Origin of the sequence: Massilia soli (genome assembly GCF_016809835.1) — a bacterium.
Classification (GTDB): Bacteria; Pseudomonadota; Gammaproteobacteria; order Burkholderiales; family Burkholderiaceae_D; genus Telluria_A; species Telluria_A soli.
The window spans coordinates 112,930-170,600 of sequence record NZ_JAFBIL020000006.1 but is presented as its reverse complement, the minus strand read 5'-3'; the positions used below and the strand labels follow the sequence as shown (position 1 = coordinate 170,600).

The window sequence follows — 57,671 nt, the reverse complement described above, 5'->3', positions numbered from 1 at the left end:
GGAAGGGATTCGCGTTGAAATCCGTCGTCTGCTGTTGTCGAATGCGTTGCGGCCGCTGCCGGAGGGCGAGAAGCTGGTGGCGGCGCTGCAGAAGCATGGCAGGGAAGTGATCGGCGAAGAGATTACTGCGCAGGGCACGCCGCTTTACGCCGATGCGCGGCTGTACGGCGAACATGGAATTCCGGCGGTGCTGTATGGCGCCGGGCCGCGCACCGTGCCGGAGTCGAATGCCAAGAAGGCTGACGAACGGCTGGCGCTGGAGGACTTGCGCAGGGCGACCAAGGTGGTGGCGCTGACGCTGCTGGATTTCCTCGGGAAGTAGGTCAACCGGGCGCGGTTTGCCACAGCATTGTTTGCAGGCTCACCGTCGGATTGCTCGCGAGCGGTTCCCATTCGGGCAGAAATGAAAATCCCTGCCTGCGATACAAGGCGACCGCCCTGATGTTTTCGGCCGCCACGCTGAGCACGACGCGGGTGTGTCCCATGTCGACTGCGCGGGCTTTGACCGCCTCGACCAAACTGGCGGCGACACCCGTTCCACGGTATTCGGGTTTCGTCCACATCGAGATGAGCTTGAAGTCCCGCTCCGGGCTTATCCATGCGCCGGCCATGGCGGCAGCATCATCGCCAATCAAGCCGACGAAGTAAGCGAGATCCGCCGTGCCAGCGGCGCGCTCGCGCCAGACGGCATCGCTGTGGTAGACGGCGGTTTCATGGCGAAGGCCGAAGGCCTGCGGAGCATCGAGCAGCGCGGCCAGGCGAAGATGCTTGAGCGTTCGCCAGTCCTGCGCGGTGGTGGGGCGGATGGTCATCATCTGCTTGTGCTCGAGACGGGCGTCCTTGCGGACGCCCTCACCTCACTTCTTCAGCGTCCGTTCAAACAGCTGGTAAATCCTGCGGTACTGGTCATACCAGCTCTCCGGCTGCACAAACGCGTGCCGCTCGAGCGGGTAGCTGGCCATTTCCCAGTTGTCCTTCTTCAGCTCGATCAGGCGCTGCGCGATGCGCACCGAGTCCTGGTAAAACACGTTGTCGTCGACCATGCCGTGCGAGATCAGCAGGTTGCCGCGCAACTGGTCGGCGTATTCGATCGGCGACGACTTGCGATACGCTTCAGGGTCCAGGTCCGGCGTGTTGAGGATGTTGGACGTGTACTCGTGGTTGTAGGTGGTCCAGTCGGTCACCGGACGCAGGGCCGCGCCCGACTTGAACGAGTCCGGCGCGCGCATCAGGGCCATGAAGGTCATGAAGCCGCCATAGCTGCCGCCGTAGATGCCGACGTTTTTCAGGTCGCCCTGGTGGTTCGCCGCCATCCAGTTGACGCCGTCGATATAGTCGTCCAGCTCCGGATACCCCATCTGGCGATAGATCGCCGTGCGCCAGTCGCGCCCATAGCCCTTCGAGGCGCGGTAGTCCATGTCCAGCACGATGTAGCCTTTTTCCACCAGCAGGTTGTGGAACATCTGCTCGCGGAAGTACACCGGGTAGCGCTTGCTGACGTTCTGCAGGTAGCCGGCGCCATGCACGAACATCACGATCGGGTACTTCTTGCCAGCTTCGAGGTTCGCCGGCCGATACAGCTTGGCCCAGATCGGCCCCGCGCCCTTGGTCGACGGTACCGCGACGTACTGCGGCTCGATCCAGCTGCGCGCCTTGAATTCGGCGGTGCGCGTATCGGTCAGTTTGGTCGCGGCGCCGCCTGCCGCGGGCACCGTGGCCAGCTGGATCGGCATGTAGCTCGACGAGTAACCGACCAGCAGCTTGCGCTGGTCGGGCGACAGCGTGAAGTGCTCGACGCCTTCGAGCGTGGTCGCTTCGCGCAGCGTGCCGGCTTTGGCCGAAACCGCGCACACTTCATAGGTTCCCGGATTTTTCGGGTTGCACAGCATGTAGGCAGTCGCTCCATCCGAGGTCCACTGCACGCGGGTCGCCTCCCAGTTGCCGACGGTAAGCGGGCGAACCGCGTTGTCCGCGCTCATGGTGTACAGGTGCGAGTAGCCGGTTTCTTCCGACAGGAACCACAGCGTGCCGTTATCCGGCAGCCAGCCAAAGTCGTTGTTGCCCGAGTTGACCCAGGCGACGTCGCTCTGGCGGTGCACCGGATTGAGCTTGATGCCGGCCAGGTCGACCTTGGCGATCCAGCGGTCCTTGTTGTCGACCGCGCGCAGCATCACGGCGGCCTGCGAGCCGTTGGCGCTCCAGCGGATGCTTTCGCCGTCGTCATCGACGCGCACGGTGCGATTGCCCTTGAGCGGGTCTATCTTGCGGGCTTTGCGCAGTTCGGCCAGGGGATCGGTGGACACGCCCGGCAGCACGTCGAACGACAGCTCGTGCACCTTGCGGGTCTTCAGGTCGATCAGCTTGAGCGCGTGGGCCAGCGGCAGGTTGCGGCCGACGCGTGGACGCTGGTCGTCGAATTCTTCGTAGCCCGATTCGGTGATATAGCGCGGCATCTTGCCGACGCGGCCCTTGTCGGTGGTTTTCGGCGCCGTCACGGCGAGCAGCCAGCGGCCGTCGGGCGACAGCGCGCTGCCGTCGATGACGACCTTGTCGCCCAGGTACACCGGGCCTGGCGCGCGGGTCAGGTCGGCGCGGCGTTCTTCTTCGGTGCGGTCGCGTGCGGCGTCGCGGTCGTCCTTCTGGCGCTTGAGCGTCGAGATCAGGCGCAGCTGCATCGCGCGCAAGGCGTCGTCGTCGGGCGCGGCGGCCGGGTCCTTCTCGGCGCGCAGGCGCACCACCGGCGAGACCAGGCGGTCGGCGCGGTTCCAGCTGAGCCATTCGTGGCCGACGCGGAACTGCACGCTGGCGCCATCGGCCGAGTACTGCGGCGCTGCCAGGCCGCTGCTGCCACGGGTGATCTGGGTCAGCGCGCCGGACTTGAGGTCGCGCTCGAACAGGTCGCCGTTGCGCAGCAGGATGGCGCGGGTGCGGTCGCGGTTGTACGTGACGTTGGGGCCATCCATGTTGCCCAGCTCGGCGTCGCCAATGCGGCGCGGCTGGCCAGGCACGGCCTGGAAGGTGTCGCGCAGCTGAGAGCCGGTGCGCTTCTGCTTGTAGAACACCTGTTTGCCGTCCCAGCTCCACCAGGCGTCTTCCGCAGGTGTGCCGATCCAGTCCGGGTGGGACATGGCTTGGTCGAGGCTGATGGGGGTATAGGCTGCGGCGGGGATTGCCCAGATTGCAGCGAGTAGGGGAAGTGCGAAGAGACGCATGGGGCCTGGCTGGTGAGGTTTAGATGACTTGTGCCATCGGGAAATTGCCAGGACACATTCTATCGCACTGGAACCGGTATAAAAAGAAAGGGCGGAACCATGTCAGGTTCCGCCCTCATGCGCCCGGCTGTTGCGTTCTTACTTGGCGAGCTTCTTGCGTGCGCCGAACAGTGCCAGCAAGCCAAGGCCCGCCAATGCCAATGAGCCAGGTTCCGGGATATCGGTTGGAGGAACATCGGTTGGAGGCACATCGGTCGGAGGAATGTCCGTCGGCGGATGATCCGTCGGTGGGTTGTCCGTTGGCGGGTTGCCGGTCGGTGGATTGTCCGTCGGCGGTGGGTTGTCGACCGGCGGGGTGATCATGCCAACGAACGCATAGTGGCTCAGGCGGCCGATATTGCATGAAGCCAGATCCGGCCCCTTCTTGCCGGAGGTCGTACCTTCGGCGAAGCAGTTGCCGCCACCGGTGAGGAAATCAACCTGGGCATTGGTCCAGACCAGCTTGTTGGTGCCGATTGCGCCGTCATTCTTGAAGAAATAATGCGAATCCTGGCCGGTGTTGCCGGTGCCGAACTTCAGCACGAAGAACCCCGGCGTGGCCGTGCCCGTGTCGACAAACCATTGGCCGTCGTCGGCGTAGGCGGTTACGTTGCCTTCGCTTTTGGTCGAGTTGAGCAGGGAATCCCCCGCGTAGTGGCGCAGCATGGCCAATTCGTCCTTGCCCGAATTGTCCAGGGTTACCGAACCGAGCAGGGTGTCGACGGAGTAAATTGGCGCAGCGAGCGCCATCTGCGGCGCCAGCGCGGCGACAGCGACGAGCGCGCCAGCGAGGCAGTTGTTGATTGCATTAAAAGAATTGTTTCGGTTAAACATGCATTACCCCAGTTGGAAAATTGAATAATTATTTTTTCCTGGAAGATATGCAATGTTTGTGCCAGCGCACCCAACTCATTGATTCAAATCAACTCTGGTTTCTTATGGGAACTTTTAAGTTTCCAAGTGTAAGATTTTTCGACAATTTCTGCTTATGGTTTAAGCATTCACCGTGTTTTTTGCCCAGGTAAAAAAGGCGGGACGCGCGGTCCCGCCTTGCTGGTCCAGGTCTTGAAACAGCTTATCGTTTCGCGCTGCGGCGGCCGGCCCAAAGGCCCAGCAAGCCGAGTCCGGCCAGTGCCAGCGAACCTGGTTCCGGAACCTCATTTGGCGGAACGTCGGTGTCCGGATCGGTAATCAAATAGTGGCTGAGGCGGCCAATATTGCACGCGCTCTGGTTGTTGGCGCCGCAGTCGCCGCCCGTGAGGAAGTTGACATCGGCGTTAGTCCAGACCAATTTGGTCAATTCGCCAATATTCCGGAAGAAGTAGTGCGTGTCCAGCCCGAGGTTGCCAACACCAAACTTAAGCATGAAATAGCCTGGCTCGTCGGGATCGACGTTGATGTACCACTGCCCATCGTCATCCAACGCGATCAAGGCAGGCGTCGGTGTCGCCACCTTTTTGTCCAGCATCAGCGATTGGTCGCCGACGAGGTCACGCAGGAATTGCATTTCCGTTTCATCTCCCGAGTTGCCGAGATTGCCAGAGCCGATCATGGTATCGGCCATGTACATCGGTTCTGCTAACGCAGCCGTTGAAAATGTGCTGCCGATTAATAATGCTGTTCCAGCGATAACACTCATTGTCAAATTTTTAGTTTTCTTAAGATTAGACATCATATTCCCCTAGGTGGAATTATTAATGAAGGGTACGACGATAAATATCAAGCAGGTTTCGTTCCATGCGCGCTAAGCATTTGATTTTTATCAAATCGTGACGAAATATTTATTAATGTTTAATCGTTGCTGTAAAGACCATCGACATATTGTTAGCAAATGTAATTGAACGACGTCAATCAATCGGACGCCCCTATCATTTCGGTTCTGAAATTTATTGCCGCGAGTAATTAACCGTGGCGTGATAAAAGCTCTCTGCAAAAGGCAAACTCCCCGAAAGGAGAGGGCGCAAAGTCAACGGTCTAACGGGGCATTTTTCTCCCACGACGGCAGGACTGCCAGACATCGCCAGGCGCACGCATCGCGCAGGCGTGGACAGCATTTGAATGCAGTTCGCGCACAGGCTTGTTTTGCATTCCTGTTCATCTATTTCAAACAGGATTGTTAACATGATCAGTATTTCCACTCGTTCCAACCCGGCCATCCGCGCCGCCGCGCTTGCCGTTGCCGGTGCCTGCGCCTTCGCTCCTTTTACCGCTGGCGCCGCTCCGCAGGGCGAGTTCGACGGCTTCGTGCGCGGCCGGCTGTTGGTCGAAGCCAAGCCAGGCTTGTCCGACGCTGCCTTCGACAAGTTACTCAAGCCATACGGCGGCAAGAAACGCAAACTGGGGCAGAGCAACCTGCATGTGATTGACTTGCCAGGTCATGCCTCGGAGATTGCCATCCTGAAGCAGCTCGAACACCGTCCGGAATTCAAATTTGCCGAGCTCGACCGCCTTGTCGAGAGCACGATGGCCGTCAATGACCCCTACATCGGCAGCGCCTGGCACATCAACAAGATCGGCGCGCCGGCTGCCTGGGATTCCACCCGCGGCAGCGGCATCACTATCGCAATCCTGGATTCGGGCATCGAGTCGACCCACCCCGATCTGAAGGCAAACCTGGTTGCGGGACGCAATATCTACAATAACAACACCGATGTGTCGGACATTTGCGGCCACGGCACGGCAGTGGCCGGCGCGGCCGCGGCGGCATCGAATAATGGTATCGGCGTGGCAGGCACCGCCGGCGCCGCCAAGATCATGCCGTTGCGCATCGCTTACTGGAATACGACGTATAGCTCCTGCTACGCGTCCTACAGCACGATTGCCGCCGGCATCACCTATGCCGCAGACAATGGCGCCCGCGTGGCCAATGCGAGCTACGCGCGGCTGGCTGCCAGTTCGGCAGTGCTCAGCGCTGCCCGCTACATGAAAAGCAAGGGTGGGCTGGTCTTTGTGTCGGCCGGAAACGCCAATGTGGACGAAAAGATTACTGCCGACCCGGCGCTGATCGTCGTTTCGGCCACCACCAGCAGCGACGCGCGGGCGAGTTTTTCCAGCTATGGCGCGGCAGTGTCGCTGGCGGCGCCGGGTAGCGGCATCTGGACCACCGGCCGCAATGCGACGTACCTGAGCAAGAACGGCACCTCGTTCTCGAGCCCGATCGCCGCCGGCGTGGCGGCGATGATGATGGCCGCGCGCCCCGACCTCAAGCCTGACACCATCCAGTCGCTGATGTATTCCACGGCGGTCGATCTTGGCAGCGCCGGGCGCGACGTGTATTTCGGTCATGGTCGGGTGAATGCGGCGGCCGCGGTCGCGGCGGCGAAGAGCTACGGTGTGACCAGCGATACGACCGCGCCGAAAGCGGCCATCTCGGCGCCGCTGGGTAACGCCTCGGTGTCCGGCGCGGTGGCCGTCAACGTCGGCGCATCGGATAACGTCGGCGTGGCCCGGGTTGAGCTGAAGGCGAATGGCACGGTGGTCGCTGTCGATAGCGCCGCACCGTACAGCTTCAGCTGGAATTCGACCGGCGTCGCAAACGGCATGGCCAACCTGGTGGCCGTTGCCTATGATGCTGCCGGCAACAGCGGCAGCTCGGCCAGCGTCGCGGTAAACGTTGCAAACGCCACCACCACGACGACGACCGTCGACACCGTCAAGCCCACCATCACGATCACCAACCCGGTTGCCGGCAATGTCTCTGGCAGGGTGACCATCAGCATCAGCGTGACGGATAACAGCGACGTCGCTGGCATCCGTCAGCAATTACTGATCGACGGCGTTCTGCGCGCTTACGGCAGCGGCGGCACCCTGGCCTGGACCTGGAACGCCGCCAAATATACCGCCGGCTCGCATACGATCAGGGTAACGGCGAAAGATAAAGCCGGCAATCTGGCCGAGAAAACGCTGGTCGTGAACAACGTGAAATAAGCGAACTGGCGGCCGCAACAGGAGGGGCAAGGGGTGCGAGCCCTTTGCCTCTCTTCCATTGCGCCCGCGGTTTGCAGTGATAAATCCAGTGCGGTATTCAATATTATCCAATGGAAATACTTGTATGTAGATTGAAAGCATATCGATTTGCTTAAACTGGATAATATTTACATCGAAAGTAATTGAAATGAGTTAATGCTTATTTCAGATAAGCCATATTAACCGATCATCAATATTGTTTATGCGATGTGTCCCGTTGCATAACCTACGCAATACCGCCTGTTAGCCGGTCGCGATGGCAGCCATGGCGGGTTATTCGCGCTGCAGTTCAATATCGATTTAATAATTGAGTTGTCCGAATTGCTCTATAGCGAGTTGGGTATTACTGATCTGTCGCAAGCGCGACGCTCAAACCACAGTTTTCAATCGAATTTTATTGCCGTACGTAATCAATTGCGGTACAGTAAGTTCAATATCTGTAAACGGCAAACTCCTCGAAAGGGGAGGACGCAAAGTCAACGGTCTAACGGGTTTCCCTATGACGGCAGGACTGCCAGGCATTTCCAGGCGCAAAAATTGCGCAAGTGGGACCGCGTCCGCACGCGTCTTACACTGGACTGTTTCGCAATCCTGCCTCTAATTTTTTATCAGACAGGATTGTTATCATGCTCCTCACCTCCAACCTCTCCCGCTCCTCGCTGCCTGCCCGTGCCACCGTCTTCGCGCTCGCGCTGGCTGGTGCTTTCGCGGTCCCGACCGCAGTTGCCGCGCAACTGGAACCTGGCGTCAATGATTACGTCCGCGGCCGCTTGCTCATCGAAGTCAAGCCTGGCATGTCGACGGAATCGCTCGACAAGCTGGTCAAGCCGCACAAAGGCAAGTCGCGCAAAATTGGCCAGAGCAACTTGCACATCGTCGAGTTGCCGGCCAACGCGTCGGAAACGGCGATCCTGAAACAGTTGCAGCACCGCCCGGAATTCAAGTATGCCGAGCTCGACCGCATCGTCGAAAGCACCCTGGCGGTGAACGACCCTTACATCGGCAGCGCCTGGCACGTCAACAAGATCGGCGCTTCCACCGCCTGGGATTCGTCGGCTGGCGCAGGCATCACGATCGCGATCCTCGACTCGGGCATCGAGGCGAGCCATCCCGACCTCAAGGCAAACCTGGTCGCAGGACGCAATATCTACGACAACAACGCCGATGTCAGCGACATTTGCGGCCACGGCACCGCAGTCGCAGGCGCGGCGGCGGCATCGACCAACAACGGCCTGGGCGTCGCTGGCATCGCTGGCGCCGCCAAGATCATGCCTTTGCGCATCGCGTACTGGAACACCACCTACAACAACTGCTACGCGACCTACAGCTCGATCGCTGCCGGCATTACCTACGCAGCGGACAACGGCGCGCGCATCGCCAACGCCAGCTATGCGCGCCTGGCCGCCAGTTCGGCAGTGCTCAGCGCGGCGCGCTATATGAAGAGCAAGGGCGGCCTGGTGTTTGTTTCGGCTGGTAACGCCAACGTTGACGAGAAGATCGTTGCCGATCCGGCGCTGGTGGTGGTCTCGTCGACCACCAGCTCGGATACACGTTCAAGCTTCTCCAGCTACGGCAGCGCGGTATCGCTGGCAGCGCCGGGCAGCGGGATCTGGACGACCACCCTTAGCGGAAAGTATGCAAGCAAGAACGGCACCTCGTTCTCGAGCCCGGTCGCCGCAGGCGTCGCCGCGATGATGATGGCCGCGCGCCCTGAACTAAGCGCGGACACGATCCAGTCGCTGCTGTACTCGACCGCGGTCGATCTCGGCAGCGCCGGGCGCGACATCTACTACGGTTACGGCCGCGTGAATGCCGCCGCGGCAGTCGCTGCAGCGAAGAACTACGGCGTTCCAGGCGACAGCACCGCGCCGACCGCCGCCATCTCGGCGCCCCTGGGCAGCGTCACGGTCTCGGGCGCGGTTGCCGTCAACGTCAGCGCAGCCGACAACGTCGGCGTCACCCGTGTCGAACTGAAGGCCAACGGCACCGTCGTTGCTGTCGATAACGCCGCACCGTACAGCTTCAGCTGGGATTCGACCGGCGTGGCCAACGGCATGGTCAACCTGGTTGCCGTTGCGTACGACGCTGCTGGCAACGCGGGTAGCTCGACCAATGTCGCCGTCAACGTGGCCAACGTCGTTGCCGAGCCGGTGCCTGCGCCGACGACCGAGCCGACCGTCGATACGGTCAAGCCGGTGGTCACGATCACGAATCCGGTTGCCGGTAACGTATCGGGCACCCTGACCATCAGCGTCAGCGCGACCGACAACCGCGATGTTTCCGGCCTGCGCCTGCAGCTGCTGATCGACGGCGTGCTGCGCGCCTACGGCAACGGCGGCACGCTGGCCTGGACCTGGGAAGCGCACAAGTATGTAGCCCGCGCGCACACCATCAAGGCCACCGCCAAGGACAAGGCTGGCAACCTGACCGAAACAACAGTGATCGTCAACGTGGTCAAATAAACCGTCCAGCGGCGAGGCGGACTCGTACTGCGGGCAGGGGGCGAAAGCTTTCTGCCCGCATTTTTTTGCGATGTCCCCTCCAGTGTGGAAGGCCGTATACGACAAAACCCGGGACTGGCCAATGTGGACAGTCCCGGGTTTCTTTTCAACTGGACCCGGCGGCGAACGCCCCGGGCCGTTGAACGCAATCGACAGCGCGGACGCTGCGATCAGCCAGCCCTTGCGGCTGGCTGCGACTTACGCTGCCGACTTCGCGCCGGACTTGTACTCAAAACGGAAAAACATCACGATGCGCACAACCATTGCAATGGCGGCGATCGCGCCTGGCAGGAAACCGAGCATTTCCATGATCAACCCCGCGCCGCGAGGTAGCGCAGCTCGGCTGCCAGCGACGGCGCCATGTCTTCGCAGTTGCGCGCCATGGCAAACAGTTGCATGCGGCTTTTTTGCATGACGCGTGGGCAAACGGTGTCCGACGGCGCCACTACTTGCGCGACATATTGGCGTTCCTGGGCGGCGAACAGCGCCGCGGCGAAGGCGCGGGCGGCGCGGCCGACGTTGGCGAAATAGTCACGCAAGCTGTCAGTGGCTTGGTAAGTGGCGGTGGTCATCTAAAACTCCTGTTATTTGCATGTGTTGTTGCAGTGCAGTATAAAAGAGTCGAAGGTATAAAGAAAATTTAGATTTCTGATGTGCATCATAGTTTTTGTGAATATCGAGGAAGCGGGCGCGAATCGGTCATCAGCGATGGTGATAAGGGGTATTTGATTGCCACATGGAAATGGCAGGCATGCTCGTTCCGGAGGAATTGTTATTTAGGCCACCAACGGCGGCCGCTGAGATATGATTCGGCCACCAGCCCAGGCGCCGCACCCACCACAAAGGAAAATGACGCTGTTTTCACTACGTAAGTTGCCGATGACCATAGCATCGGACCCAGTGGCGACTCCGCACACATGACAAGGCTGGCAAGCTGGCGCCCGGGAAAACAGCCGGTGGCGATCCTGCCGATGGCGCTTGTTCTGGCGCTTCACCTGGCGCTTGCGCTGTGGTGGATAAATGCGAACGTAACGGCCGATCAGCACGCGCGGCAGCGTTACTTCACGCTGACGTGGCTGCGCGCAGCAGCGCCGCCCGACCCGCCGCCATCGCCGCCGCCACCGCGTCAGATATCGCCTGGCCCCGTGGCGCGGCAGCTTGCCGCTGCGCCCGCATCCAAGCCTGCTACAGCCCCTGCCGCCGAACCGTTCGACCAGGACGAGCCGCCGCAGGACCGGGCCGCGCCCCGGCAAGGCCCGTCCGATGCGCTCGGCGTCAATCGCTTGATGGAAGTGGCGAAGCGCCAAGTGGGCGCGATCGACCACGAGCTGCGCGGGGGCAAACTAGGTCCGCTGGCGCCTGACCCGGATCTCCCCATTGCCCGCTTGCGCGGCGCGCTTGACAGCGCCTACATCGATCGATCCCTCGCGACGGTGACGGAAACCCTGAGGCAGGCCGACGGCGTGATCGTTTACCGTTTTCGCCGCGGCGGCAAGGTCTGGTGTCGCCAGAGCGGCGGCATCGGCTCCGGCATCGAGCGCAGCGATGGGGCCAAACTGGCTGGCGCGGGTTCAGCGGGTGGTGCGGGGACGGCGGGCACCATTACGTGCCCGGGCGGAGATGCCGGGTGGTCGCGGCTATAGCTTGAGCAGTCGTTGGCATTAAAGAATAACAAGACGCACCCAGGACCTGGTCGGGGTGAGAGGATTCGAACCTCCGGCCTCTGCGTCCCGAACGCAGCGCTCTACCAGGCTGAGCCACACCCCGACGGGCAGCCTATATACAGATAGCGCTTAAATTCTAAGAAACGTCAGTGGTTCCTGTCAACGGCGAACGCGCAGAGCTGGAGCAAGCTTTGTTTATATGGGCTGTCCGGCAGTCCGGCGATCGCGTCCGCTGCGCGCTTTGCGGCAACGTCGGCTTCGCGCCGAGTGTAGTCGAGGGCGCCGCTGGTGGTGATGGCCGACAGGATCGCATCGAAATGCTGCTCGTCGCCTTGCTCGATGCAGTTGCGCACCAGTTCGCGCTGTTCCGGGGTGCCCGTTTCCATCAGGTAGATCAGCGGCAGGGTAGGCTTGCCTTCGCGCAGGTCGTCGCCGACATTCTTGCCGATCTCGGCAGCGTCGCCGGCATAATCGAGCACGTCGTCGATCAGCTGGAACGCGGTGCCGAGCGAACGGCCGTATTCGCCAGCGGCATCGATCTCGGCGTCGCTGGCGCCCGAAATCAGCGCGCCCAGCTGGGCTGCCGCTTCGAACAGCTTGGCAGTCTTCGAGCGGATGACCTTGAGGTAGCTTTCCTGGGTCACGTCCGGGTCGTGCATATTGAGCAGCTGCAGCACTTCGCCTTCGGCGATCACATTGGTGGCATCCGACAAGATCTGCATGACCCGCATATTGTTCAGGCCAACCATCATCTGGAACGAGCGCGAATACAAAAAGTCGCCCACCAGCACCGAGGCCGCGTTGCCGAACAGCGCGTTGGCGGTCTGGCGCCCGCGCCGCATCGACGATTCGTCAACCACGTCGTCGTGCAGCAGGGTGGCCGTATGGATGAACTCGACGACTGCCGCCAGCTCGTGGTGGGCGCTGCCTTTGTACCCGTAGGCGTTGGCAACGAGCAGCACCAGCACCGGCCTGATGCGCTTGCCGCCGGCGCCGATGATGTACTCTGCGATCTGGTTGACCAGCGTGACTTCGGAATGCAGGCGTTCACGGATCACCTTGTTGACCGCCTCCATGTCTGGAGCGATCGAGTGGGCGATGTTATTCTGTTGTGGGGTAGCGGCGGACAAGGCGAACCTGCATTGGACGTTAGGTGTGGGGATTATACGACAAGCACGCGTTGTCGTCCCAATGGCAACATTGGCTCTCGTGCAAGGGCTGCTGGGCAAAGTTGCTGACATACCACGAACTGCCGGGCTTGTGCACACCTTTTGACGCGAAAACCCATCCCGTGTATAATTCGCGGTTCCCCGGCTTCCGGCCAGGGAAATTTTCTAACATTTGATGAGGTTTCAAATCATGTACGCGGTCATAAAAACCGGTGGCAAACAATACAAAGTTGTCGCTGGCGAAAAACTTAAAGTAGAACAGATACCGGCAGACATTGGTTCCGAACTCACCATCGATCAAGTACTCGCAGTAGGCGCGGGCGACACCATCAAGTTTGGTGCGCCATTGGTCGAAGGTGCAACGGTTCTGGTTACTGTTGTGGCACACGGTCGTCACGATAAGGTGAAGATTTTCAAGATGCGTCGTCGTAAGCACTACCAGAAGCACCAAGGCCATCGTCAGAACTACACCGAAATCCAAATCGTATCGATCAACGGCTAATTGCTGTTTGCCCGATTTAATCAAGCTATCAAGGAGCATCTAAATGGCACACAAAAAAGGCGGCGGCACAACGCGCAACGGCCGTGACTCAGAATCAAAGCGCCTTGGCGTTAAGGTTTACGGCGGCCAGGTCATCAACGCAGGCGGCATCATCATTCGCCAGCGCGGTACCCCAGTTCGCGCGGGCACCAACGTCGGTACGGGCAAGGATCACACCCTGTTCGCACTGGTCGACGGTACCGTCAAGTTCGTGAAAAAGGGCATTGGCTCGAAGCAGTTCGTTACCGTGGTTGCCGCTCAAACGGCAGCAGCGTAAGACGCGCTCGCGCCGCTCGCGGCGCAACATTGTAAGGCGCAAGCCTTCCATCGAAAGGCTCTGCCCAAGGTAGAGCCTTTTTAGTTTTATGGCGGTACAAAATTATGAAGTTTATCGACGAAGCAAGAATCGAAGTCATCGGTGGCGACGGCGGCAATGGCTGCGCATCGTTCTGCCGCGAGAAGTTCCGCCCGTTCGGCGGTCCTGACGGCGGCGACGGCGGCAAGGGCGGCTCCATCTGGGCGGTTGCGGATCGCAACATCAACACCTTGGTGGACTTCCGCTACTCCAAGATGCATAAAGCGCGCGACGGCGAAGCCGGCCGCGGCTCCGATTGCTACGGCAAGGGCGCGGACGACATCGTCCTGCGCATGCCGGTCGGCACGCTCATCGTCGATAACGTCAATGGCGAAATCATCGCCGACCTGACCGAACACGGCCAGACCGAACTGCTCGCCAAAGGCGGCGAGGGCGGCTGGGGCAACATCCACTTCAAGTCCTCGACCAACCGCGCCCCGCGTCAAAAGACCGAAGGCAAGGAAGGCGAGCGCCGCGAACTGCGCCTGGAACTGAAGGTGCTGGCCGACGTCGGCCTGCTCGGCATGCCCAACGCCGGCAAGTCGACCTTCATCACGGCGGTATCGAACGCCAAGCCGAAGATCGCCGACTACCCGTTCACCACACTGCACCCGAACCTGGGCGTGGTGCGCGTGTCGCACGAGAAGAGCTTCGTCATCGCCGACATTCCCGGCCTGATCGAGGGCGCCTCCGAAGGCGCCGGCCTCGGCCACCAGTTCCTGCGCCACCTGCAGCGCACCGGCCTGCTGCTGCACATCGTCGACCTGGCGCCGTTCGAGACCAACGTCGACCCGGTTAAGGAAGCCAAGGCGCTGGTCAAGGAACTCGAGAAGTACGATGAATCGCTGCTCAACAAGCCGCGCTGGCTGGTGCTCAACAAGCTCGACGTCGTCCCTGAGGGCGATCGCAAGAAGGTGGTCAAGGACTTCGTCAAGCGCATGGCCTGGAAGGGCCCTGTGTTCGAGATCTCGGCGCTCAACCGCGAAGGTTGCCAGGAACTGGTCAACGCCATCTACCTGCACCTGGAAGAAAAGCGCAACAGCGAGCACCGCGCCGAAGAAACCCAGATGACCGAAGAAGCGCGCGGTATTGCATCGATCGACCCGGACGATCCACGTTTCAAGATTCTGGACTAGAATTGGCAGTTCCCATGCAACGGGCGCGGCTGCGACATTCGCTGCTCAAGCTCATCGCCATCGCCAGCTCGCTGGCCGCGCTGGCGGCCCTGCTCGATCCTGACCGCGTGGCCGGCAGCATGGGAATGCTACTCGTTGGCGTCAACGGCTACAGCCAGTTTTTCGCCATCTATGTCGGCGTCCGTCTCGCGACCGCGGGACTGGCGCTGCTGGCGGCAAGGCACGGCGACCAGCCACTCCTCGGCGATATCACAGCATTATTCCTCCTGGCGCAGCCGGCCGGCCGCTTCATCGCGGCCTTCGCGATCGGCCTGCCCCAGGGTTTTTTGTTAGTCATATGCGGGTTGGAGCTGTTGGGCGGCCTCGGGCTGCTGGCGCTGCGCCCGCGACCTGTTGGAACGCGCGCCGATGAACTCAGTCATACAAAAAGCTAACCGCATCATCATCAAGGTCGGCTCCTCGCTGGTCACCAACGACGGCCGCGGACTCGACCACGCCGCCATCGCGCGCTGGGCCGCGCAAATCTCCGCGCTGCGCGCCCTCGGCAAGGAAGTCGTGCTGGTCAGCTCCGGCGCGATCGCCGAAGGCATGCTGCGCCTGCGCTTCGACAAGCGTCCCACCGATATCCACGAGCTGCAGGCCTGCGCCGCCGTCGGCCAGATGGGCCTGGCGCAAATCTACGAAACCAGCTTCCGCGCGCATGGCCTGGGCACCGCCCAGGTGCTGCTGACCCACGCCGACCTGGCCGACCGCGAACGCTACCTCAACGCGCGCTCGACCCTGACCACCTTGCTGCGTTTCGGGGTGGTCCCGATCATCAACGAGAACGACACCGTGGTCACCGACGAGATCAAGTTCGGCGACAACGACACCCTCGGCGCGCTGGTGGCCAACCTGATCGAAGCCGACGCGCTGATCATCCTGACCGACCAGAAAGGCCTGTTCAGCGCCGACCCGCGCAAGGACCCTGCGGCGTACCTGATCGCCGACGGCAAGGCCGGCGACCCGGCGCTCGAAGCGATGGCCGGCGGCGCCGGCAGCGCCCTTGGGCGCGGCGGCATGCTGACCAAGATCCTCGCCGCCAGGCGCGCCGCGCGCTCGGGCGCCGACACCGTGATCGCCTGGGGCCGCGAAGACAATGTGCTCACGCGGCTGGCCGGCGGCGAGGCGATCGGCACCTGCCTGCTGGCGCAGACCGGCCGCACCACCGCGCGCAAGCAGTGGATGTCGGATCACCTGCACACGGCGGGCAAAGTGGTGCTCGACGGCGGCGCGGTGGCCAAGCTGACCAGGGAAGGAAAGTCGCTGCTGCCGATCGGCGTGGTCGAGGTCAGGGGCGAATTTGGCCGCGGCGCGGTGATTACCTGCCTGTCGGAGGACGGAACGCCGGTCGCGCGCGGCATATCCAACTATACTAGCTCGGAGGCGCGCCGCATCATGCGCAAGCCGTCCACCGACATTGAATCAATTCTCGGCTTTCTCGAAGGGCCCGAGCTTATCCACCGCGACAACATGGTACTGATCTGACGATGCTTGAAAAACTTCGAGGCCTGCTCCCGACCCGCCAGGCCGCGGCGCCCGCTGCGCCGACCGGCGAGACGCTGCTGTTCAACGCCTACTGCACCCGGGTAGAGATTCCCAAGCCGCCGTTCGCCCACGTGCTGCACCTGCGCCGCGACATTGGCGACGAAGAGCTGCTGGCGCACCTGAACGACTTCTGCGGCTATGTGCTGGACCGGGGCGACGGCCAGATGTCGCGCGAAAAATACCACGTGATCCTGCACCTGCAGCGCGTCCACCACCACCTCGCCATCAGCATCGGCGCCGACGACACCGCCGCGCTGTATGCGTGGGCGAAGCAATCCAACGCCATCCTGTTCACCAAGGACGGCCAGGTGCGCGACCCCGACGGGCTGGTGCTGGTCGACGAGAACGACGGCAGCACCGATGCGCAGGCGCTCATGCCGTATCCGGCGCAGGCCTGGACCCGCAAGGCGGCCAGCGAGGCGGCGCTGGCGGCACGCGGCATCGAGGTTCCGGATACCTTGCCGCCGCTGATCAGCGAAGATGAACTGGTGCTGCAGGACCGCGACGACATCATCGGCCGCGCACGCGCGCTGCTGCTGATCTCGCTGCGCGCAGAATCGGTCGCCTCGGGCGAGCCGATGAGCGCCGAGACGCTGCTGTCGAAAATGCCGCTGGCGGACGATTATCTGTCGCCGGAAGAGCGCGCGTTCCTGGAGAAAGAGGCGCCGTCGCAGGAAGAGTGCGCGCAGTTCATCTGGCGCTACGAGAGCCTGCATCTGCTGGAGTGGGCGCTTGGCCTGGTCGACACGCTGGCGTTTCCCGCCGAGGCCTGCGACACCGCCACCACGGTGGCGAAGATGATCGAGATGCGCGGCCCTGTGGTGCGCGCCGGCGCCGAGATTCTCGACGCGCTCGACCTGACTTATCGCGTGCACTGGCACATCCGCCAGCAGCGCCTGAAGAAGCGCACGGCCACGCCGGGCGTGGATGTCGACGTGGTCATGGAGCGCCACCACGCGCTGAACTGGCTGGTGCGCTTCCAGCACGCCGGCTGGGATCAGGTCGATACGCCGACCTGAGTTGCGTCGTTCCCGCGCAGGCGGGAAACCATACTCTGCATGGGTTCCCGCTTTCGCGGGAACGACGTGATTAGCGGATCGGCTGTTCGGGGCGTTAGCGCCGGCGCGCTGGTGCGCTTCCAGCACGCCGGCCGGGATCAGGTCGATACGCCGACCTGAGTTGCGTCGTTCCCGCGCAGGCGGGAAACCATACTCTGCATGGGTTCCCGCTTTCGCGGGAACGACGTGATTAGCGGACCGGCTGTTCGGGTCCGTTAGCGTCGGCGCGCTGGTGCGCTTCCAGCACGCCGGCTGGGATCAGGTCGATACGCCGACCTGAGTTGCGTCGTTCCCGCGCAGGCGGGAAACCATACTCTGCATGGGTTCCCGCTTTCGCGGGAACGACGTGATTAGCGGACCGGCTGTTCGGGTCCGTTAGCGTCTGCGCGCTGGTGCGCTTCCAGCACGCCGGCTGGGATCAGGTCGATACGCCGACCTGAGTTGCGTCGTTCCCGCGCAGGCGGGAAACCATACTCCGCATGGGTTCCCGCTTTCGCGGGAACGACGTGATCAGCGGGCCGGTTGTTCGGGCGCGTTAGCGCCGGCGCCGACCGCTTCGCGCACGCGCGCCGGCATGCCATCGTCAATCGCCTGCAAGGCCTGGCGCGCCATCGTCAGCGCGCCGTCGTACGATTTCGCCGCCGCGATGAACCTGCCGTTGTGGCAGAAGATCGCGTCGGCCACGCCGGTCACGGCTGCCAGGTCCTCATCGCGCAAGCCGGCCCATGCCTCGGGCAGGTCGGCGCGCGCGGTAAAGTTGTCCGGGCTGACGGGAATCGTGTGCAGCATGTGGCGCTGGTCGGCGATGCTGAAGCTGACCACGAACAGCACCTTCGGCATCTCCTTGCGCACCACGGTGGTCCACGGCAGCGCGCCGTTTTTCAGGAACAGCACGCGGCCATTCTCAAGCGGCTCCGCCTGGCGCACCTGTTCGAGCGCCAGCAGCGCGCCGACACGGTACTTGACCTGGTTGACCAGGACATCGGCCAGCACTTCCATCGCGCGCCGGAACTGGCTGAGGCGATACGCTTCGGCCGGCTCGCCATACCCGGTGCGCTGGTCGTCCAGCCAGTTCGGATTGAAGCCGGAGACAATCGCCGACAGGCCGTAGCCGCCGGGCGCGTTCTTGGCCGCGCCCACATCCGACAAGTCCAGGTACTGCACCACGTCGTCGTCGATGGCATACGCGATCTGGCGCGCCGCATCTGCGGGCAGCTGGTGCCCGGCATGCGTCTCGGCGAGGGCGGCGACGCAGCGCGCGCCGTACTCGCGCCATACCAGCCCTGCGCTGGCGTACGGCACGCCGCTCGGGCGCGCGACATCGAAGCCCTTTTGATGATGGTCGAAGCGGCCGCTGGCCGGCTCGTAGGTGCCGCCGACATCGATGGCAAAATCGGCGGCGTCGATCCTGGCCTGGTCGCGCGTTCGAACGATCTCGTTATCGGGGAAAAGGATGTTCAGTACAGCGACGGCCCAGGCGTCGTCGGCATGGAATTTGCCGCTATGGGTTGCAATGATCATCGGGGTCGTGCTCCTGCTTCGGTTAATACGAGATGATACCGGTTAAACCGGCAGCAGGTTGGCCGGCGCGGGCGTTTTCGCCTTGTATTCGCACAGGTCGTTGATGACGCAGTTCCAGCACAAGGGCTTGCGTGCGATGCAGGTGTAGCGGCCGTGCAGGATCAGCCAGTGGTGGGCGTCGAGCAGGAACTCCTTCGGCACGAACTTGAGCAGCTTGTGCTCGACCTCATCGACATTTTTACCCGGTGCGATGTTGGTGCGGTTCGATACGCGGAAGATATGCGTATCGACCGCCATCGCCACCTCGCCGAAGGCGGTGTTGAGCACCACGTTGGCGGTCTTGCGGCCGACGCCGGGCAGCTCCACCAGCTCCTCGCGCGTGCGCGGCACTTCGCCGCCGTGCTTCTCCACCAGCATGCGGCAGGTGGCGATCACGTTTTTCGCCTTGGTGTGGTACAGCCCGATGGTGGCGATGTAGGTCTTCAGTTCATCCTCGCCCAGGTCGAGGATCGCCTGCGGCGTGTTGGCCACCGGGTACAGCTTGCGCGTGGCCTTGTTCACGCCGACGTCGGTCGACTGGGCCGACAGCAGCACCGCGATCAGGAGTTCGAATGGCGTGCTGTATTCCAGCTCGGTGACCGGGTTCGGATTGGCGGCGCGCAGGCGCGCGAAGATCTCGTATCGTTTTGCTGCGTTCATTGGTCGGTGGTCTTTGGTTCGCCGGCCTTGATGCGCGCGCGCTCCAGGGCCGCCGCGATGATCGCGCGCTTGCGCTCTTTCTCGGCCAGTTCCTCGGGGGTGTTGGCCGCCTCCAGCGTTACCGCCTTGAGCTTCTCGGCGGCTTTCGCGGCCAGCCGCGCGTCGTTCTCGGCGCGCTCGCGCTGCAGGCGCAGCGCGCGGAAATCGTGGCGCGAACGCGCGGCGTCGGCCTGCTGCTGCGACCAGGCCGCCCAGCCGGTGCGCTCGCCGGTGACCGGCATCATGCTGATGCAGTCGACCGGGCAGGGCGCCACGCACAGGTCGCAGCCGGTACACAGGCTTGGCAGGATCGTGTGCATCTGCTTGGTCGCGCCGAGGATCGCATCGACCGGACAGGCCTGGATGCACAAGGTGCAGCCGATGCACAGGGCCTCGTCGATGAAGGCGACCGGGCGCGGGCGCTCGGCGCCGTTGGCGGGGTTGATCGGGATGACGGCGCGGTGAAGAAAACTCGCCAGCCGCGCGACGCCCTCGATGCCGCCGGGGGGGCACTGGTTGATGCCGGCCTCGCCCGCGGCGATCGCCTCGGCATACGGACGGCAGCCGGCATACCCGCACTTGGTGCACTGGGTTTGCGGCAGCAGGTCTTCCAGCTGGTCGGCGAGGGACTTGGTCACGGGGTGTGGAATCGGTAAAACCACCATTATCCACCACCTCGGCGCCGGCCGAAGGCCGTATCCACCGAATTTGTATGCGGACAAAAAAAATGCCGCTGGTTAGGCGGCATTCGGTGGAAGCTTATCCGTGCTTGCGGATGAACTCGCCAATCTTCGGGCAGATCGTCTCGCGCCAGCGGCGGCCGGAGAAGATGCCGTAGTGGCCGGCTTTCTCGGCGACATAGTCCTGCTTCATCTTGGCCGGGATGCCGCTGCACAGGTCATGCGCGGCCTGGGTCTGGCCGGCGCCCGAGATATCGTCGAGCTCGCCTTCGACCGTCAGCAGCGCGACCGTTTTGATGTCCTGCGGACGCACCAGCTGGCCGCCGACTTCCCACGTGCCCTTCGGCAGCGCATGGTCCTGGAACACGGTCTTGATCGTGTCGAGATAGTACTCGGCCGGCATGTCCAGCACCGCGTTGTACTCGTTGTAGAACTGGCGGTGGCTTTCGGCCGGTTCGTCGTCGCCCGCCACCAGGTGGTTGTAGAACTCGCGGTGGCTCTGGGCGTGGCGGCCCGGGTTCATCGCGATGAAGCCGGCGTGCTGCAGGAAGCCGGGATAGACGCGGCGTCCGGCGCCCGGGTAGTTGCCCGGCACCGAGTAGATCACCGTGTTCTCGAACCACGAGAACGGCTTTTCGATCGCCAGGTCATTGACCGCCGTCGGCGAGCGGCGCGGGTCGATCGGGCCGCCCATCATCGTCATCGTCTTTGGCAGTTGCGGGTCGTTGGCGGTGGCCATCAGCGAAATGGCCGCCAGCACCGGTACGGTCGGCTGGCATACGGAAATCACGTGCAGGTCAGGGGCCAGGTGGCGGATGAAGTCCTGGACGTAGAAAATGTAATCGTCGAGATGGAACGGCCCTGCCGACAGCGGCACCATGCGCGCATCGGTCCAGTCGGTAATGTAGACGTCATGGTTCGGCAGCAGCGCACGCACGGTGTCGCGCAGCAGCGTCGAGTGGTGGCCCGACAGCGGGGCGACCAGCAGGACCTTGGGATTGTCCAGCTTGGCCAGCGACTTGGCGTCCAGGTCCTTGCGGAAGTGCAGCAGGCGGCAGAACGGCTTGTCGATTTCGATGCGTTCGACGATGCGCACGGTGTCGGCGCCAATCGTGACGGTGTCGATGCCGAAGGCCGGCTTTTCGTAGTCTTTTCCGAGACGGTACATCAGCTCGTAGCCGGCGGCGATGCGCTGGGAGAACGGGGTGTGCGCCAGCGGCGATACCGGATTCGAAAATATCTTGGACGACGCATCAGCCCATTGCATCAGCGGCATCAGGAATGAGCGTTGCATCTCGTGCAAATGATAAAGCATACAGATTCCTCGAAGTAAAGTGCACGGGCGTTCTTTCCTGCCCTGCGCGGTCAATTATAGGCCATTCGCGAGACTGCAATGCAATTAGTTATGCTCATTGGCAATTTGCCAATGCGCCAGCAGGGAGTAGGGCTACTTCTGGTCAGACATAGTTGTAACACATGAGTTTGCGAATCTTTTATGTGCTACTTAACACAAAAGAAAAATGCCCCGACTCGGCGGGGCATTTTGGTGGCGTCAATGATACGGAACGCGCATTAATCGAAGGTTGGCGTCTCGACACCGAGGATCTTGTGCAGTTTCGGCGACGTCGTCGTGTACTGCATGTGGATCTTTTTGTCCGGGAAGATGTAAGGCGCGGCGCCGAAGGCGGCCAGCGCGGCTTCGTGGAAGCCCGACAGGATCAGCTTTTTCTTGCCCGGATAGGTGTTGATGTCGCCCACGGCGAAAATGCCCGGCACGTTGGTCTCGAACTTTTCGGTATCGACCACCTTCAGCTGGCGCCGCTCGATGTCGAGGCCCCATTCGGCGATCGGGCCCAGCTTCGGCGACAGGCCGAAGAACACCAGCAGCATGTCCAGCGGCACGCGGCGGGTGACGCCGTCGGCGCCGGTGACTTTCACTTCGGACAGCTTGCCGTCCTTGGCGTCGAAGCCGGTGACCTGGCCCGTGATCAGCTGCATTTCGTAGGCGTCGCACAGGGCTTTCATTTTGGCGACCGAGGCAGGCGCGGCGCGGAAGTCGTCGCGGCGGTGCACCAGCACCACCGATTCGGCCTTGCCGACGAAATTCAGGGCCCAGTCAAGCGCCGAGTCGCCGCCGCCGCAAACCACCAGGTTCTTGCCGTCGAAAATCGACGGGTCCTTGACGCGGTAGTGCAGCTGGCTGCCGTCGAACGCTTCGATGCCGTCGACCTTCAGGGTGCGCGCCTGGAACGAACCGACGCCGGCGGCGATGAAGATGGTCTTGGTGATGAAGCGGGTGCCGCTGGACGTTTCGACGTTGAAGCGGTTGTCTTCGCGGCGCTGCACGCCGGTCACTTCCTGGCCCAGGTGGAAGGTCGGCTCGAACGGCTCGATCTGCTTGAGCAGGTTGTCGGTCAATTCCTGGCCGGTGCACACCGGCACCGCCGGGATGTCGTAGATCGGCTTGTCCGGATACAGTTCAACGCACTGTCCGCCGACCGCGCCCAGCGAGTCGATCACGTGGGCCTTGATTTCGAGCAGGCCGAGTTCGAACACCTGGAACAGACCGACCGGGCCCGCGCCGATGATGACGGCATCGGTTTCGATTGCGCCGGAAAAGGTGCTGTTGGCAGCGATGCTGCCTGCTTCGTGGGTGGCGGAGATTGTCATGCGATTACTTCCTGTTGATTTTGATGTGTGTTGCCATGCCGCGCAGCAGCGATGCCGGCGCGCGGAAAGCCGGCCCGGCTGCCTGCGGCAGGTCCGCTTAGCGGATCAGCTTATTCAGCTTGTCCTTGACGTCCTTCCACTCCTCGGCGTCCGGGAGCGGCGGCTTGGTCTTGGTGATCGATGGCCATGCGCGTGCCAGGTCAACGTTGATCTTGATGAACTGTTGCTGGTCGGACGGCACGTCTTCCTCGGCATAGATCGCGTTGACAGGGCATTCGGCCACGCAGACTGCGCAGTCGATGCACTCGTCCGGATCGATCGTCAGAAAATTCGGGCCTTCCCGGAAACAATCTACCGGGCATACATCGACGCAATCAGTGTAGCGACATGCGATGCACGATTCGGTGACAACGTGGGTCATAACAGTCCTATGAGTAAAAGGGGTACTGCGGAAGGCTTGGGAGTGCCCGCCAACCATAGCAAAGCACTGTATTTTAAGGCAATTCGGTTTTTCCCACAATTCAGGCTTAGACACTATACAAATAAGCAAATGCAGGCCGGGCCTGCAAAATTGCCATTCGTTTAACACATCGCGGGGCTGGCGGCGGCTTATTGGCTGCCTTTAAGGCCGTCGATCAGCCGTTTCCAGCGTGCGCAGGCGGCGCTGCCGTCGTCGGCAAAGGCGACGGTACGGCATTGCTGGCCGTCGTCGACCGTGATTTCCCAGCGCGGGAGGTCGGCGCCGACCGCCGGCACCGGTTCGGCGGCGTGGAAGAAGTCGAGGTTCTGCAGCAGGGCCTCGATGGCGCCGCCCTGGGGAAGCCGGCTGGTGTCGACGTCGTACTGCTCGGTGATTCCGGCGAAGCCGCCGCCGCCCCTGGCCGAGATTTTCATGGCGCGGGCAGGGCGCTGCGGTTGTCCCCGCTGGCAGTATCGTCGCGCACCGGCGCCTCGCCGGTGCGGCCGTTCTCGGCGCACCATTGGGCCAGCGCCTGGACCTCGGCGTCGAACACGTGCTCGATGCCATAGTACTCGGCCAGGTTCATGGTGCCGCAGCAGGCGCGCCGGTCCTGCAGCGCGCCCGGCGCGTCCTGAATGCCGGGCGCCAGCAGGGTACCGGGCGGTAAGTCTTCGGTCAGCGCCACCGGCGACTCGACCACGTGGCGCGCCACGAAGCGGTTGCGGATGAAGTTGCGGTATTCGGCCGGCCGGCCATCCTCGGTGACGAGGCGGATCATCTCGTTGACCACGTCGACGTAGGTGGCGCCGCGGTCGGGCGCGGCGATCATCGCGCGCAGCACCAGCCCGCGCAGGTAGTCGCCCACCCGGTGCAGCACCGCGGCGCAGTCCAGCAGGCCGGGGTCGCGCTCGTGCAGGAACATGTCGGCCAGGATGTCGTACACGGCGCCGGTGAAGACCTGCGAAATCGCGTGCACCTCGGTGCCCGCGTCAAGCAGCGTGATGTCGTTGTCGGCATTGCGCAGGCCGTTCGAGCGGCCCAGCGCGAGGCCGAACTGCTCGGCGATGTCGGCCAAGAACGTCTTGTCGTGCAGGCGCGCCTTGGTCTGGGCGATCACCGCTTCGCATTGGTCCAGCTGCGACAGCGCCAGGAAGATCGCGGTCAGGTCGCCAAAGGCTTCGTGCAGGCCGCCGGTCTGGGGCGGATTGTCGGCCAGCAGCCAGTCCGGTTTCAGGCCGTCGAGCACCGCGTGGCCGGTTTCGTGCGACACGATGTCGAACGAGCGGCAGGTGTAGACGCGCTCCAGCGCGCCGCTGGGAATGAAGTCGCCGAACTTCAGGCAGCACTGCGAGCGGCTGTAGAACGCGTTCATCGTATTGGGCAGGCCGTGCGGGAACAGCTGCAGCGGCGCGGTGTCGATGCTGCTGTTCCACTGCCACGGCAACGGCGTTTCGCCGTCGCCGCCGGCCAGCGCGCGCTGGTACATGGTGAGGGTCTGGCGCACCACGGCGAAGGTGTGGACGGCGTCGAACTGCGGGGTGTCGGGCGCGGTGACGAAGTCGCCAAAGGCGTTGGGGCTGACCGGCGCAATCCCGGGTTCGCCGTACATGATGCGGGCGTCGCGCGGGCCGGCCAGCACGATCCCCGGCAGGAATACCTTGCGGGTGCCGATCTCGCTGACCGACGGATCCTGCTTCCACATCAGCACGCGCGCGCCGAACGCATACGGCAGCGGCACCGGCTCGGGCGCGGGCTGGTCGGCCAGGCCGATGCGCGGCTTGCCCGGCTCGGTTACCAGCGCCATCGCCTTGCGGTGCTGGCGGTAGGAGGCGGTCGGCGTCGGCACAAAGCTGACCGGCGCTTGCTGGCGGTCGGGCAGGCTGACCAGGGGCAGGTTGTCGCGTTCATCCATCTTCTTTTCTCCGCAGGGTGCGCGCGCCAGTCAATGAATGGCTGGCGGCAACGTTCAGGGAAATAGTGGCGCTTGGCGGTCAAACTTTGTTTGATGCGGCGCAAGCGCCCGGCGAAAGCGGGATGAAAAGTGCGCGCGTGTTACATGAGGAACATCACCACGGCCGTCGCGGTCGGCAGCAGCGCGCCCAGCAGCAGGCCGCCCAGGCTGATCGATTCGTCGTTGAAGCCGTCGCGCAGCAGCGCCACGCCGGCCGGGTTGGGGGCGTTGGCGATCACCGTCAGGCCGCCGCCGGCCACCGCGCCGGCCACCAGCATGTACTTCGCGTGGTCCGACAGGCCGACGATCAGCGAGCCGAGATAGGTCAGGGCGGCGTTGTCGGTGACGGCGGTCAGGGCCACGGCGCTGAAGAACAGCGCGGTTGGCTCGAGGCCGCTGACGATCGGCTGCAGCCACCACTGCTGCATGCCGCCCAGCACCACCAGGCCGGCCAGGAAGAAGCCGACCAGCAAGCCTTCGCGCAGGATCAGCGGCGACTGGTACTGCTCGTATGCCTGGGTGAAGCCGAGGAACAGCAGGAACAGGCCCATGAAGATGACCGGGTGATGGGCGAAGGCGACGACGCCGGCAAGGAAGGTCAGGTGGATGATGCGCACCAGCGGCGGCGCGGGGATGCCCGCCGACGTGACTACCTCGTCGCTGATGTAGCGGCGCAGCAGGAGCGTCACGGCGGTCGCGTTGATGACCACCGCGATGGCGGCGCGCCAGCCAAACGTGGCGGCCATGAAGCTCGAATCCCAGCCCCATGTCGAGGCCACCATGAGTACCGGCGGGGCGGCGAAGGAGGTCAGGGTGCCGCCGATCGAAATGTTGACGAACAAGACGCCCAGGGCCGCGTATTTCAGCCATTCCGGTTTGTTTTTCGTAAACACCGTCGGCGCCAGCATCAGCGCGGCCAGCGTCATCGCGGCAGGCTCGGTAATGAGCGAGCCGATCAGTGGAATCCCGGCCAGGCATAGCCAGGCGCGCGCCACGGCGGTGCGCACCGGCATCAGCCGGGCGACCACGCCGATCAGGCCGCGCACGGTTTCAAGCACTGGCCGCGATGCCGCCACGACCATGATGACGAACACGAACAGCGGTTCCGTGAAGGTGCGCGACTCGGCATACAAAATCGCCGCGGCGCCGCCGCTGACGATGGCCATCGCGATCACCAGCACGATCGCCCACAGCCCGAACACCACTTCGATCTCGCCGGCGAAGTGCAGCAGTCCGGCGTGGCGAGGGTAGCGGTCGGCGAGGCGCTCGAACGATTTGGCGGCGAAGGTATGGATGAGTGCCAGGGCAAAAATGATGGCGGCAATCAGCTGGATGTCTGTCATGGTCGAAAAAATTGCAAAAAGTAATGGCTATTATTGCCCAGATCACCACCCGGCAGGCAAACTTCGCGACATCGGCCGGGCTCGCTTTACGGTATCATGCGCGCTTTTGTTTTGATTCGGGAAGCACCATGGCTGACATCAACATCGTCCAGACCCACAACCTGACGCCGGAACGGGCGCGCGCCGCGGCGCAGGAAGTGGCGGACAAGATTGCCCGCGAATACGGCCTGGCCTGCAACTGGGATGGCGATGTGCTGCGTTTCGAGCGCAGCGGCGTAAACGGCGCGCTGACCTTGGGCGACCAGCAGGCGGCGATGGAAATCAACCTGGGATTGCTGATGGGCGCGTTTGCGCCATCGATCCGCGCGAAGGTGACGGAGAAGATGCAGCGGGTGTTTGCCGGCGCCTGACGCGGTTCCCGCGCAAGCGGGAACCGATGCGGCACGCGCAGGTTCCCGCCGCGGCTGGAATTAACCCTTCAATTCCTCGATCAGGTCGATGTACTGCTGCATCGCCTGGTCTTGCGACGTGCCCTTGAGGCCGTCCCATGCGTCGAACTTGGCGCGGTTGACGAAGTCGGTCATGCCAGGGCGCTCGCCCTGCACGTCGCCGCTCGAACCCTGCTTGTACAGCGCGTAGATCTTCAGCAAGGTCATGTTGTCCGGACGTTCGGGCAAGTTCTTCGAATCGGCCTGGGCCTGGGCGAATTGTTCCTGCAAGCTCATGATCAGTCCTTAAACGGCCAGCAGTTCGACATCGAAGATCAGGGTGGCATTCGGCGGAATCACGCCGCCGGCGCCGCGCGCGCCATAGCCGAGCGCTGCCGGGATGGTCAGGCGGCGCTGGCCGCCGACTTTCATGCCCTGGACGCCTTCGTCCCAGCCGCGGATGACCTGGCCGCCGCCGAGGTTGAACTGGAACGGATCATTGCGGTCCTTGCTCGAGTCAAATTTCGCGCCCTGGCTGCCGTCGTCGTTGCGCAGCCAGCCGGTGTAGTGCACGGTGACCTTCTGGCCGGCGGTCGCTTCGGCGCCTTCGCCGACGGTGGTGTCTTCGTATTGCAGGCCGGATTCTGTCGTGGTGGTGGACATGGTGTTTTCCTTAATGAGTGCGGTGATCGGGAATTGTAGTCCATGGCGTAGCAATCCGCCAATTGAGCGCATGGCAACGCGGGCGCCGCGTTTCGATTATGCTTTGCCTGCATCCACGACCACACCGACCCGCTTATGAACCAGAAATTGCTGCGCCCCGTCCTGAGTGCCTACGGCCGCGCGCTGCGCTCCCAGCTGACCGGCAAGATGCTGATGCTGTCGGCGATCCCGTTCCTGCTGTCGCTGCTGCTGTGGGGCGCGCTGCTGTGGAACGGCCTGCAGCCGATGCTCGACTACCTGCATGCGCTGTTTACCGACTACGGCTGGTTCAGCACCAGCGGCAGTGTGCTGTCGACCTTCGGGCTGGGCTTCCTGAAAACCGTGATCGTGCCGCTGGTGGCGCTGCTGGCCTTGCTGCCGCTGATGGTGGTGACGGCGCTGCTGTTCATGGGCGTGGTGGCGATGCCGGCGATCGTGCGCCATGTCAGCCAGCGCCAGTTCGCGCAGCTGGAAAAGAAGCACGGCGGCAGCTTCATCGGCAGCCTGCTGGTGAACCTGGGCGGCTTTGCCATCTTCGTGCCGTTGTGGCTGCTCTCGCTGCCGCTGTATGTGATCGCGCCGGTGGCGATCGTCGCGCAGGCATTGCTGTGGGGATGGCTGACGCAGCGCGTGATGAGCTACGACGCCTTGTCCGACCACGCCAGCGCAGAAGAACGCGGCGCCATCATCGCGAAGCACAAGCGCCAGCTGATGCTGATCGGGATATTTTCCGGCGCGGCCGGGGCCTTGCCCGGCGTGGTGTGGATCGGCGGGACCATTGCCGCCGTATTCCTGTTCCCGTTCCTGGCCGCGCTGTCGATCTGGCTGTATGTGGTGATCTTTATTTTCACCGGCCTGTGGTTCCAGTATTTCTGCCTGCAGGCCCTGATGGAGCTGCGCGACGAGCGGGCGCGCGGCGACGCGCCCGCCGTGCCTGCCTGAGCCGCTGGTATTGCGATTTCTACACCGGCTGTGAGCGTTCATGCATCGGCTGTTTTATGCCTGATGCGTGCGCTGGCGCACCGACTCGGATTGCCGCTTCGACCAGGCATCTTGCCCCTTTGGTCACAGCCTGTTTCGCGGTCTAACTCAGCCGTTGTTTTTTTGCGAAAATCAAACGTGGAAATCAAACTTTTCTCGAACGTGTCTTCGTCCGGACGTGTTGATGTGGTGGAATGATAGACATTGCGAGACGAAATCCGGAGTGAGATTTCAGCTGTTATCTCGCGTACCACAAACACTTCAATCACTCGTGCAGGCCAGTTCCAAAGATGGCGAAGGTTGAACGGGTATTCGAAGTAAAATTGATTCAAACCGGTTGAGCCATCATGGAAAGTAATCGTCGTTTTCGACGGCCCCGCATCATCGTTGACCGTGCAGTGCGCAAAATGCGCGCGCGTGCAACGTCGATCGCTTCGACTAACAGCAGCACAGAACCTGTGCCGCATCTGAACTACCCGCATCCGCATTTGTCGCTCGTTCCCGATCCAGCGCCAGTTGCGGAGGGGGAAGGCGACATGCAAGACCCGCACACCAATAAAAAACCGCCACGCCGTTTCAAGCTGTACCTGGTCCTGTTCCTGCTGCTGATCATTGCGGTCACCGCCGCGTTCGCCGCGTATGAAATGCGCACGTCGACCATGCAGGCCGAGTTCTTCTCGCGCCTGGCGTCCAAGCTCGACTACAAGGTCGGCCCTGGCCCGAGCAGCACGATCCGCTTCCCGTCGGCCAGCCCGTACGACGCGCGCCTCGGTTACGCCAACCTGCCTGATTACCTGGGCAAGCTGCAGACCCGCAACTACGTGATCGAATCGCAGGCGCGGCTGTCGCCGAAGATGGTCGACATGGCCGAGATGGGCCTGTTCGCCACGTTCCAGGAAAAGACCAAGGTCGGCCTGACCATCCTCGACTGCCGCGGCGCGCCGCTGTTCTCGTCGCAGTTCCCGGAGCGCTATTACGATGGCTTCGACAAGGCCCCGGCGCTGCTGGTCAAGAGCCTGCTGTTCATCGAAAACCGCGAGCTGCTCGACACCAAGTACCCGAAACGCAACCCGGCGGTCGAGTGGGACCGTTTCGGCAAGGCCGTGCTCGACAAGTCGCTCAGCGTGTTTACCGGCGGCGACAAGCGCTCGGCCGGCGGCAGCACGCTGGCCACCCAGATCGAAAAATACCGCCACTCGCCGGACGGGCGCACCAGCTCGCTGACCGAGAAGTTCATCCAGATGGGCTCGGCCACCTTGCGCGCCTACCAGTATGGCGAAGACACCACCCAGGCGCGCCGCCGCATCGTGGTCGACTACCTCAACACGGTGCCGCTGTCGGCCAAGCTGGGCTACGGCGAAGTCAACGGCATCGGCGACGGCATGTGGGTCTGGTACGGTCGCAAGTTCGAGGACGTCAACCGCGCCCTGGCCGGCCCGGTCAACACGCCGCAAGCGGCGCAGATCTACAAGGAAGCGCTGAGCCTGATGATTGCGCAGCGCCGTCCGGCCCATTACCTGGGCGCCGGCGACGACGACCTTGAGCAGCTGACCAACACCCACCTGCGCGTGCTGGCCCAGGCCGGGGTGATCGCGCCGTCGCTGCGCGACGCCGCGCTGCGCATGCCGCTCAAGCCGTCGGCATCGTCGGGCGTGGCCCAGCCTGCCGCCAACACCTTCGTCACGCGCAAGGCGTCGAACGCGGTGCGCACCCACCTCGGCGGCCTGCTGGGCGACGCGCGCCTGTACAACCTCGACCGCCTCGACCTGTCGGTGGTCAGCACGCTCGATTCGAATGCGCAGAACGCCGTCACCGCGGTGCTGCGCGACCTGCGCGACGCCGACAAGGCCAGCGCCGCCGGGCTGACCGGCAAGGGCATGCTGGGCAACGGCGACCCGTCCAAGGTGGTCTACAGCTTCACGCTGCTCGAACGCGGCGAAAAAGCCAACTACCTGCGCGTGCAGACCGATAACTACGACCAGCCGCTCGACATCAACGAAGGCGCCAAGCTCGATCTCGGCTCGACCGCCAAGCTGCGCACGTTGGTGACCTACATGGACATCGTCGACCAGCTGCACCAGCGGTTCGCCGGCATGGACAACAAGGCGCTGCGCGCCACGGTCATCGATCCGAAGGACCGCATGTCGCAATGGGCGGTGGAATACTTCACGCTGAACCAGGCGCCGGAATCGCGCACCCTTTCGGCAATGCTGGAGGCGGCGCTCGAGCGCAAGTACTCGGCCAGCCCGTTCGAAGGCTTCTTCACCGGCGGCGGCCTGCACACCTTCGGCAACTTCAGCAAGCTCGACGACCGCAAGATCATGTCGGTGCGCGACGCGCTGCGCAGCTCCACCAACCTGGTGTTCGTGCGCATGATGCGCGACGTGGTGCGCTATTACATGTTCCAGTTGCCCGGCTCGTCGGCGGCGCTGCTGGCCGATTCGACCGACCCGCGCCGCGCCGAATACCTGGCCCGCTTCGCCGACCGCGAAGGCCGCGAATTCCTGACGCGCTTCTATAACAAGTACCGCGGCAAGAACCTGGCCGAAGCGGAAAAAGTGCTGCTGGCCAGCCTGCGGCCGACCCCGACCCGCCTGGCCAATGTGCACCGCACGATCGCGCCGGACGCCAACGTCGCGACGTTCGGCAAGTTCATCAACGACAACCTGGCGTCGGCCAACGAGGTCGACCAGGAACGCATCGAGCGCATGTACGTGCAGTACTCGCCGGCCAACATGTCGCTGGCCGACCGCGGCTATCTGGCCACCATCCACCCGCTCGAGCTGTGGCTGGTCGGCTACCTGCGCACCCATCCGGGCGCCAAGTTCGCCGAGATCGCCGACGCCAGCGTCAAGGAACGCCAGCTGGTCTATGCATGGCTGTTCAACACCCACCGCAAGCACGCGCAGGACCGCCGCATCGCCGGCCTGCTGGAAGTGGAAGCCTTCCTCAAGATCCACGCGCAGTGGAAAAAGATGGGTTATCCGTTCGACTCGCTGACGCCGTCGTACGCCACCACGCTGGGCGCGTCGGCCGACCGCCCGGCTTCGCTGGCCGAAATGATGGGCATCATCGTCAACGGCGGCGTGCGCAAGCCGACCCAGCGCATCGAGTCGCTGCACTTTGCCAAGGCCACGCCGTACGAGACGCTGGTCAAGCCGGGCCAGGTGGCGCAGGGCGAGCGGGTGCTGGCGCCGGAAGTGGCCGCCGCGGTGGCCGAGGCGATACGCGGCGTGGTGTCGGACGGCACCGCGAAGCGGGTCAAGACCGCGTTCACGATGGCCGACGGCCAGGTGATCGCAGTCGGCGGCAAGACCGGTACCGGCGACCAGCGCTTCGAGGTGTATGGCGCCGGCGGCCGGCTGATCGAGTCGCGCTATGTGAACCGCTCGGCGACGTTCGTGTTCAACATCGGCGAGCGCTTCTACGGCAGCATGACCGCGTATGTGGCCGGGCCGAGCGCGGCCGACTACGACTTCACCAGCGCGCTGCCGGTGCAGCTGCTGGCGACGCTGGCGCCAAGCCTGATGCCGATGATCGAGCCGCCGAAGACGGCGGTGGCGGGCACGGCGCCACCGAAGGTCTGCGGCGGTTGACCGTCGTTCGCGCGCAAGGGCACTGCTGTCCGGCATATTTTGCGTGACACGAATCGCTCGGCAGCCAAGTATCGTTTTAGACGGTATGGCGACAACGAAATCGGCAATGCAGGCCAACGTCGCCCCTGCGCAAGCAGGGGCCCATACTAATCGTGCCGAGTATGGAGCCCTGCCTTCGCAGGGGCGACGTTAAGTCTTGCATTTCAAGTCTTAATGTCGCGATTTCTGTGAGCGCCCCGAACCCGATTGATGCAATCGCACTGTCAACAAGAATATTTCGGACAGCAGTGCGCGAACGCGGGAAACCATGCCTTGCCGATGTCGTGATGGCGCATGGCTTGCCGCGGGGGCGCCGAGGCCTTGGCGGGAGCGACATGCGGCGACTTGCATTGTTGTCAAATTGTTGGCATCGTACCGGGCATGAAACCCATGCACAGAGTAATGACCAACATCCGCAAGTTCACCCGGTTCTCGTTCGGCGACCTGGTCGCCACTGCCGGACCGACCGTGGTCGTCATCGCGGTGCTGTGCGCGGCGGCCTACCTGATCGTCGATCCGGCGCCGCCGCGCCAGGTGGTGCTCGCCACCGGCCAGGAAAACAGCGCCTACGAGGAATTCGGCAAGGAGTACGCCGCCGCCCTCGCCAAGCACGACATCACCGTCACCACCCGGCGCTCGCTCGGCTCGCAGGAAAACCTCGAACGCCTGAACGCCGGCAAAGTCGATATCGCGTTCGTGCAGAGCGGCTCCACCGAAGAGCAGGCGGCGCGCCGCGCCGGCCTGGTCTCGCTGGGCAGCCTGTTTACCGAACCGGTCTGGCTGTTCATGCGCGAGCCGGCCGCCGTCACCAGACTGGCTGACCTGAAGGGCAAGCGCATCAACCTCGGCCCGGAAGGCACCGGCGTGCCCAAGCTGCTGCGCAAGGTGCTGGAGCTTAATGGCGTGGAGCCGGCCGACCTGACCATCGGCGCGCTGGAAAACACGCCGGCCACCGTCGAACTGCTGGAAGGCCGCATCGACGCGCTGGTGTTCAGCTCCGGCCCGGAAGCGCCGCTGGTGCAGATGCTGCTGCAAACGCCCGGCATCAAGCTGTTCGACTTCACCCAGGCCGAGGCTTACTCGCGGCGCCTGCCGTTTGTCACGCACGTGGTGCTGCCGCGCGGGATCGTCGATGTCGGGCGCGATATCCCGGCGCAGGACTATCACCTGATCGCGCCGACCGCCACGCTGGTGGCGCGCGACGACCTGCATCCGGCGCTGGTCGACCTGTTCGTGCAGGCTGCCAGCCAGATCCACGGCGATACCGGCTGGTTCCAGACCCAGGGCCAGTTCCCGTCGGCGCGCTTCACCGAGATCCCGGTGGCGCGCGAGGCCGAGAAGTTCTACAAGAACGGTCCGCCGCTGCTGCAGCGCTACATGAGCTTCTGGATGGCCAACCTGCTCGACCGCATGTGGGTCGTGGTGGTGGCGCTGGCGGCGCTGTGGATTCCGCTGTCCAAGGTGGTGCCGCCGCTGTACGTCTGGCGCATCAAGTCGCGCGTCTACCGCTGGTATGGCCAGCTGCGCACGGTGGAGCAGGAGCTCGATGCGGCCCAGGGAGAACAGCGCGCCCAGGTGTCGGTGGCGCTGCTCGCGCGGCTCGACGAGATCGAGGCGATGGTCAACCAGATCTCGATTCCGCTGGCCTTCGCCGATGCCTTGTACGGCCTGCGCAGCCACATCAACTTCGTGCGCCAGCGGGTCAGGGCGGTCGCCGCGGCAGCGGCCGAAGAAGCCGCGGCCGCGGCCGCGCCGGTCCCGGCGGTGTAAGCGCGCGCTTACGCGCCGATCCAGGGCAGGCCCGCCTTGCACCAGCCGCCCAGCGTCTTGCGGTGGCCTTCGCTGTCCTTGTCGCCTTCGAAGCCCTCGAGGATGTCGAAGGCCTGGGTGTAGCCGCGCGCGGCCGCGGCGGCGGCGCCGTGGCGCGAGCGCACGCCCGAGCGGCACAGGAACAGCAGCACCGCGTCCTTGTCCGCGGCTTGCTCCAGCTGCGCGGCAAAGTCGGGATTCGGGGTGCCGGCCGGCCAGGTGGTCCATTCGACGGCGATGTGCTGCGCTTCCGGAATGGCGACCTTGCCGACCCACGCGCGCTCGGCGCTGGTGCGCACGTCGACCAGCTTGACGCGCGGGTCCATCCGGATCAGTTGGTAAGCCAGCTGCGGCGTCACGGCGCCGGCATAGGGCTGGCCCGGGGCCGCGCTGCGCGCTTGGGCAAGGAGCTCGTCGATGTTGGTCATGGATTATTCCGGTGGTGTATTTCCGTCTATTATAGAAGTTGGCGCAGGCGATGCAGCAGGCTCGCCATTTGGGTGCATTGCGCTTTATCGTGGTGCAAAATGGGCCGTTCGCACCAAAATAGTGCCTGCCGCGGGCCTGGCTTGCACCGTTCGCTGCCGTGGGCAGCGTTTCCCGGCTGGCATGCTTCCTGCTAATATAGCCGGTAAGATGTGCCGCGTCGCGCCTGCGCGCGCGGCAACCCCTCATTTCATTTAGGAGATCCAGAATGGCAAGAACAGCCGCAGAAGTGTTGAAGATGGTCAAGGACAACGAAGTCAAGTTCGTTGATTTTCGTTTTGCCGACACCCGCGGCAAGGAGCAGCACGTCACCGTTCCGGTTTCCCATTTCGACCTCGACAAGTTCGAGTCGGGCCACGCGTTCGACGGTTCGTCGATCGCCGGCTGGAAGGGTATCGAAGCGTCCGACATGATCCTGCTGCCGGATCCAAACACCGCCAACATCGACCCGTTCATGGAAGAGACCACGCTGTTCATGCAGTGCGACGTCATCGAGCCATCGGACGGCAAGGGCTATGACCGCGACCCGCGCTCGATCGCCAAGCGCGCCGAAGCGTACCTGAAGTCGACCGGCATCGGCGACACCGCCTTCTTCGGCCCTGAGCCGGAGTTCTTCATCTTCGACAGCGTGCGCTGGAAGATCGACATGTCGGGCTGCTTCGTCAAGATCGACTCGGACGAGTCGTCGTGGGCGACCGGCAAGGAGATCGAAGGCGGCAACAGCGGCCACCGTCCGACCGTCAAGGGCGGCTATTTCCCGGTGCCGCCAGTGGACAGCTTCCAGGACATGCGTTCGGAAATGTGCCTGATCCTCGAAGCGCTGGGCATCCCGGTTGAAGTGCACCACCACGAAGTGGCCGGCGCCGGCCAGAACGAAATCGGCACCAAGTTCTCGACCCTGGTCGAGCGCGCCGACTGGACCCAGAACCTGAAGTACGTGGTCTGGAACGTCGCCCATAGCTATGGCAAGACCGCGACCTTCATGCCGAAGCCTGTCGTCGGCGACAATGGTTCGGGCATGCACGTGCACCAGTCGATCTGGAAAGAAGGCAAGAACCTGTTCGCCGGCGACGGCTATGCCGGCCTGTCGGACGACGCGCTGTTCTACATCGGCGGCATCATCAAGCACGCCAAGGCGCTCAATGCGATCACCAACCCGGGCACCAACTCGTACAAGCGCCTGGTGCCAGGCTACGAAGCGCCGGTCAAGCTGGCTTACTCGGCGCGCAACCGTTCGGCATCGATCCGCATCCCGCACGTGGCGAACCCGAAGGGCCGCCGCATCGAGACCCGTTTCCCGGATCCGCTGGCCAACGTCTACCTGTGCTTCGCGGCGCTGCTGATGGCCGGCCTGGACGGCATCCAGAACAAGATCCACCCGGGCGAAGCGGCCTCGAAAGACCTGTACCACCTGCCGCCGGAAGAAGACGCGCTGATCCCGACCGTCTGCGCCTCGCTCGAAGAAGCCCTCGACGCGCTGAACAAGGACCGCGAGTTCCTGACCCGCGGCGGTGTGTTCAGCGACAGCATGATCGACGCCTACATCGAACTGAAGATGACCGAAGTGCAGCGCATGCGCATGACCACGCACCCGGTCGAATTCGATATGTACTATTCCTGCTAACAGCTTTCGTTGCCAGTCTTTCAGCTTGTGTGAACAGGCTGGCATCGAATGTGTTACGGAGCTGTAAAAAACGCGCGGAAAGCCACGGCTTTCCCCGCGTTTTTTTTTGGATGTTGTATATTCGGGGTGACTTTTAATTTCCGTACGGATTCATGTGTTCGCTAAGCTGATGGTTATGACAACGAGATGTTTCCCGGCTGTGCTTGGGCTGGCGCTGATGGGCGCCGCGCCGATGGCGGCGGCCGAGATCTTCCTGTGCGTCGACAAGGATGGCCGGCGCGAGCTGACCGACAACAACCGGCCGGGCTGCCGCCAGCTCGACGTGCCCGGCTCGTTCCCGGCGCCGGCCGTACGCAAGGGGGCGCCAGCGGTGCGCGCGGCGTCGAGCCCGGCGCTCACGCCGAGCGACTTCCCGCGCGTCGACAATGCCCAGCAAAAGGCGCGCGACGACGACCGCCGCGCCATCCTCGCCGACGAGCTGCGCACCGAAGAGCGCCGGCTGGCCGAACTGCGGCGCGAATTCAACGGCGGCGAGCCTGAACGCCAGGGCAATGAAAAGAATTACGCCAAGTATCTGGCGCGGGTCGCCGAGATGCGCGACAACATCTTCCGCGCCGAAAAGAACGTCGAAGCCCTGAAGCGAGAAATCGGAAACATCAAGTGAACCTGGACGCGCTCGCCGGCCTCGACTTGCTGGCCTCTGCCGTGCTGATCGCCGGCGCCGATGGCCGCATCGGCTACGCCAACGCGGCCGCCGAAAGCCTGCTCGACAGTTCGCTGAAGGCGCTGTCGCACAAGACCATCGCCACGCTGTTCGCCAACGGCGACGAACTGGCCGCGCTGACCGTGCAGGCCAAGGCCCACCAATACGCCGACATGCGCCAGGACCTGACGCTGGAGCGGGCCGGGCGCGAGGCGCTGCACGTGCACTGCATCGTCAGCACGCTCGAGGACGGCGCCATCCTGATCGAGCTGCGCGAGAACGTCCAGCAGCTCAAGCTCGACCGCGAGGAGCGCATCCTCGACCAGAGCCAGGCCAACAAGGAGCTGATCCGCAACCTGGCCCATGAGATCAAGAACCCGCTGGGCGGCATCCGCGGCGCCGCCCAGCTGCTCGAGCTGGAGTTGCCGCCGCTGCACCTGGCCGAGTTGCGCGAGTACACCCAGGTCATCATCAAGGAGGCGGACCGGCTGCAGACCCTGGTCGACCGCCTGCTGGCCCCGCACCGGCGCCCGCACATCGTCGGCGACGTCAACATCCACGAAGTGTGCGAACGGGTGCGCAGCCTGATCCTGGCCGAGTTCCCGTCCGGGCTGTCGATCCGGCGCGATTACGATGCCTCGATTCCCGAATTCCGGGGCGACAAGGAGCAGCTGATCCAGACCGTGCTCAACATCGCCCACAATGCCGCCCAGGCCTTATCGGAGAGAATTGCGCTAGGGGATGCCGAGATCGTGTTGAAGACCAGGGTGGCGCGCCAGGTGACCTTGGCCAAGGTCCGCTACGTGCTGGCATTAGACTTGCATATCATCGACAATGGACCGGGCATACCGCCCCAGATCCGCGACCGTATCTTTTACCCGCTGGTGTCGGGCCGGGATGGCGGCAGCGGCCTGGGACTGACGCTTGCGCAGACCTTCGTGCAGCAGCACATGGGTGTGATCGAGTGCGAGAGCCGGCCCGGCCTGACCGACTTCCGCATCCTGCTGCCGCTGCCGTGAGGCGCGCCCGGCGTGGGATGCGCGGCGGTCCCATTGCAACAGCGTTCAGCAGGAAAGCGAATACATGAAACCAATCTGGATAGTTGACGACGACGCCTCGATTCGCTGGGTGCTCGAAAAAGCCCTGGCGCGCGAAAACCTGGCCACGCGCAGCTTTGCCAACGCCCACGATGCCAGGGAGGCGCTGGCGCTGGAGACGCCGCAGGTGCTGGTGTCCGACATCCGCATGCCGGGCGAGTCCGGCCTGGAACTGCTGCAGGCAGTCAAGGAGCAATGCCCGGGGCTGCCGGTCATCATCATCACCGCCTATTCCGACCTCGACTCGGCCGTTGCCGCGTTCCAGGGCGGGGCCTTCGAATACCTGGCCAAGCCGTTCGACATCGACAAGGCGGTGGCGCTGATCCGCCGCGCCCAGGAAGAAAGCCTGCGCGAGACCAGCGTCGAGTCGGGGCCGCAGGGCAGCCCGGAAATCCTCGGCCAGGCGCCGGCGATGCAGGAAGTATTCCGCGCCATCGGCCGGCTGTCGCAGTCGAACGTCACGGTCTTGATCACCGGCGAGTCCGGCACCGGCAAGGAACTGGTGGCGCGCGCGCTGCACAAGCACAGCCCGCGCGCCAGCCAGCCGTTCATCGCCCTCAATACCGCGGCGATCCCGAAGGACCTGCTCGAATCGGAGCTGTTCGGGCATGAGCGGGGCGCCTTCACCGGCGCCCAGGCGACCCGGCGCGGGCGCTTCGAACAGGCCGAGAACGGCACCCTGTTCCTCGATGAAATCGGCGACATGCCGTTCGACCTGCAGACCCGGCTGCTGCGGGTGCTGTCGGACGGCCATTTCTACCGGGTCGGCGGGCACCAGCCCCTCAAGGCCAACGTGCGCGTGATCACCGCCACCCACCAGAACCTGGAGCAGCGCGTGCGCGACGGCTTGTTCCGCGAAGACCTGTTCCACCGCCTCAACGTGATCCGCCTGCGCCTGCCGAGCCTGCGCGAACGGCGCGACGACATTCCGCTGCTGGCGCGCCACTTTTTGGTGCAGAGCGCACGCCAGCTGGGCGTCGACACCAAGCGCATGAGCGACGCGGCGATGCATTTTCTCAGTAGCCTGGAGCTGCCCGGCAACGTGCGCCAGCTGGAAAACCTGTGCAACTGGATCACCGTGATGGCGCCGGGCCAGACCGTCGAGGTCAAGGACTTGCCGCCCGAGCTGATGCATGGAAACGGCAGTGGCTGGGACGCGGCGCCCCCGGCCGAGCTGCCGATGCATGTGCAGGCGGCGCCAGGCGCCAGCCAGGGCGACTGGGCCAGCCTGCTCGAGCAACAGGCGTCGAGGATGCTCGGGGCCGGCCAGCTCGAGGTGATGGATGTGCTGGGCCGGCAGTTCGAGGCGATCCTGATCCGCGCCGCGCTCAAGTACACGCACGGACGCAAGAACGATGCGGCAGTGCGGCTGGGCATCGGGCGCAATACCATCACGCGCAAGATCGCCGAGCTGGGAATCGGCGGCGCCAAGGACGAATAAACAGGCGCCGGCTATAGTAAGCTGTTGCTTTTTGCACAGCTTACAGGACTCCCATGCTGATTAACTGCGTCGCCTACCAGGAAGGCAAGAAGCTCAGCGATATCCCGGTCGAGGCGATCAGCGATTACATCGCGCTGCCCGACTGCTTTGTGTGGGTCGCGCTGCACGACCCGCAGCCGGACGAGCTGGCCACGATGCAGCACGAGTTCGGCCTGCATGAACTGGCCGTCGAGGATGCCCTGCGCGGCCACCAGCGTCCCAAGATCGAGGAATACGGCGACTCGCTGTTCGCCGTCGTGCGCATGGTCGAGCTCAACGGCGACGAGCTCAATGTCGGCGAGCTCGACGTGTTCATCGGCCCCAACTACGTGCTGTCGGCGCGCAATAACGCCAGCAAGGGCTTCCTTGGCGTGCGCGCCCGCGCCGAGCGCGAACCCCACTTGCTGACGATGGGCTCGGCCTTCGTGCTGTACGCCCTGATGGACGCCGTCGTCGACCGCTACTTCCCGGTGGTCGACGCGCTTGAATCCGAGCTGGAAAGAATCGAAGACCGGATTTTCACGGAAGGCTCGCAGTCGCGCGACAACATCGAGCGGCTGTATGAACTCAAACGCAAGGTGATGGTGCTGCGCCACGCGGTTGCGCCGCTGTTCGACCAGGTCGGCAAGTTGTACGGCGGGCGGATCCCGCCCGGATTCGAGCATACGCAGGAATATTTCCGGGACGTGCACGACCACCTGTACCGGATCCAGTCGACCCTTGACACCATGCGCGACACCATCGCCACCGCGATCCAGGTGCACCTGTCGATGGTGGCGATCGAAGCGGGCAATGTTAATAAACGGCTCGCTGCCTGGGCTGCGATCTTCGCGGTACTGACCGCATTTGCCGGCATCTGGGGCATGAACTTTGAATTTATGCCCGAACTCAAGTGGCGCTTCGGCTACCCGGCGGCCGTCGTCGGAATGCTCACGGTGTGCGGGTATCTGTATTACAGGTTCAAGAAATCGGGTTGGTTGTAAGCCGTTGCAGCTTTTTCACGCACGTTTTCGCTGATGAGTGTGTTGTTTCTGGACACAGTAACGTCTTTACTTATTTGACAAAAAACAATCAGTTATGGTTCCATGCATCACAACCTTCTTCATCGTCAATGAAGAGGGGGCGGCGTTTTTTCGCCGTGGTTAGCGTTTAATTTCTCATGGGAATTTAAACGCGCCATGAAGACTACGCCTCGCTCACAAAGCGGGGTATTAATAATTACACTCGAGGGACTTTTAATGATCACGGAAACAGTGTTATCTCGCTCCATCCGCCTGATGTTCGCTAGCGGACTGGTGCTCGGCAGCATGCAGGTTGCGTCGGCACAAGAGGCTGCAGAGCCGGCCATGCAACGGGTTGAGGTTACCGGTTCGCGTATTCCTACGCTGAACACGGAAGGCGCAAGCCCAGTCACCACGTTGAGCGCCAAGGACATCAAGATCGATGGCGTCCGTAACGTCGAAGACATGCTGAACAACCTGCCACAGGTGTTCGCAGCTCAAGGTTCCTCCATCTCGAACGGCGCGACCGGTACCGCAACTGTCAGCCTGCGTGGCCTCGGTTCGGACCGTACGCTGGTGCTGGTCAACGGCAAGCGCCTGCCAGCAGGTAGCGTGTCGAGCACCGCAGCTGACGTCAACCAGGTTCCAGCGGCGCTGATCAAGCGCGTCGAAGTGCTGACCGGCGGCGCCGGCGCAGTGTACGGCGCGGGCGCGGTTGCCGGCGTGGTCAACTTCATCCTCCGTGACAACTTCGAAGGCGTCGAAGTGCAGTTGAACGGCAGTGGTTACAACCACAGCCAGGGCAACGCAGTCGGCCCAATCGTCAGCCGTGCTGGCTATCCAGTTCCTGATGACAAGAACTTCGACGGCAAGTCCAAAGACGTCAGCGTCCTGATGGGCGGCAACTTCGCCGACAACAAGGGTAACGCTACCGTATTCTTCTCGTACAAGGAAACCGACGCACTGCTGCAAAGCGAGCGCGATTTCTCGGCATGCGCGCTGGGTTCGTCGACCACCACCGGCTTCGGCTGCGTCGGTTCGGGCACCAACCCAACCGGCCGCGTCGCCGTCAACGGCCGTGCGGGTTCGTTCACCAACGGCGCCAATGGCACCGTGCGTCCGTACACCGCTGCCGATTCGTACAACTATGGTCCTGTGAACTTCCTGCAGCGTCCGTCGCAAGTCATCGGCTTCAACGCCCGTGCGCATTACGACATCAACGACAAGGCGCGCGTCTACCAGGAATTCAACTTCCACAACTACAGCACCGATGCGCAAGTGGCGCCAGGTGGTGTGTTCTTCGGTGCCCAGGCTACCCTGCGCAACGACAACCCACTGCTGTCGCCAGCATGGAAGAGCGCACTGGGCATCACCGCGCCAGGCAGCTCGGTAGCAGTCACCCTCGGCAAGCGTAACGTCGAAGGCGGCCCGCGCGTTGCTGACATCCAGGATACCTCGTATCGTCAACTGGTTGGCCTCAAAGGCGAAGTCAACAACTGGACCTACGACATCTTCGGCCAGTACTCGCGCGTGAACCACGCCGAGACCAACTCGGGCTACTTCTCGAGCAAGCGCATCGCGCTGGCAACGGACGTCGTTCCTGATCCAGTCACCGGCCAGGCAGCTTGCCGTTCGGCAGTTGACGGTAGCGATCCTAACTGCGTACCGTACAACATGTTCACGCTGGGCGGCATCACCCAGGCGCAGCTGGACTACCTGAACGCGTCGGGCCACTCGACCGGTTACACCCAGCAGATCGTTGTTGGCGCCAACGTCGGTTCGGACCTGGGCACCTACGGCATCAAGTCGCCATGGGCAACCAGCGGCGTGGGCGTGTCGTTCGGCGTAGAGCGCCGTGCGGAAAAGCTGGCGTTCGAGCCTGACGAGGCATCGCTGAGCGGTGACCTGGCAGGTTCGGGCGGCGCATCGCCAGCCCTGGTCGATGGTTTCTCGGTCAAGGAAGTCTTCGGCGAGTTCCGTCTCCCACTGCTGGAAGACAAAGCCTTTGCCAAGAACCTGGATCTGTCGGGCTCGTTCCGCCGCTCGGATTACAGCGCCGGCTACAAGGCCGACACCTGGGGCGTAGGTATCGACTGGGCACCAGTTGATTCGGTCCGCTTCCGTGGTTCGTATCAGAAGGCAGTGCGCGCACCAACCATCCGCGACCTGTTCAACCCACAGTCGATCGGTAACAACGGCCCGACCAACGATCCATGCGAAGGCGCAATCGGCAGCGAGACCCTGACCGCAACCGCGGCAGAGTGCGCGCGCACCGGCCTGCCAGCTAACCTGTACGGCAATGTGCCATACAACTCGGCGAACCAGCACTCGGATCTGAACGGCGGTAACCCGAACGTTCTGCCAGAAGAAGGCACCACCAAGACGTTCGGCCTGGTCTTCACCCCGACCAAGAGCCTGACCCTGACCCTGGACTACTTCGACATCCAGATCGCCGACACCATCAGCTCGGTCGACCCTTCGGTCGCGCTGGACCAGTGCCTGACCACCGGCGCGCCGGTATTCTGCAACCTGATCAAGCGTGATACGCTCGGTTCGCTGTGGCTGTCGCCTAACGGTCCTGCTGGCTTCGTGGTCAACACCACCGCCAACATCGGCTCGATCGGCACCTCCGGCCTGGACCTGGGCGCCAACTACCGCCAGCGCCTCGGCGCAATGGGTAGCCTGGACCTCACCATGAACGGTACCTGGGTTGACAAGTACACCGTTGAGAACGTCCCAGGCCTGGGCGAGTACGACTGCAAGGGCCTGTTCGGCCAGACTTGCGGCACCTCGACCCCGGAATGGCGTCACAAGCTGCGCGGCACCTGGATCACCCCTTGGGACCTGAGCGTGTCGGCAACCTGGCGTCACTTCGACTCCGTCGCCCAGGAACGTCTGAGCGGCCAGGAGCTGCTGGGTACGGGCGCGGTTGCAGCAGTTGAAAAGCAACTCGGTGCACGTGACTACCTCGACCTGAACGCTGCTTACAACCTGACCAAGAAGATGACCCTGTCGTTCGGCGTCAACAACGTGCTGGATCGCGATCCACCACTGGCTTCCGGCAATGCAATTCCTGCCGCAGGCAGCGCCAACGCGAACACCTTCCCACAGGTGTACGATTCGATGGGCCGCTTTGTCTACATGAACCTGACCGCACGCTTCTAATCACTTAGACGTACGGTAAAAACGGCGAGCTGCGAAGCTCGCCGTTTTTTTTTTTTGCTTTGTCCCCGCCACGTGTAGACAACGCCGAGCGCAGCCATGTGCATCGTTGCCGGTGAGTCGCGCCTCGCTTCAGAGCCTCTCCCGCCACCGGGACACCTTCCTGTTCGTCCGGCGGCCTCCGGTCAGCTGACCTTGTTTTTGCTTGTGTCCGCTGCGTAGGGCCAACGCCGATCGGCCGTGAAGCGGCCGCCTCCCTGCCATTACCCCTCCATCATGCGGCGACTGCGCGCGCGGCATTCGCCCGCTGCCTCATCGTATCGCCACTAAGTTCATCAAGACGACCCAATTCGTTGAGGCAGCCTTTTGGGGTCGTGCTGCCGGTTAACCACCCTGGTCGCTCGGTGTGCGCATCCCCACGGTTTTCAGTAAAAACGTCGTGAATATTGTCAAGCGGATCGCGAACTACTCGTAAATACCGTCAATACGCGCGTATTTACTGGCAAAAGAGTTTTATCCGTAAATATGTTGTATATATGCATAGAATTGGCCTGCGACATTGACACCGGATATTGGCGCGTGTTCTGATGCTTTAAGAATATGTATTAATTTTTGTCAATACATATTTTTCGGCCGAGCTCAGTTCCGGCCGGGAGTTAGTTGGGACGCAACACCGTGATTAATAAAGCACAACATTTACCCAAGGCGGCTTGACACAGGCCGCTTATTCATTAGGAAATCACATGTTAGTTAGAAAAACCGTACTGGCACATGCACTGACCGTCGCGTTCGCCGCCACCGTCGCCGCCTCGAGCGCGTATGCGCAATCGAACATCGGCAACATCAACGGCCGCGCCGCCAGCGGCGCCGTCGTCACCGCACAAAACCCAGCGATCGGTGTCACCCGTACCGTGACGGCTGCTGCCGACGGCACCTACAACCTGTCCCAACTGCCGCCAGGCAACTACTTGGTGCGTGTCAAGCTGCCAGACGGTACCACCCGTGACCAGCAAGTGACGGTGCAGGCCGGCGAAGGGTCGACCGCGAACTTTGAAGCCGACACCCCGCAGACCGTGGTCGTCACCGGCCGCGCAACGCGCATCGACGTCAAGTCGGCCGAATCGAGCCTGGTGCTGAACAAGGCTGCAATCGACCGCATTCCGGTCGCACGTAACGTGACCGCCGTCGCGCTGCTGGCGCCAGGCGCAACCGCCGGCGACACCCGCATCGGCCAGACCGCATTGCGTGGCGGTAACGTTCCATCGCTGGGTGGTGCTTCCCCGGCAGAGAACGTCTACTACATCAACGGCTTCAACGTCACCAACGCGCTCAACGGCGTGGCATTCAACCAGGTGCCGTTCGACGCAATCGGACAGCAACAGGTCAAGACCGGCGGCTATGGCCCTGAGTATGGCCGTTCGCTGGGCGGCGTACTGAGCGTGACCACCAAGCGCGGTACCAATGAGTGGCACGGCGGCGTCAACATGATCTACTCGCCTGAATCGATGAGCGGCTCCTCGGTATATGCCGAGAAGAGCACCGTCACCGGCAAGTACGACTTGCAGGAACGTGCTGGCGGCACCGACGACCTGCAGGCCAACGTATGGGCCGGCGGCCCGCTGATCAAGGATCGCCTGTTCTTCTTCGGCCTGGTGCAGGGCGCGGACATCACCCGCGAAACCTACAGCCTGAACCGCCAGGAAACCGTCAAGTCGAACTCGCCGCGCTTCCTGACCAAGTTTGACTGGAACTTGAACGATTCGAACCTGGTGGAATTCACCGCGTTCAGCGACAAGAGCACCGACAAGGTCCAGAACTACATCTCGCCAGTTCCTTACGGCAAGCAGCGCGGCGCCAGCCAGGGCAATGACGAGTACGTCACCGGCGGCGAGAACTTCATCGCCAAGTACACCTCGTGGGTTACCGACGACCTGACCGTCTCGGGCATGTATGGTGTCGGCAAGTACAACCGCCAGTCGAACATCGCATCGGCCGCCTGCCCGTACATCACCGATCGTCGCACCGCGCCGACCGTACGCCTGGGCTGCGCTACCGCAACCACGATCGTTGATCCGGACGCAAACGACGAGCGCAAGGCGTTCCGCCTCGATGCAGAGTGGAACCTCGGTGCCCACGGCCTGCGCTTCGGTATGGATAACGAGGAATACAAGGTCGTCGACGGCACCTTCTACCCAGGTGGCGAGAACTACCAGATCCGCCGCCTCGCATCCGGCTCGACCCTGTCGAACGGCTACCGCAACACCAGCGGTTCGCCGATGGACTACGTGGAAATCCGCCATTTCGAAAACGGTGGCGCGTTCACCACCAAGAACTCGGCGTTCTACCTGGAAGACAACTGGCAGGTCACCAAGAACCTGGTCGCCAGCATCGGTGTACGTAGCGAATCGTTTGAAAACCTGAATGCTGAAGACAAAACCTTCATCAAGGTCGACAACACCATCGCACCGCGCCTGGGCCTGACCTGGGACGTCCGTGGCAATGCCCAGACCAAGGTATTCGCCAACGCCGGCCGCTACTACATTCCGGTGATGTCGAACACCAACGTGCGCCTGTCCGGTGCCGAGCTCGACTACCGCGAATTCTATGCCTACACTGGCAGCAACAGTGCAGACAAATTCCAGATTCCTGGCCGTGGCGCCCAGCTGGGTGGCCGCGCGGTGTCGTCGAACGGCGAAGCCGGTGACCCACGTTCGGTAGTGGATCCGGAAATCAAGCCAATGTACCAGGATGAGTTCATCCTCGGTGCCCAGCAGGCATTGAACAACCGCTGGAGCGTCAGCGCCAAGCTGACCCATCGCAAGCTCAAGAGTGTGATGGATGACATGTGTAACGACGAGGGCGCCTACAACTGGGCCATCGCCAACGGCTACGACGAAGACAAGGCGAACATCCTGGGCGGCTCGATCGGCCACTGCTTCCTGTACAACCCGGGCGGCGACCTGACTGCCAACGTCGACTTCGAAGATGGCAATGGCCTGACCCGCGTGGTGATTCCGGCAGCGGCACTGGGCTTCCCGAAGCCAAAGCGTACCTTCAACTCGCTCGAACTGGGCTTTGAGCGCGCATGGGATGGCAAGTGGACTGTGCAGGGTTCCTACGTACTGGCCTACAACAAGGGCAATACCGAAGGCTACGTCAAGTCGGACATCGGCCAGGATGACGCAGGCATCAGCCAGGACTGGGATTACCCAGGCCTGATGGAAGGCGCCTACGGCTACCTGCCAAACGACCGCCGCCACAGCCTGAAGGTGTTCGGTTCCTACCAGGTGCTGCCTGAGCTGCGCCTTGGCGCCAACCTGATCCTGCAGAGCGGCCGTCCGAAGAACTGCCTGGGCTACTACGCCGGCGACCTGGATGGCGTGTCGATCCTGTACGGCGCGGCATCGTTCTACTGCGGTGGCAAGCTGAACCCACGCGGTTCGTTCGGCCGCACCGACTGGACCCGCAACCTGGGCCTGCAGGCGACCTACGAGCCGAAGTGGCTCAAAGGCACCACCTTCCAGGTTGACGTGCTGAACGTGTTCAACGAGCGCACCGTGACCTCGATCGAAGAAGGTGGCGAATCGGCACTGAACACGCCTAGCCCGACCTACGGCCAGCCGGTAGGGATCACGGCAGCCCGTTCGGTCCGCTTCCTGGCGCAGTACGAGTTCTAACCAGTACGCCGCAGCCCTCCGGGGTTGCGGTTGCCGCCAGCAAAACCGCCCGCTTCACAGTGGGCGGTTTTTTTTCGTTCAGCCGAAAAAAAACCCGGCAGCGCCGGGTTTGGCCGTTGCGCGGGTTGCCGGCATCAAGCCGCCATCGACAACGCCACCGCTTCAGCCACCTTGATGCCGTCCACCGCCGCCGACAGGATGCCGCCGGCGTAGCCGGCGCCTTCGCCGGCCGGGAACAGGCCGCGCGTGTTCAGGCTCTGCAGGTCGGCGTCGTTGCGCTTGATGCGGATCGGCGAGGAGGTGCGTGTCTCGACCCCGGTCAGCACCGCGTCCTGCTGGTAGTAGCCCTTGATCTGCTTGTCGAACGCCGGGAATGCTTCGCGCATCGCGGCAATCGCGTACTCGGGCAGGGCGCTGGCCAGGTCGGTCAGGTGCACCGCCGGCTTGAACGAGGGCACCACGGCGCCGAACTCGGTCGAGGCCACGCCGCGCACGAAGTCGCCCATCAGCTGGCCTGGCGCGTCGTAGGTGCCGCCGCCGAGCGCGAATGCGCCTTCCTCGAGCTGGCGCTGGAAGGCAATGCCGGCCAGCGGATGGCCCGGATAATCTGCCGGCGTGATGCCGACCACGATCGCGCTGTTGGCATTGCGCTCGTTGCGCGAGTACTGGCTCATGCCGTTGGTGACGACCCGGCCTTCTTCGGACGAGGCCGCGACCACCGTGCCGCCCGGGCACATGCAGAAGCTGTAGACCGAACGGCCGTTGCTGGCGTGGTGCACCAGCTTGTAGTCGGCGGCGCCGAGGATCTTGTTACCGGCGTTGGGGCCGAAGCGGCAAACGTCGATCAGCGACTGCGGGTGCTCGACCCGGAAGCCGATCGAGAACGGCTTGGCTTCGATATACACGCCGCGCTCGTAGAGCATCTCGAAGGTGTCGCGGGCGCTGTGGCCGATCGCCATCACCAGGTGGTCGGTGGCGATGTGCTCGCCGCTGGCCAGCACCACGCCGCGCACCTGGCGCACGCCGTTGTTGTCCTCGACCTCGATGTCGGTGACCTTGCTTTCGAAGCGGTATTCACCGCCCAGCGCGATGATGTTCTCGCGCATCTGCTCGACCATCTTGACCAGGCGGAAGGTGCCGATGTGGGGCTTGGACACGTACATGATTTCTTCCGGCGCGCCGGCCTTGACGAACTCGGTCAGCACCTTGCGGCCGTAGTGGCGCGGATCCTTGATCTGGCTATATAGCTTGCCGTCCGAGAAGGTGCCGGCGCCGCCTTCGCCGAACTGGACATTGGACTCGGTATTGAGCTTGCGCTTGCGCCAGAAGCCGAAGGTGTCGACGGTGCGCTCGCGCACCACCTTGCCGCGTTCGAGGATCAGCGGGCGCAAGCCCATCTGGGCCAGGATCAGCGCCACGAACAGGCCGCACGGGCCGGTGCCGACCACCACCGGACGCTTGTTGCTGTCGTGCCCCTGCAGTTGCTCGCCACCGGCCACGAATTTATAGCTGGTGTCGGGGGAGGGCAGCACGTGCACGTCGTGCTTCAGGCGCGCCAGGACGGCCGCTTCGTCGGCGGTTTCGACATCGAGCGCATAGATCAACAGGATCGCGCTGCGTTTCCTGGCGTCGTAGCTGCGCTTGAATACGGAATAACTCCGCAACGAATCTTTGCCAATGCCCAGGCGCGCCAGGATAGCCGCCTGTAGCGCTTCCTCGGTATGGTTGAGTGGCAGTTTTAATTCATTAATTCGCAGCATCGTACGTATTCCGTCCAGGCATAAAAAAAGGGAGGTTTTCGACTACAACCCTCTATTTTACCTCCGATGGACGGCATCGGGCATGTTGTCGCGCCGATACCGCCGCCCGGCGGACATCTGCACGGGTCTGTTGCAGTGCGGCAGGGTAGCTATTGCACCATTATTGAGCATATCTTGTATAACTTCTTGCAACATCTGTATATGCATGCACTAAAAGCCTTCATCAGGCGCGCGCCGTGACCTAAGCTGCTGCAACGCGCCATCTTCGTCGTATATATATAGCTGATCTTCATCGAATTTCGAATCTGTTGTTTATATGCATAGGCATGTTTGGGATTGTTGACATGTAATGTTTCGCTATGGTTCTATGCATAACCATGTAATTTTGATCTATGTCAAAGTCGCAGAAAACCCGAAGGGGTGGGAAGCAATAAGTGGGACAAAGCAGTAATCGTGATTTGCATTACAACAACTTACCCGAGCTGATCCACGAGTGAAGCTCAAATTAATTAGGAAATCACAATGTTGAGAAAAACCGTTTTAGTGCACGCCTTGACCGTCGCGTTCAGCGCATCGGCCCTGAGCCTCGCAGTGACCGCACCAGCGATGGCGCAATCGAACGCAACCGGTAGCATCTACGGTACCGTGACCCCTGGCGCTGACGTCAAGGTGATGATCGAAAACGCGGCAACTGGCCTCAAGCGTACGCTGACTCCGGACGCGCAAGGTCGCTTCCAGGCTACCTCGCTGCCGACCGGTACCTACCGCGTCACGCAGATGAAGGGCACCACCGTCGTGGGCACCACCGAAGTTGACGCCAGCATCGGCCAGGGTGCCGAAGCTGTCTTCAGCGCGCCGCCAAGCGGCGTTCAAACGGTTCAGATTACCGGCCAGCGTCGCACCATCGACGTAACCAGCACCAACAACGGTGCCACGTTCAACTCGCGCCAGCTGGCAGCACTGCCAATCGCGCGCAACGTTGAAGCAATTATCCAGCTGGCGCCGAACACCACCCGCGCCGACTCGCGTTTCGCCGGCGGTGCTTCGTTCGGCGGCGGTGCTGCTTCGGAAAACTCGTACTACATCAACGGTTTCCCTGTCGTCAACCCACTGACCGGCCTGGGCGCATCCCAGCTGCCGTTCGGCGCGATTGCTGAAGCACAGGTCCTGACCGGCGGCTTCGGCGCCGAGTTCGGCCGTTCGATCGGTGGCGTGGTCAACATCATCACCAAGAGCGGCACCAACAACTGGGAAGCTGGCGGCATCGTCACCATCGAGCCAAAATCGTGGCGCGCATCGTCGAAAGACATCTACTACGCGACGACCGGCGCATCGTACAACTCGGCAACTGACGGCACCCTGCGTCTGGCGCGCGCGCAAAACACCCAGGAGCGCAAGGTGTACGGCGCGTACGTCGGCGGCCCGATCATCGAAGACAAGCTGTTCTTCTTCGCTGCTGCTGAAAAAACCGAGACCGACCAGGGCCTGGTCAATGGTTTCCGCGTCGGTACCTCGAACACCCGCAACGGCTGGCGCGACCGCAACACCCAGGTCGAACGCTACATGGCCAAGGTCGACTGGAACATCACCAACGACCACCGCCTCGAATTCACCGCGCTCGGTGATACCCCGACCGTGGAAATCGCTGACAGCGGCTTCGACTATGCAACCCGCACCCGTACGGGCACCGTGACGTCGTCCCAGACGCTGGTCAACGTGAACGACAACGGCGGCAAGACCAACATGGCGAAGTACACGGGTAACCTGACCCAGGACCTGACCCTGACCGCGCTGTATGGCCAGACCGATTCCGAGCACAGCAACGACTTCCCAGGCTACAACCCGACCCTGTTCCAGGTGTCGTCGGCGCCTGCGGACCGCGTTCCTGGCCTGACCTACAACAATCCGCAGGGCATTACCGGCACCATCCTGGCGCCGGGCTCGAAGGATGTTGTGAAAGCCGCCCGTATCGACCTGGAATATCGCATTGGCGCGCACACCATCCGTGGTGGCGTCGACCAGAACAAGGTTGAGTCGATGAAAGCCGGTGACATCCGCGCCGGTGGCGGTACCTGGACTTACTTCCGTACCGACACCCCGAACGCACCACTGGACGGCCCGGCTGGCGTGCTGATTCCTGCACCGGCAACCGGCGGCGGCTACGGCACCCAGGGTTACTACGTGACCAAGAACCTGTTCTCGACCGTGACCGATTCGTTCGGCGAGCAGAGCGCGTTTTACCTGGAAGACAAGTACCAGGCCACCAAGGACCTGCTGCTGACCCTGGGCGTGCGTAGCGAGTCGTTCAAGAACCAGAACGACAGCAAGACCACCTTCCTGGAAATGACGAACCAGATCATGCCGCGTTTCGCAGCAGCATGGGACGTCAATGGCGATTCGAGCCTGAAGGTATTTGGTACCGCTGGCCGTTACTCGGTGCCGATTCCAACCCACATCTCGGTGCGTGGCGCGGGCCGCTCGACCTTCACCGCCCAGTACTACACGTACAGCGGCGTTGACGCGAACGGCGCACCAACCGGCCTGGTTCAGCTGAGCCAGCCTCTGTCGAACAACAACGAGTATGGCCAGGACAAAGTCGTGGCAACCCTCGCTGCCCTCGACATGAAGCCAGCCTTCCAGGACGAGCTGACCGTTGGTTTCGAAAAGGCGTTCTCGCCTAGCCTGAACTTCGGCGGCAAGGCAACCTACCGTAAGCTGCAGTCGACCATCGATGACTTCTGCGACGTGCGTCCGTTCGAGCGCTATGCGGCCGCGAACAACATCGCGATCACCAACCCACTGTGGGGTAACACTTGCCAGACCTTTAACCCAGGTCAGGACAACACCTTCTTCGTGGACTACACCGGCGACGCTTCCAAGCTGAGCAAAGTGTTCCTGACCGCGCAAGAGCAGGGCTTCGGCAAGCCTAAGCGTACCTACGCCGCAGTTGACGTGTTCGCTGAGCACCCACTGCGCAACGGCTGGTACGGCAAGCTGATGTACACCTGGTCTAAGAACAAGGGCAACACCGAAGGCCAGGTCCGTTCGGACAACGGCCAGGCTGACGTCGCTGTGACCTCGACCTGGGATTACCCAGAGCTGATGATCGGCGCCGATGGCTTGCTGCCAAACGACCGCGAACACCAGGTCAAGGCTTACGGTTTCTACCAGGTCATGCCTGAAGTCACCGTCGGCGGTAACATCCTGCTGGCATCGGGCCGTCCACGCAGCTGTATCGGTAGCGCCGCCGCGCCTGGCGACTCGCCGAACTACAGCAACCAGACCTTCTACTGCGGTGGTGCAACCCGTGCGGAAAACGTCATCACCCCACGTGGTACCCTGGGCCGTCTGCCATGGGATAACCGCCTGGACCTGAACGTTGCCTACAAGCCAGCAATGGTTCCTGGCCTGCAGCTGCGCCTCGACGTGTTCAACGTGACCAACCGCCAGGTTGTCCAGAACGTGACCGAAGCGTACAACAACGGTACCCGTATCAGCTCGCTGTACCAGACCCCGTTGTCGCTGACCGCACCACGTTCGGGCCGCTTCTCGGTCTCCTACGACCACAAGTTCTAATGCTTGGCCGGGCTGGCCTCGCGGTGGCCCGGTGGTTGTAGCGCATTAAAAAATGCTGGGAATTAACAACAAAAGCCGTTCAGTTAATCGCTGAACGGCTTTTTTTCGTTTGCCCGGATGTTTGGCCTCTCGCTTGAGAGGCCGTGCAATATATGCACGTGTTGTAAATTCGCCATAGATCATTCAGTACATTTCCCAATTTGTCACAGTGCCGACATAATACCGCGCACGTAGCTTCATTTCGTTTTGGAAATTTTTCAAGCGACACAGATCGTCTTCCATCGAATGGGCTTACGTCTCATCGCAAACTATAACTAGGACCTATATGTTCTTTAAAGAGAAAACTGGCGTGCGTTCGGTACGCATGGCCATCGGCCTGCTGGCAGGCTTGGTCGGCGCGAACGCGCTGGCGCAAGAGCAAGTCATCCAGCGCGTGGAGATCACCGGCTCGGCAATCAAGCGCATCCAGCGCGAAGGCGCTTTGCCAGTGCAAGTCATTTCGAAAGAAACCATCGCCCGCACCGGCGCGACCACGGTCTCGGACCTGGTCCAGAAGCTGCCAGCGATGCAGGGTTTCACCATTGAAGCGATCGCAGCGGGCACCAACTCGGGTGGCCGCACCACCGCGTCGATCCACGACCTGGGCGGCGCGTACACCCTGGTCCTGCTGAACGGCCGCCGCCTGGCGCCACTGCAGGACAGCGGCAGCTCGGTCAACCTGAACTCGATCCCGCTGTCGGCGGTCGAGCGCGTTGAAGTGCTGACCGACGGCGCGTCGGCACTGTACGGCGCTGACGCGATCGCTGGCGTGATCAACTTCATCCTCAAGAAGAACTACCAGGGCCTGTCGGTTGACGCCGGCTACGTGCATCCTGAACACGAAGGCGGCAAGAGCGCCAACGCCAGCATCACCGGCGGCTTCGGCGATCTGGACACCGACGGCTACAACGTCCTGATGACCTACCGTCACGACGAGCAGCGCCAGCTGAAGGCGCCACAGCGCCGCTTCGCCCAGACCGCGTACATCCCGTTCACCCATGAAGGCGTGAACTACATCTACGACCGTACCTCGACCTCGACCGTTCCAGCGAACGCCACCGTGTCGTTCACCAACCCGGCTGTCAACAAGGGCATCGGCTTCAACCCGTTCCAGAAGAAGAACGGCCAATGCGCCGAACTGAACGTGCCGTACCTGTCGAACGACGCGCTGACCAACTTCTGCTCGTTCGACTTCGCCGCCACCGTCGAGATCATTCCTGAATCGAAGCGCGACACCTTCTTCTCGAGCGGCCGCGTCAAGCTGGGCGAGAACGCAGTCGCATTCGCCGACCTGTCGCTGGGCCGTTTCGACCTGACCGCGCGTATCGCGGCCAACCCGGTCAACGTCAGCATCCCGAAAGGCACGCCGCTGTACACCCAGTACATCCAGCCGTACCTGACCCCGGCCCAGCAAGAACTGGCAACCGGCGCAGTGGCGCAGTTCCGCGCCGTTGACTGGGGTACCCGCGACAGCCAGACCATCACCGACGTGCGCCACCTGGTGGCCGGCGTGGAAGCCAATGCCTACGGTTGGGACCTGAACAGCGCCGTGACCTTGTCGAAGTACAAGATCAACGAGAAGTACACCGGCGGCTACATGCTCAACACCGAGTTCCGCGCAATGCTGACCAACCGCACCTTCGACCCGTTCGCACCATCGGGTTCGCAGAGCGAAGCGACCAAGACGCTGATCCAGAACTCGCTGTTCAAGGGTTCGATCCGCGAAGCGTACTCGGACATGAAGGGCTTCGACCTGCGCGGCTCGCGTGAAGTGTTCGAACTGCCAGGCGGCACCGCCAGCGTGGCAGTCGGCGCCGACTACCGCGAACTGCAGCAAGTCCAGACCGCGACCGCTGCGGCCAAGACCGGCACCATCTACGCGTTCAGCGCTCCGGCGGAAAACGATTACACCCGTGAATCGACCGGCGCCTTCGCCGAACTGGCACTGCCGGTCATGAAGAACCTGGAAATGACCGCCGCTGTCCGTTGGGACAAGTACTCGGCAGTGGAAGACGCGCTGCTTAACACCAAGGTCGGCGAATCGCAAGACGCCAGCACCTACAAGGTCACCGCACGCTGGTCGCCAACCCAGCAGGTCCTGCTGCGCGCTTCCTACGGCACCGGCTTCCGCGTTGCTGACCAGGACTCGATCGCCGGCAAGATCGTTTCGGCTGGCTTCACCGCCGGTTCGTACACCTGCCCACCGGCGCTCGAGGCCGAGAACGCAGGCTTCTGCCGTCCAGGCAAGGCGCAGTATGACGTCAAGCGCGGCGGCAACCCGAACCTGAGCCCTGAGGAATCGGAGCAGTTCACCATTGGCTTCCGCATCGAGCCGTCGAACAGCGTCACCTTCGGCGCCGACCTGTGGGATGTGCGCATGACCAACCAGGTCTCGGCAGTGAGCGAGATCCAGGCGTTTGCCGATCCGGCCAAGTTCCGTCAACTGTTCTCGTCGTTCACCAACCCGGCAACGGGCGAGCTGAAGTGGTCGTTCCTGCAGGCGCCGATCAACATCGGCCGCTCGCACTACCGTGGTATCGACTGGGACTTCACCGTTGGCGAGAAGTACTCGTTCGGCAAGCTGTCGGTCAACGTCAACGGCACCCACATGCTCAAGGCTGACTACACCACGCCAGGTACCGACAACGTCTGGACCGATAGCCTGGACCGTTACGGCATCAACAACGCCGTCACCTTCCGCAACATCGCTCGCTTCACCGCAGCGCTGGAAACGGGCAAGATGGTCAACTCGCTGACCTTGAACTACCGCAATGGTTACACCGATGCTGCGGCCAACCCGTACAACGTCGCCACCAAGGCCAACATCACCCAGGCGATCCGCCTGCAGGTGCCGTCGTACTCGACCATCGACTACCAGGGCAAGTACAACATCAGCAAGAAGTGGGATGTTCGCCTGGGCGTCAAGAACCTGATGGACAAGGAGCCGCCACTGTCCCTGCGTACCTCGTCGGGCCACCAGGTTGGCTACGACCCGCGTTATGCAGATACCATGGGCCGCACCCTGTACCTCAACAGCAGCTACACCTTCTAAGCTAAACACTTAGCAAGCAAAAAGCCCCGCAAGGAAACTTGCGGGGCTTTTTTTTGGGTGCGGATACGCTACTGGCCTGCATGCGGATGCGCCCTTGCCGGCTTATCCGCCCTACCGCACGTGGCCGTCATGCAGTAAGAGCCCGGGTACCCGGAGCGGCAGGGCGGCTCCGCGCGATCACTGGCGGCGGTGGCGCAGCGCGGCCTACATCCCGCCCCAGGCCGCATTGATGGCCGCCAGCGCCGCCAGCCCGGCCGTCTCGGTGCGCAGGATGCGCGGCCCCATCGACAGCGCGATCGCGCCTTTGGCAATCGCCGCATGTTCTTCCTGCTGGGTGTAGCCGCCTTCCGGCCCGATCATCAGGCTGACCGCGTGCGGCGGCGTGGCGCGGGTCCATGCGGCCAGCGACTGGGTCGCGCGCGGGGTCAGCAAGATGCAGCTGGACATCTCGGCGCTGCCGATCCAGCGCTCGAAGTCGCACAGCTCGCCCAGTTGCGCCAGCCGGTTGCGCCCGCTTTGCTCGGACGCCGCAACGATCACCGCCTGCCAGTGGTCCAGCTTTTTTCCCGCGCGCTCAGGCGATAGCTTGACCACGCAGCGCCGCGCCGCCAGCGGCTGGATGCGGCCCACGCCCAGTTCCACCGCCTTTTCGATGATCCAGTCCATCTTGCTGCCTTCCGGCAGCGCCTGCGCCAGGGTCAGCTGGTACGCCAGTTCAGCCTCGCGCGCGTCATGGCTGACGATGGCGGCGGTGGCGCGGCGTTTCTCGACGCTGGCCAGCACCGCCTTGTACTCGCCGCCGGTGCCGTCGAACAGGCACAGCTCGTCGCCCGGCTGCAGGCGCACCACGTGCACGTGGTGGGCGACAGCCTCGGGAAGGGCAATGGTGGCGCCGATGCTGAGCGGCTCGGAGCAATAGAAACGTGGCATGAAAATCCTGCAACTTGTCGGTGGAAATGAGGGCATTTTAATTCGGCGCCCCCCCGCTCTGGTAAAATACTTGGTTAAGCAAGCCTGTCCTTGCAGCGCATTCCCATCCACGACCTCAATGATTCAATCCATGAAACCTACGCTCCCTACCACCCTGATGGCCAACGCGATCCGCGCACTGGCGATGGACGCTGTTCAAAAAGCCAATTCCGGCCACCCTGGCATGCCTATGGGCATGGCTGAAATCGCTGTCGCGCTGTGGGCGGGGCATTACAAGCACAATCCGGCCAACCCGAAGTGGGTCAACCGCGACCGTTTCCTGCTCTCCAACGGCCACGGCTCGATGCTGCACTACGCGCTGCTGCACCTGTCGGGCTACGACCTGACTATGGACGACCTGCGCAACTTCCGCCAGCTGCACTCGAAGACCCCGGGCCACCCGGAAGTGGACATCACGCCAGGCATCGAGACCACCACCGGCCCGCTCGGCCAGGGTATCGCCAACGCGGTCGGCATGGCGCTGTCGGAGTGGCTGCTGGCCGCTGAATTCAACAAGCCTGGCTACGACGTCGTCGACCACTACACCTACGCCTTCCTGGGCGACGGCTGCCTGATGGAAGGCATCTCGCACGAAGTGTGCTCGCTGGCCGGCACGCTCGGCCTGAACAAGCTGATCGCACTGTACGACGACAACGGCATCTCGATCGACGGCAAGGTCGAAGGCTGGTTCACCGACGACACCCCGCAGCGTTTCGCGTCCTACGGCTGGAACGTGATCCCGGACGTCGACGGCCACGATGTGGCGGCGGTCGACGCGGCCATCGCGCAGGCCAAGAAGTCGGACAAGCCAACCCTGATCTGCTGCAAGACCATCATCGGCAAGGGCTCGCCCAACCTGCAAGGCGGCGACAAGGTCCACGGCGCGGCGCTCGGCGACG

At 62.8% G+C, this 57,671-nt stretch carries 45 protein-coding genes, 1 tRNA gene and 2 riboswitches (2 of these 48 only partly in view); of the genes, 24 read left to right on the top strand and 22 right to left on the bottom strand.

The window, feature by feature from the left end; translation table 11 throughout:
• Positions 1-322, top strand: the end of a protein-coding gene (locus I4X03_RS15795) for a M20/M25/M40 family metallo-hydrolase (protein WP_223469200.1). The gene continues 908 nt to the left of window position 1, outside the view; the window shows 322 of its 1,230 coding nt (coding positions 909-1,230); its start codon lies off the left edge, out of view; the stop codon is at positions 320-322.
• Between the two features lies 1 nt (position 323).
• On the opposite strand, the gene I4X03_RS15790 is transcribed toward I4X03_RS15795, so the two are convergent.
• The 4 genes from I4X03_RS15790 to I4X03_RS15775 all read right to left on the bottom strand — a co-directional run bounded on the left by I4X03_RS15790 (position 324) and on the right by I4X03_RS15775 (position 4,923).
• Positions 324-815: a GNAT family N-acetyltransferase gene (locus I4X03_RS15790; protein ID WP_223469199.1), complete on the bottom strand. Its 492-nt coding sequence runs from the start codon at positions 813-815 to the stop codon at positions 324-326.
• 42 nt (positions 816-857) lie between these two features.
• Positions 858-3,128 carry a S9 family peptidase gene (locus tag I4X03_RS15785; protein WP_223469198.1) on the bottom strand — a complete coding sequence of 757 codons (2,271 nt, stop codon included), beginning with the start codon at positions 3,126-3,128 and terminating at the stop codon, positions 858-860.
• Between the two features lie 222 nt (positions 3,129-3,350).
• Positions 3,351-4,001 (bottom strand): PEP-CTERM sorting domain-containing protein, encoded by a 651-nt coding sequence (locus I4X03_RS15780; RefSeq protein ID WP_223469197.1) that lies wholly within the window; start codon positions 3,999-4,001, stop codon positions 3,351-3,353.
• A 325-nt stretch (positions 4,002-4,326) separates the two neighbouring features.
• Positions 4,327-4,923 (bottom strand): PEP-CTERM sorting domain-containing protein, encoded by a 597-nt coding sequence (locus tag I4X03_RS15775; protein ID WP_223469196.1) that lies wholly within the window; start codon positions 4,921-4,923, stop codon positions 4,327-4,329.
• Positions 4,924-5,176: 253 nt separating this feature from the next.
• A riboswitch (cyclic di-GMP riboswitch) is annotated at positions 5,177-5,266 on the top strand.
• Positions 5,267-5,372: 106 nt separating this feature from the next.
• Here I4X03_RS15775 and I4X03_RS15770 point away from each other — a divergent pair.
• A complete protein-coding gene (locus I4X03_RS15770) occupies positions 5,373-7,178 on the top strand; it encodes a S8 family serine peptidase (protein WP_223469195.1) in 1,806 nt (601 codons plus the stop codon).
• A gap of 474 nt (positions 7,179-7,652) precedes the next feature.
• Positions 7,653-7,736: riboswitch (cyclic di-GMP riboswitch) on the top strand.
• Between the two features lie 107 nt (positions 7,737-7,843).
• Complete coding sequence (locus I4X03_RS15765; protein ID WP_223469194.1) at positions 7,844-9,679, top strand: S8 family serine peptidase; 1,836 nt, start codon at positions 7,844-7,846, stop codon at positions 9,677-9,679.
• A gap of 350 nt (positions 9,680-10,029) precedes the next feature.
• On the opposite strand, the gene I4X03_RS15760 is transcribed toward I4X03_RS15765, so the two are convergent.
• Positions 10,030-10,290 carry a hypothetical protein gene (locus I4X03_RS15760; protein ID WP_223469193.1) on the bottom strand — a complete coding sequence of 87 codons (261 nt, stop codon included), beginning with the start codon at positions 10,288-10,290 and terminating at the stop codon, positions 10,030-10,032.
• 345 nt (positions 10,291-10,635) lie between these two features.
• Between I4X03_RS15760 and I4X03_RS15755 the strand changes: the two genes are divergently transcribed.
• On the top strand, positions 10,636-11,361 hold the full coding sequence (locus I4X03_RS15755; RefSeq protein WP_223469192.1) for a hypothetical protein: 726 nt from the start codon (positions 10,636-10,638) through the stop codon (positions 11,359-11,361).
• Between the two features lie 47 nt (positions 11,362-11,408).
• Here the strand turns inward: I4X03_RS15755 and I4X03_RS15750 are convergent.
• Positions 11,409-11,485: transfer RNA gene (locus I4X03_RS15750), tRNA-Pro, on the bottom strand.
• A 43-nt stretch (positions 11,486-11,528) separates the two neighbouring features.
• Complete coding sequence (gene ispB, locus I4X03_RS15745; protein ID WP_223469191.1) at positions 11,529-12,512, bottom strand: octaprenyl diphosphate synthase; 984 nt, start codon at positions 12,510-12,512, stop codon at positions 11,529-11,531.
• A gap of 229 nt (positions 12,513-12,741) precedes the next feature.
• Between ispB and rplU the strand changes: the two genes are divergently transcribed.
• From rplU to I4X03_RS15715, 6 genes are all read left to right on the top strand, one after another.
• Positions 12,742-13,053, top strand: a complete 312-nt coding sequence (gene rplU, locus I4X03_RS15740; RefSeq protein ID WP_106760570.1) for a 50S ribosomal protein L21 — start codon at positions 12,742-12,744, stop codon at positions 13,051-13,053.
• A gap of 43 nt (positions 13,054-13,096) precedes the next feature.
• On the top strand, positions 13,097-13,369 hold the full coding sequence (gene rpmA / locus I4X03_RS15735; RefSeq protein ID WP_223469190.1) for a 50S ribosomal protein L27: 273 nt from the start codon (positions 13,097-13,099) through the stop codon (positions 13,367-13,369).
• Between the two features lie 104 nt (positions 13,370-13,473).
• Positions 13,474-14,583 (top strand): GTPase ObgE, encoded by a 1,110-nt coding sequence (obgE, locus tag I4X03_RS15730; protein WP_223469189.1) that lies wholly within the window; start codon positions 13,474-13,476, stop codon positions 14,581-14,583.
• 14 nt (positions 14,584-14,597) lie between these two features.
• Positions 14,598-15,017: a DUF4345 family protein gene (locus tag I4X03_RS15725; RefSeq protein WP_223469188.1), complete on the top strand. Its 420-nt coding sequence runs from the start codon at positions 14,598-14,600 to the stop codon at positions 15,015-15,017.
• Positions 14,992-16,110, top strand: a complete 1,119-nt coding sequence (gene proB, locus I4X03_RS15720) for a glutamate 5-kinase (protein WP_223469187.1) — start codon at positions 14,992-14,994, stop codon at positions 16,108-16,110. The genes I4X03_RS15725 and proB overlap by 26 nt, the downstream gene beginning before the upstream one ends.
• A 2-nt stretch (positions 16,111-16,112) precedes the next feature.
• Complete coding sequence (locus I4X03_RS15715; protein WP_223469186.1) at positions 16,113-17,189, top strand: DUF4272 domain-containing protein; 1,077 nt, start codon at positions 16,113-16,115, stop codon at positions 17,187-17,189.
• 549 nt (positions 17,190-17,738) lie between these two features.
• Here I4X03_RS15715 and I4X03_RS15710 read toward each other — a convergent pair.
• The 9 genes from I4X03_RS15710 to I4X03_RS15670 form a co-directional block, all read right to left on the bottom strand.
• Entirely contained in the window at positions 17,739-18,749 is a 1,011-nt protein-coding gene (locus I4X03_RS15710) for an MYG1 family protein (protein ID WP_223469185.1), read from the bottom strand.
• Positions 18,750-18,791: 42 nt separating this feature from the next.
• Entirely contained in the window at positions 18,792-19,448 is a 657-nt protein-coding gene (gene nth, locus I4X03_RS15705; RefSeq protein ID WP_223469184.1) for an endonuclease III, read from the bottom strand.
• A complete protein-coding gene (rsxB, locus tag I4X03_RS15700) occupies positions 19,445-20,152 on the bottom strand; it encodes an electron transport complex subunit RsxB (RefSeq protein ID WP_223469183.1) in 708 nt (235 codons plus the stop codon). Before rsxB ends, nth begins: the two co-directional genes overlap by 4 nt.
• Positions 20,153-20,246: 94 nt before the next feature.
• On the bottom strand, positions 20,247-21,482 hold the full coding sequence (locus I4X03_RS15695) for a polyhydroxyalkanoate depolymerase (protein ID WP_223469182.1): 1,236 nt from the start codon (positions 21,480-21,482) through the stop codon (positions 20,247-20,249).
• A gap of 257 nt (positions 21,483-21,739) precedes the next feature.
• Positions 21,740-22,837, bottom strand: coding sequence for an NAD(P)/FAD-dependent oxidoreductase (locus I4X03_RS15690; protein ID WP_223469181.1), 1,098 nt, complete (start codon positions 22,835-22,837; stop codon positions 21,740-21,742).
• Between the two features lie 97 nt (positions 22,838-22,934).
• On the bottom strand, positions 22,935-23,258 hold the full coding sequence (gene fdxA / locus I4X03_RS15685) for a ferredoxin FdxA (protein ID WP_223469180.1): 324 nt from the start codon (positions 23,256-23,258) through the stop codon (positions 22,935-22,937).
• 188 nt (positions 23,259-23,446) lie between these two features.
• A complete protein-coding gene (locus I4X03_RS15680; protein WP_223469179.1) occupies positions 23,447-23,731 on the bottom strand; it encodes a protealysin inhibitor emfourin in 285 nt (94 codons plus the stop codon).
• The gene (locus I4X03_RS15675; RefSeq protein WP_223469178.1) at positions 23,728-25,209 is read right to left on the bottom strand and encodes a gluzincin family metallopeptidase; all 1,482 of its coding nucleotides are present in this window, start codon (positions 25,207-25,209) and stop codon (positions 23,728-23,730) included. The genes I4X03_RS15680 and I4X03_RS15675 overlap by 4 nt, the downstream gene beginning before the upstream one ends.
• A 140-nt stretch (positions 25,210-25,349) precedes the next feature.
• Positions 25,350-26,591 carry a putative Na+/H+ antiporter gene (locus I4X03_RS15670; protein WP_223469177.1) on the bottom strand — a complete coding sequence of 414 codons (1,242 nt, stop codon included), beginning with the start codon at positions 26,589-26,591 and terminating at the stop codon, positions 25,350-25,352.
• Between the two features lie 128 nt (positions 26,592-26,719).
• Here I4X03_RS15670 and I4X03_RS15665 point away from each other — a divergent pair, with 128 nt between their 5' ends.
• Complete coding sequence (locus I4X03_RS15665) at positions 26,720-27,001, top strand: polyhydroxyalkanoic acid system family protein (RefSeq protein WP_223469176.1); 282 nt, start codon at positions 26,720-26,722, stop codon at positions 26,999-27,001.
• Positions 27,002-27,061: 60 nt separating this feature from the next.
• On the opposite strand, the gene I4X03_RS15660 is transcribed toward I4X03_RS15665, so the two are convergent.
• Both I4X03_RS15660 and I4X03_RS15655 read right to left on the bottom strand, forming a co-directional pair.
• Positions 27,062-27,316: an acyl-CoA-binding protein gene (locus tag I4X03_RS15660; protein WP_223469175.1), complete on the bottom strand. Its 255-nt coding sequence runs from the start codon at positions 27,314-27,316 to the stop codon at positions 27,062-27,064.
• Positions 27,317-27,325: 9 nt separating this feature from the next.
• A complete protein-coding gene (locus I4X03_RS15655; RefSeq protein WP_223469174.1) occupies positions 27,326-27,682 on the bottom strand; it encodes an FKBP-type peptidyl-prolyl cis-trans isomerase in 357 nt (118 codons plus the stop codon).
• A 135-nt stretch (positions 27,683-27,817) separates the two neighbouring features.
• Here I4X03_RS15655 and I4X03_RS15650 point away from each other — a divergent pair, with 135 nt between their 5' ends.
• A complete protein-coding gene (locus I4X03_RS15650) occupies positions 27,818-28,663 on the top strand; it encodes an EI24 domain-containing protein (RefSeq protein ID WP_223469173.1) in 846 nt (281 codons plus the stop codon).
• 38 nt (positions 28,664-28,701) lie between these two features.
• Here I4X03_RS15650 and I4X03_RS15645 read toward each other — a convergent pair whose 3' ends face one another.
• Positions 28,702-29,190: a hypothetical protein gene (locus I4X03_RS15645; RefSeq protein ID WP_223469172.1), complete on the bottom strand. Its 489-nt coding sequence runs from the start codon at positions 29,188-29,190 to the stop codon at positions 28,702-28,704.
• Positions 29,191-29,238: 48 nt separating this feature from the next.
• On the opposite strand from I4X03_RS15645, the gene I4X03_RS15640 reads away from it, so the two are divergent.
• Both I4X03_RS15640 and I4X03_RS15635 read left to right on the top strand, forming a co-directional pair.
• A complete protein-coding gene (locus tag I4X03_RS15640; RefSeq protein ID WP_223469171.1) occupies positions 29,239-32,298 on the top strand; it encodes a transglycosylase domain-containing protein in 3,060 nt (1,019 codons plus the stop codon).
• A 441-nt stretch (positions 32,299-32,739) separates the two neighbouring features.
• A complete protein-coding gene (locus I4X03_RS15635; protein ID WP_223469170.1) occupies positions 32,740-34,107 on the top strand; it encodes a TAXI family TRAP transporter solute-binding subunit in 1,368 nt (455 codons plus the stop codon).
• Between the two features lie 8 nt (positions 34,108-34,115).
• Here the strand turns inward: I4X03_RS15635 and I4X03_RS15630 are convergent, their stop codons facing one another.
• Entirely contained in the window at positions 34,116-34,574 is a 459-nt protein-coding gene (locus tag I4X03_RS15630; protein WP_223469169.1) for a rhodanese-like domain-containing protein, read from the bottom strand.
• 266 nt (positions 34,575-34,840) lie between these two features.
• Between I4X03_RS15630 and glnA the strand changes: the two genes are divergently transcribed.
• The 7 genes from glnA (at position 34,841) to I4X03_RS15595 (ending at position 47,376) form a co-directional block, all read left to right on the top strand.
• The gene (gene glnA / locus I4X03_RS15625) at positions 34,841-36,256 is read left to right on the top strand and encodes a type I glutamate--ammonia ligase (RefSeq protein ID WP_223469168.1); all 1,416 of its coding nucleotides are present in this window, start codon (positions 34,841-34,843) and stop codon (positions 36,254-36,256) included.
• A 175-nt stretch (positions 36,257-36,431) separates the two neighbouring features.
• Entirely contained in the window at positions 36,432-36,920 is a 489-nt protein-coding gene (locus tag I4X03_RS15620; protein WP_223469167.1) for a DUF4124 domain-containing protein, read from the top strand.
• The gene (gene glnL, locus I4X03_RS15615) at positions 36,917-37,978 is read left to right on the top strand and encodes a nitrogen regulation protein NR(II) (RefSeq protein WP_223469166.1); all 1,062 of its coding nucleotides are present in this window, start codon (positions 36,917-36,919) and stop codon (positions 37,976-37,978) included. Before I4X03_RS15620 ends, glnL begins: the two co-directional genes overlap by 4 nt.
• 64 nt (positions 37,979-38,042) lie before the next feature.
• A complete protein-coding gene (ntrC, locus tag I4X03_RS15610) occupies positions 38,043-39,497 on the top strand; it encodes a nitrogen regulation protein NR(I) (protein ID WP_223469165.1) in 1,455 nt (484 codons plus the stop codon).
• A 53-nt stretch (positions 39,498-39,550) separates the two neighbouring features.
• The gene (gene corA, locus I4X03_RS15605; protein ID WP_223469164.1) at positions 39,551-40,519 is read left to right on the top strand and encodes a magnesium/cobalt transporter CorA; all 969 of its coding nucleotides are present in this window, start codon (positions 39,551-39,553) and stop codon (positions 40,517-40,519) included.
• Between the two features lie 255 nt (positions 40,520-40,774).
• Positions 40,775-43,702 carry a TonB-dependent receptor domain-containing protein gene (locus I4X03_RS15600; protein WP_223469163.1) on the top strand — a complete coding sequence of 976 codons (2,928 nt, stop codon included), beginning with the start codon at positions 40,775-40,777 and terminating at the stop codon, positions 43,700-43,702.
• Between the two features lie 740 nt (positions 43,703-44,442).
• A complete protein-coding gene (locus I4X03_RS15595; protein ID WP_223469162.1) occupies positions 44,443-47,376 on the top strand; it encodes a TonB-dependent receptor in 2,934 nt (977 codons plus the stop codon).
• A gap of 134 nt (positions 47,377-47,510) precedes the next feature.
• On the opposite strand, the gene I4X03_RS15590 is transcribed toward I4X03_RS15595, so the two are convergent.
• Positions 47,511-49,136 (bottom strand): NAD(P)/FAD-dependent oxidoreductase, encoded by a 1,626-nt coding sequence (locus tag I4X03_RS15590; protein WP_223469161.1) that lies wholly within the window; start codon positions 49,134-49,136, stop codon positions 47,511-47,513.
• Between the two features lie 522 nt (positions 49,137-49,658).
• On the opposite strand from I4X03_RS15590, the gene I4X03_RS15585 reads away from it, so the two are divergent.
• Positions 49,659-52,712: a TonB-dependent receptor gene (locus tag I4X03_RS15585; protein ID WP_223469160.1), complete on the top strand. Its 3,054-nt coding sequence runs from the start codon at positions 49,659-49,661 to the stop codon at positions 52,710-52,712.
• Positions 52,713-53,061: 349 nt separating this feature from the next.
• On the top strand, positions 53,062-55,803 hold the full coding sequence (locus tag I4X03_RS15580) for a TonB-dependent receptor domain-containing protein (RefSeq protein WP_223469159.1): 2,742 nt from the start codon (positions 53,062-53,064) through the stop codon (positions 55,801-55,803).
• Positions 55,804-56,007: 204 nt separating this feature from the next.
• On the opposite strand, the gene I4X03_RS15575 is transcribed toward I4X03_RS15580, so the two are convergent.
• A complete protein-coding gene (locus I4X03_RS15575; RefSeq protein WP_223469158.1) occupies positions 56,008-56,733 on the bottom strand; it encodes a 16S rRNA (uracil(1498)-N(3))-methyltransferase in 726 nt (241 codons plus the stop codon).
• A gap of 130 nt (positions 56,734-56,863) precedes the next feature.
• Here I4X03_RS15575 and tkt point away from each other — a divergent pair, with 130 nt between their 5' ends.
• A protein-coding gene (gene tkt, locus I4X03_RS15570) for a transketolase (protein WP_223469157.1) crosses the window boundary here: on the top strand, positions 56,864-57,671 show its 5' end (the start). 1,190 nt of this gene lie beyond the right edge of the window; only the first 808 of its 1,998 coding nucleotides appear in the window; it begins with the start codon at positions 56,864-56,866; its stop codon lies off the right edge, out of view.

Excerpts from the sequence above, each read along its gene's own strand:
- I4X03_RS15790 (WP_223469199.1), bottom strand. The coding sequence starts at position 815 with ATGATGACCATCCGCCCCACCACCGCGCAGGACTGGCGAACGCTCAAG.
- I4X03_RS15785 (WP_223469198.1), bottom strand. The coding sequence starts at position 3,128 with ATGTCCCACCCGGACTGGATCGGCACACCTGCGGAAGACGCCTGGTGG.
- I4X03_RS15780 (WP_223469197.1), bottom strand. The coding sequence starts at position 4,001 with ATGGCGCTCGCTGCGCCAATTTACTCCGTCGACACCCTGCTCGGTTCG.
- I4X03_RS15775 (WP_223469196.1), bottom strand. The coding sequence starts at position 4,923 with ATGTCTAATCTTAAGAAAACTAAAAATTTGACAATGAGTGTTATCGCT.
- I4X03_RS15770 (WP_223469195.1), top strand. The coding sequence starts at position 5,373 with ATGATCAGTATTTCCACTCGTTCCAACCCGGCCATCCGCGCCGCCGCG.
- I4X03_RS15765 (WP_223469194.1), top strand. The coding sequence starts at position 7,844 with ATGCTCCTCACCTCCAACCTCTCCCGCTCCTCGCTGCCTGCCCGTGCC.
- I4X03_RS15760 (WP_223469193.1), bottom strand. The coding sequence starts at position 10,290 with ATGACCACCGCCACTTACCAAGCCACTGACAGCTTGCGTGACTATTTC.
- I4X03_RS15755 (WP_223469192.1), top strand. The coding sequence starts at position 10,636 with ATGACAAGGCTGGCAAGCTGGCGCCCGGGAAAACAGCCGGTGGCGATC.
- rplU (WP_106760570.1), top strand. The coding sequence starts at position 12,742 with ATGTACGCGGTCATAAAAACCGGTGGCAAACAATACAAAGTTGTCGCT.
- rpmA (WP_223469190.1), top strand. The coding sequence starts at position 13,097 with ATGGCACACAAAAAAGGCGGCGGCACAACGCGCAACGGCCGTGACTCA.
- obgE (WP_223469189.1), top strand. The coding sequence starts at position 13,474 with ATGAAGTTTATCGACGAAGCAAGAATCGAAGTCATCGGTGGCGACGGC.
- I4X03_RS15725 (WP_223469188.1), top strand. The coding sequence starts at position 14,598 with ATGCAACGGGCGCGGCTGCGACATTCGCTGCTCAAGCTCATCGCCATC.
- proB (WP_223469187.1), top strand. The coding sequence starts at position 14,992 with ATGAACTCAGTCATACAAAAAGCTAACCGCATCATCATCAAGGTCGGC.
- I4X03_RS15715 (WP_223469186.1), top strand. The coding sequence starts at position 16,113 with ATGCTTGAAAAACTTCGAGGCCTGCTCCCGACCCGCCAGGCCGCGGCG.
- I4X03_RS15710 (WP_223469185.1), bottom strand. The coding sequence starts at position 18,749 with ATGATCATTGCAACCCATAGCGGCAAATTCCATGCCGACGACGCCTGG.
- nth (WP_223469184.1), bottom strand. The coding sequence starts at position 19,448 with ATGAACGCAGCAAAACGATACGAGATCTTCGCGCGCCTGCGCGCCGCC.
- rsxB (WP_223469183.1), bottom strand. The coding sequence starts at position 20,152 with ATGGTGGTTTTACCGATTCCACACCCCGTGACCAAGTCCCTCGCCGAC.
- I4X03_RS15695 (WP_223469182.1), bottom strand. The coding sequence starts at position 21,482 with ATGCTTTATCATTTGCACGAGATGCAACGCTCATTCCTGATGCCGCTG.
- I4X03_RS15690 (WP_223469181.1), bottom strand. The coding sequence starts at position 22,837 with ATGACAATCTCCGCCACCCACGAAGCAGGCAGCATCGCTGCCAACAGC.
- fdxA (WP_223469180.1), bottom strand. The coding sequence starts at position 23,258 with ATGACCCACGTTGTCACCGAATCGTGCATCGCATGTCGCTACACTGAT.
- I4X03_RS15680 (WP_223469179.1), bottom strand. The coding sequence starts at position 23,731 with ATGAAAATCTCGGCCAGGGGCGGCGGCGGCTTCGCCGGAATCACCGAG.
- I4X03_RS15675 (WP_223469178.1), bottom strand. The coding sequence starts at position 25,209 with ATGGATGAACGCGACAACCTGCCCCTGGTCAGCCTGCCCGACCGCCAG.
- I4X03_RS15670 (WP_223469177.1), bottom strand. The coding sequence starts at position 26,591 with ATGACAGACATCCAGCTGATTGCCGCCATCATTTTTGCCCTGGCACTC.
- I4X03_RS15665 (WP_223469176.1), top strand. The coding sequence starts at position 26,720 with ATGGCTGACATCAACATCGTCCAGACCCACAACCTGACGCCGGAACGG.
- I4X03_RS15660 (WP_223469175.1), bottom strand. The coding sequence starts at position 27,316 with ATGAGCTTGCAGGAACAATTCGCCCAGGCCCAGGCCGATTCGAAGAAC.
- I4X03_RS15655 (WP_223469174.1), bottom strand. The coding sequence starts at position 27,682 with ATGTCCACCACCACGACAGAATCCGGCCTGCAATACGAAGACACCACC.
- I4X03_RS15650 (WP_223469173.1), top strand. The coding sequence starts at position 27,818 with ATGAACCAGAAATTGCTGCGCCCCGTCCTGAGTGCCTACGGCCGCGCG.
- I4X03_RS15645 (WP_223469172.1), bottom strand. The coding sequence starts at position 29,190 with ATGCGGATGCGGGTAGTTCAGATGCGGCACAGGTTCTGTGCTGCTGTT.
- I4X03_RS15640 (WP_223469171.1), top strand. The coding sequence starts at position 29,239 with ATGCAAGACCCGCACACCAATAAAAAACCGCCACGCCGTTTCAAGCTG.
- I4X03_RS15635 (WP_223469170.1), top strand. The coding sequence starts at position 32,740 with ATGACCAACATCCGCAAGTTCACCCGGTTCTCGTTCGGCGACCTGGTC.
- I4X03_RS15630 (WP_223469169.1), bottom strand. The coding sequence starts at position 34,574 with ATGACCAACATCGACGAGCTCCTTGCCCAAGCGCGCAGCGCGGCCCCG.
- glnA (WP_223469168.1), top strand. The coding sequence starts at position 34,841 with ATGGCAAGAACAGCCGCAGAAGTGTTGAAGATGGTCAAGGACAACGAA.
- I4X03_RS15620 (WP_223469167.1), top strand. The coding sequence starts at position 36,432 with ATGACAACGAGATGTTTCCCGGCTGTGCTTGGGCTGGCGCTGATGGGC.
- ntrC (WP_223469165.1), top strand. The coding sequence starts at position 38,043 with ATGAAACCAATCTGGATAGTTGACGACGACGCCTCGATTCGCTGGGTG.
- corA (WP_223469164.1), top strand. The coding sequence starts at position 39,551 with ATGCTGATTAACTGCGTCGCCTACCAGGAAGGCAAGAAGCTCAGCGAT.
- I4X03_RS15600 (WP_223469163.1), top strand. The coding sequence starts at position 40,775 with ATGATCACGGAAACAGTGTTATCTCGCTCCATCCGCCTGATGTTCGCT.
- I4X03_RS15595 (WP_223469162.1), top strand. The coding sequence starts at position 44,443 with ATGTTAGTTAGAAAAACCGTACTGGCACATGCACTGACCGTCGCGTTC.
- I4X03_RS15590 (WP_223469161.1), bottom strand. The coding sequence starts at position 49,136 with ATGCTGCGAATTAATGAATTAAAACTGCCACTCAACCATACCGAGGAA.
- I4X03_RS15585 (WP_223469160.1), top strand. The coding sequence starts at position 49,659 with ATGTTGAGAAAAACCGTTTTAGTGCACGCCTTGACCGTCGCGTTCAGC.
- I4X03_RS15575 (WP_223469158.1), bottom strand. The coding sequence starts at position 56,733 with ATGCCACGTTTCTATTGCTCCGAGCCGCTCAGCATCGGCGCCACCATT.